The 55,697-nt window shown below is 67.3% G+C and carries 52 protein-coding genes (1 of these 52 running past the window's edge); 33 read left to right on the top strand and 19 right to left on the bottom strand.

The features are described from left to right. The 3 genes from DKG74_RS12860 to DKG74_RS12850 all read right to left on the bottom strand — a co-directional run. A protein-coding gene (locus DKG74_RS12860) for a SapC family protein (RefSeq protein WP_109906432.1) crosses the window boundary here: on the bottom strand, positions 1-642 show its 5' portion. The gene continues 114 nt to the left of window position 1, outside the view; 642 of the gene's 756 nt are visible here — the first part of the coding sequence; its start codon is at positions 640-642; the stop codon falls past the left edge of the window. 78 nt (positions 643-720) lie between these two features. Continuing rightward, entirely contained in the window at positions 721-1,098 is a 378-nt protein-coding gene (locus DKG74_RS12855; protein WP_109906430.1) for a DUF4112 domain-containing protein, read from the bottom strand. Then, the gene (locus tag DKG74_RS12850) at positions 1,085-2,077 is read right to left on the bottom strand and encodes a TerC family protein (RefSeq protein WP_243404124.1); all 993 of its coding nucleotides are present in this window, start codon (positions 2,075-2,077) and stop codon (positions 1,085-1,087) included. The genes DKG74_RS12855 and DKG74_RS12850 overlap by 14 nt, the downstream gene beginning before the upstream one ends. A gap of 217 nt (positions 2,078-2,294) precedes the next feature. Between DKG74_RS12850 and DKG74_RS12845 the strand changes: the two genes are divergently transcribed. The 5 genes from DKG74_RS12845 (at position 2,295) to DKG74_RS12825 (ending at position 8,186) form a co-directional block, all read left to right on the top strand. Beyond that, positions 2,295-3,086 carry a dienelactone hydrolase family protein gene (locus tag DKG74_RS12845; RefSeq protein ID WP_133251582.1) on the top strand — a complete coding sequence of 264 codons (792 nt, stop codon included), beginning with the start codon at positions 2,295-2,297 and terminating at the stop codon, positions 3,084-3,086. 127 nt (positions 3,087-3,213) lie between these two features. Further along, entirely contained in the window at positions 3,214-4,488 is a 1,275-nt protein-coding gene (locus DKG74_RS12840) for an imelysin family protein (RefSeq protein WP_109906424.1), read from the top strand. Between the two features lie 11 nt (positions 4,489-4,499). Then, the gene (locus DKG74_RS12835; RefSeq protein ID WP_207779346.1) at positions 4,500-5,936 is read left to right on the top strand and encodes a di-heme oxidoreductase family protein; all 1,437 of its coding nucleotides are present in this window, start codon (positions 4,500-4,502) and stop codon (positions 5,934-5,936) included. 11 nt (positions 5,937-5,947) lie between these two features. Next, entirely contained in the window at positions 5,948-7,075 is a 1,128-nt protein-coding gene (locus tag DKG74_RS12830) for an imelysin family protein (RefSeq protein ID WP_109906420.1), read from the top strand. Between the two features lies 1 nt (position 7,076). Further along, complete coding sequence (locus DKG74_RS12825; RefSeq protein ID WP_165837667.1) at positions 7,077-8,186, top strand: DUF1513 domain-containing protein; 1,110 nt, start codon at positions 7,077-7,079, stop codon at positions 8,184-8,186. 9 nt (positions 8,187-8,195) lie between these two features. Here the strand turns inward: DKG74_RS12825 and fabI are convergent, their stop codons facing one another. Further along, positions 8,196-8,984: an enoyl-ACP reductase FabI gene (gene fabI / locus DKG74_RS12820; protein WP_109906416.1), complete on the bottom strand. Its 789-nt coding sequence runs from the start codon at positions 8,982-8,984 to the stop codon at positions 8,196-8,198. Beyond that, the gene (locus DKG74_RS12815) at positions 8,968-10,701 is read right to left on the bottom strand and encodes a PHA/PHB synthase family protein (protein WP_109906414.1); all 1,734 of its coding nucleotides are present in this window, start codon (positions 10,699-10,701) and stop codon (positions 8,968-8,970) included. Before DKG74_RS12815 ends, fabI begins: the two co-directional genes overlap by 17 nt. 144 nt (positions 10,702-10,845) lie before the next feature. On the opposite strand from DKG74_RS12815, the gene DKG74_RS12810 reads away from it, so the two are divergent. The 3 genes from DKG74_RS12810 to DKG74_RS12800 are packed head-to-tail and all read left to right on the top strand — an operon-like array spanning position 10,846 to position 15,672. Next, positions 10,846-11,832 carry an HlyD family secretion protein gene (locus DKG74_RS12810; RefSeq protein ID WP_109906412.1) on the top strand — a complete coding sequence of 329 codons (987 nt, stop codon included), beginning with the start codon at positions 10,846-10,848 and terminating at the stop codon, positions 11,830-11,832. After that, positions 11,832-14,540 (top strand): ribosome-associated ATPase/putative transporter RbbA, encoded by a 2,709-nt coding sequence (rbbA, locus tag DKG74_RS12805; protein WP_109906410.1) that lies wholly within the window; start codon positions 11,832-11,834, stop codon positions 14,538-14,540. Before DKG74_RS12810 ends, rbbA begins: the two co-directional genes overlap by 1 nt. A 1-nt stretch (position 14,541) precedes the next feature. Then, positions 14,542-15,672 carry an ABC transporter permease gene (locus tag DKG74_RS12800; protein WP_109906408.1) on the top strand — a complete coding sequence of 377 codons (1,131 nt, stop codon included), beginning with the start codon at positions 14,542-14,544 and terminating at the stop codon, positions 15,670-15,672. 26 nt (positions 15,673-15,698) lie between these two features. On the opposite strand, the gene opgC is transcribed toward DKG74_RS12800, so the two are convergent. The 4 genes from opgC to bufA2 all read right to left on the bottom strand — a co-directional run bounded on the left by opgC (position 15,699) and on the right by bufA2 (position 18,867). Then, positions 15,699-16,922 (bottom strand): OpgC domain-containing protein, encoded by a 1,224-nt coding sequence (gene opgC / locus DKG74_RS12795; RefSeq protein ID WP_109906406.1) that lies wholly within the window; start codon positions 16,920-16,922, stop codon positions 15,699-15,701. A gap of 73 nt (positions 16,923-16,995) precedes the next feature. Further along, the gene (locus DKG74_RS12790) at positions 16,996-17,742 is read right to left on the bottom strand and encodes an HvfC/BufC N-terminal domain-containing protein (RefSeq protein ID WP_109906404.1); all 747 of its coding nucleotides are present in this window, start codon (positions 17,740-17,742) and stop codon (positions 16,996-16,998) included. Continuing rightward, positions 17,739-18,554, bottom strand: coding sequence for an MNIO family bufferin maturase (gene bufB, locus DKG74_RS12785; RefSeq protein WP_109906402.1), 816 nt, complete (start codon positions 18,552-18,554; stop codon positions 17,739-17,741). Before bufB ends, DKG74_RS12790 begins: the two co-directional genes overlap by 4 nt. Before the next feature lie 61 nt (positions 18,555-18,615). Further along, a complete protein-coding gene (bufA2, locus tag DKG74_RS12780) occupies positions 18,616-18,867 on the bottom strand; it encodes a BufA2 family periplasmic bufferin-type metallophore (protein ID WP_109906400.1) in 252 nt (83 codons plus the stop codon). A gap of 138 nt (positions 18,868-19,005) precedes the next feature. Between bufA2 and DKG74_RS12775 the strand changes: the two genes are divergently transcribed. The 4 genes from DKG74_RS12775 (at position 19,006) to DKG74_RS12760 (ending at position 23,799) form a co-directional block, all read left to right on the top strand. Further along, positions 19,006-20,553: a hypothetical protein gene (locus tag DKG74_RS12775; RefSeq protein WP_109906398.1), complete on the top strand. Its 1,548-nt coding sequence runs from the start codon at positions 19,006-19,008 to the stop codon at positions 20,551-20,553. A gap of 34 nt (positions 20,554-20,587) precedes the next feature. Next, positions 20,588-21,580, top strand: coding sequence for a glycosyltransferase (locus DKG74_RS12770; RefSeq protein ID WP_109906396.1), 993 nt, complete (start codon positions 20,588-20,590; stop codon positions 21,578-21,580). Between the two features lie 75 nt (positions 21,581-21,655). After that, a complete protein-coding gene (locus DKG74_RS12765; RefSeq protein ID WP_109906394.1) occupies positions 21,656-22,990 on the top strand; it encodes a TldD/PmbA family protein in 1,335 nt (444 codons plus the stop codon). Next, positions 22,987-23,799 (top strand): inositol monophosphatase family protein, encoded by an 813-nt coding sequence (locus DKG74_RS12760; protein ID WP_109906392.1) that lies wholly within the window; start codon positions 22,987-22,989, stop codon positions 23,797-23,799. The genes DKG74_RS12765 and DKG74_RS12760 overlap by 4 nt, the downstream gene beginning before the upstream one ends. A 2-nt stretch (positions 23,800-23,801) precedes the next feature. On the opposite strand, the gene DKG74_RS12755 is transcribed toward DKG74_RS12760, so the two are convergent. Further along, a complete protein-coding gene (locus DKG74_RS12755) occupies positions 23,802-24,506 on the bottom strand; it encodes a protein tyrosine phosphatase family protein (protein ID WP_165837666.1) in 705 nt (234 codons plus the stop codon). Positions 24,507-24,635: 129 nt separating this feature from the next. Here DKG74_RS12755 and DKG74_RS12750 point away from each other — a divergent pair, with 129 nt between their 5' ends. From DKG74_RS12750 to DKG74_RS12730, 5 genes are all read left to right on the top strand, one after another. Continuing rightward, on the top strand, positions 24,636-26,402 hold the full coding sequence (locus tag DKG74_RS12750; protein WP_243404123.1) for an ABC transporter ATP-binding protein: 1,767 nt from the start codon (positions 24,636-24,638) through the stop codon (positions 26,400-26,402). Further along, positions 26,380-27,147, top strand: a complete 768-nt coding sequence (locus DKG74_RS12745; protein ID WP_165837665.1) for a lysophospholipid acyltransferase family protein — start codon at positions 26,380-26,382, stop codon at positions 27,145-27,147. Before DKG74_RS12750 ends, DKG74_RS12745 begins: the two co-directional genes overlap by 23 nt. Next, positions 27,144-28,424 (top strand): 3-deoxy-D-manno-octulosonic acid transferase, encoded by a 1,281-nt coding sequence (locus tag DKG74_RS12740; protein WP_243404122.1) that lies wholly within the window; start codon positions 27,144-27,146, stop codon positions 28,422-28,424. The genes DKG74_RS12745 and DKG74_RS12740 overlap by 4 nt, the downstream gene beginning before the upstream one ends. Continuing rightward, positions 28,411-29,376, top strand: a complete 966-nt coding sequence (gene lpxK, locus DKG74_RS12735; protein WP_165837662.1) for a tetraacyldisaccharide 4'-kinase — start codon at positions 28,411-28,413, stop codon at positions 29,374-29,376. Before DKG74_RS12740 ends, lpxK begins: the two co-directional genes overlap by 14 nt. A gap of 62 nt (positions 29,377-29,438) precedes the next feature. Next, positions 29,439-30,221: a 3-hydroxybutyrate dehydrogenase gene (locus DKG74_RS12730; RefSeq protein ID WP_109906382.1), complete on the top strand. Its 783-nt coding sequence runs from the start codon at positions 29,439-29,441 to the stop codon at positions 30,219-30,221. Here DKG74_RS12730 and eutC read toward each other — a convergent pair whose 3' ends face one another. From eutC to DKG74_RS12710, 4 genes are all read right to left on the bottom strand, one after another. Continuing rightward, positions 30,222-31,028 (bottom strand): ethanolamine ammonia-lyase subunit EutC, encoded by an 807-nt coding sequence (gene eutC, locus DKG74_RS12725; RefSeq protein WP_109906380.1) that lies wholly within the window; start codon positions 31,026-31,028, stop codon positions 30,222-30,224. Next, positions 31,025-32,431, bottom strand: coding sequence for an ethanolamine ammonia-lyase subunit EutB (locus DKG74_RS12720; protein ID WP_109906378.1), 1,407 nt, complete (start codon positions 32,429-32,431; stop codon positions 31,025-31,027). Before DKG74_RS12720 ends, eutC begins: the two co-directional genes overlap by 4 nt. Positions 32,432-32,522: 91 nt before the next feature. Further along, positions 32,523-32,912 (bottom strand): hypothetical protein, encoded by a 390-nt coding sequence (locus DKG74_RS12715; protein WP_133251580.1) that lies wholly within the window; start codon positions 32,910-32,912, stop codon positions 32,523-32,525. After that, positions 32,893-33,321, bottom strand: coding sequence for a hypothetical protein (locus tag DKG74_RS12710; protein WP_109906374.1), 429 nt, complete (start codon positions 33,319-33,321; stop codon positions 32,893-32,895). Before DKG74_RS12710 ends, DKG74_RS12715 begins: the two co-directional genes overlap by 20 nt. Before the next feature lie 151 nt (positions 33,322-33,472). On the opposite strand from DKG74_RS12710, the gene DKG74_RS12705 reads away from it, so the two are divergent. The 5 genes from DKG74_RS12705 to DKG74_RS12685 all read left to right on the top strand — a co-directional run bounded on the left by DKG74_RS12705 (position 33,473) and on the right by DKG74_RS12685 (position 38,561). After that, the gene (locus DKG74_RS12705) at positions 33,473-34,045 is read left to right on the top strand and encodes a cupin domain-containing protein (protein WP_109906372.1); all 573 of its coding nucleotides are present in this window, start codon (positions 33,473-33,475) and stop codon (positions 34,043-34,045) included. 12 nt (positions 34,046-34,057) lie between these two features. After that, entirely contained in the window at positions 34,058-35,182 is a 1,125-nt protein-coding gene (locus DKG74_RS12700) for an aromatic ring-hydroxylating oxygenase subunit alpha (protein ID WP_109906370.1), read from the top strand. A gap of 2 nt (positions 35,183-35,184) precedes the next feature. Further along, positions 35,185-35,553 (top strand): AraC family ligand binding domain-containing protein, encoded by a 369-nt coding sequence (locus tag DKG74_RS12695; RefSeq protein ID WP_109906368.1) that lies wholly within the window; start codon positions 35,185-35,187, stop codon positions 35,551-35,553. Between the two features lie 73 nt (positions 35,554-35,626). Continuing rightward, positions 35,627-38,266: an alanine--tRNA ligase gene (gene alaS / locus DKG74_RS12690; protein ID WP_109906366.1), complete on the top strand. Its 2,640-nt coding sequence runs from the start codon at positions 35,627-35,629 to the stop codon at positions 38,264-38,266. 79 nt (positions 38,267-38,345) lie between these two features. Beyond that, positions 38,346-38,561, top strand: a complete 216-nt coding sequence (locus DKG74_RS12685; RefSeq protein WP_109906364.1) for a hypothetical protein — start codon at positions 38,346-38,348, stop codon at positions 38,559-38,561. Positions 38,562-38,708: 147 nt separating this feature from the next. On the opposite strand, the gene DKG74_RS12680 is transcribed toward DKG74_RS12685, so the two are convergent. Continuing rightward, a complete protein-coding gene (locus DKG74_RS12680) occupies positions 38,709-39,314 on the bottom strand; it encodes a 2-hydroxychromene-2-carboxylate isomerase (protein WP_109906362.1) in 606 nt (201 codons plus the stop codon). Between the two features lie 95 nt (positions 39,315-39,409). On the opposite strand from DKG74_RS12680, the gene DKG74_RS12675 reads away from it, so the two are divergent. Beyond that, a complete protein-coding gene (locus DKG74_RS12675) occupies positions 39,410-40,036 on the top strand; it encodes a glutathione S-transferase family protein (RefSeq protein WP_109906360.1) in 627 nt (208 codons plus the stop codon). Between the two features lie 4 nt (positions 40,037-40,040). Next, a complete protein-coding gene (locus DKG74_RS12670; protein ID WP_109906358.1) occupies positions 40,041-41,039 on the top strand; it encodes an LLM class flavin-dependent oxidoreductase in 999 nt (332 codons plus the stop codon). 14 nt (positions 41,040-41,053) lie between these two features. Here the strand turns inward: DKG74_RS12670 and moaB are convergent, their stop codons facing one another. The 3 genes from moaB to DKG74_RS12655 all read right to left on the bottom strand — a co-directional run bounded on the left by moaB (position 41,054) and on the right by DKG74_RS12655 (position 44,280). After that, entirely contained in the window at positions 41,054-41,572 is a 519-nt protein-coding gene (gene moaB, locus DKG74_RS12665; protein ID WP_109906356.1) for a molybdenum cofactor biosynthesis protein B, read from the bottom strand. Next, positions 41,562-43,346 (bottom strand): lytic transglycosylase domain-containing protein, encoded by a 1,785-nt coding sequence (locus DKG74_RS22430; protein ID WP_165837664.1) that lies wholly within the window; start codon positions 43,344-43,346, stop codon positions 41,562-41,564. The genes moaB and DKG74_RS22430 overlap by 11 nt, the downstream gene beginning before the upstream one ends. Before the next feature lie 106 nt (positions 43,347-43,452). Further along, positions 43,453-44,280, bottom strand: a complete 828-nt coding sequence (locus DKG74_RS12655) for a uracil-DNA glycosylase (protein ID WP_109906352.1) — start codon at positions 44,278-44,280, stop codon at positions 43,453-43,455. A gap of 102 nt (positions 44,281-44,382) precedes the next feature. Between DKG74_RS12655 and DKG74_RS12650 the strand changes: the two genes are divergently transcribed. The 5 genes from DKG74_RS12650 (at position 44,383) to DKG74_RS12630 (ending at position 50,959) form a co-directional block, all read left to right on the top strand. Next, a complete protein-coding gene (locus DKG74_RS12650; RefSeq protein ID WP_109906350.1) occupies positions 44,383-46,032 on the top strand; it encodes an electron transfer flavoprotein-ubiquinone oxidoreductase in 1,650 nt (549 codons plus the stop codon). A gap of 202 nt (positions 46,033-46,234) precedes the next feature. After that, positions 46,235-47,896, top strand: a complete 1,662-nt coding sequence (locus DKG74_RS12645; RefSeq protein WP_109906348.1) for a tetratricopeptide repeat protein — start codon at positions 46,235-46,237, stop codon at positions 47,894-47,896. Continuing rightward, positions 47,886-48,788, top strand: coding sequence for a 4-(cytidine 5'-diphospho)-2-C-methyl-D-erythritol kinase (locus tag DKG74_RS12640; protein WP_109906337.1), 903 nt, complete (start codon positions 47,886-47,888; stop codon positions 48,786-48,788). Before DKG74_RS12645 ends, DKG74_RS12640 begins: the two co-directional genes overlap by 11 nt. After that, on the top strand, positions 48,788-49,636 hold the full coding sequence (locus tag DKG74_RS12635; protein WP_109906335.1) for a dienelactone hydrolase family protein: 849 nt from the start codon (positions 48,788-48,790) through the stop codon (positions 49,634-49,636). Before DKG74_RS12640 ends, DKG74_RS12635 begins: the two co-directional genes overlap by 1 nt. An 87-nt stretch (positions 49,637-49,723) precedes the next feature. After that, positions 49,724-50,959 (top strand): DUF445 domain-containing protein, encoded by a 1,236-nt coding sequence (locus DKG74_RS12630; RefSeq protein ID WP_109906333.1) that lies wholly within the window; start codon positions 49,724-49,726, stop codon positions 50,957-50,959. Here DKG74_RS12630 and DKG74_RS12625 read toward each other — a convergent pair. Further along, complete coding sequence (locus DKG74_RS12625; RefSeq protein ID WP_165837663.1) at positions 50,945-52,381, bottom strand: amidase; 1,437 nt, start codon at positions 52,379-52,381, stop codon at positions 50,945-50,947. The two genes, DKG74_RS12630 and DKG74_RS12625, sit on opposite strands and share 15 nt — an antisense overlap. A gap of 384 nt (positions 52,382-52,765) precedes the next feature. Here DKG74_RS12625 and DKG74_RS12620 point away from each other — a divergent pair, with 384 nt between their 5' ends. The 4 genes from DKG74_RS12620 to DKG74_RS12605 all read left to right on the top strand — a co-directional run bounded on the left by DKG74_RS12620 (position 52,766) and on the right by DKG74_RS12605 (position 55,596). Next, positions 52,766-53,287: a GNAT family N-acetyltransferase gene (locus DKG74_RS12620; RefSeq protein WP_109906329.1), complete on the top strand. Its 522-nt coding sequence runs from the start codon at positions 52,766-52,768 to the stop codon at positions 53,285-53,287. A 163-nt stretch (positions 53,288-53,450) separates the two neighbouring features. Beyond that, a complete protein-coding gene (locus DKG74_RS12615; protein WP_109906327.1) occupies positions 53,451-54,878 on the top strand; it encodes an aldehyde dehydrogenase family protein in 1,428 nt (475 codons plus the stop codon). A 140-nt stretch (positions 54,879-55,018) separates the two neighbouring features. Then, entirely contained in the window at positions 55,019-55,273 is a 255-nt protein-coding gene (gene vapB, locus DKG74_RS12610; protein WP_109906325.1) for a type II toxin-antitoxin system VapB family antitoxin, read from the top strand. 17 nt (positions 55,274-55,290) lie between these two features. Next, positions 55,291-55,596, top strand: coding sequence for a type II toxin-antitoxin system VapC family toxin (locus tag DKG74_RS12605; RefSeq protein WP_109906323.1), 306 nt, complete (start codon positions 55,291-55,293; stop codon positions 55,594-55,596). The last annotated feature ends 101 nt before the right edge of the window (positions 55,597-55,697 follow it).

The raw sequence follows: 55,697 nt of genomic DNA, 5'->3' as shown, positions 1-55,697 counted from the left end.
GTCCGGCAGGGCGCGGAACTTGTCCTCGTTCACGACCTGGAAGCCGCCCATCGTATAGGCGCGGCCCTTGCGGTCCTTCAGCTCGACATTGCGCGGGGTCAGCAGGTCGTGCTGGACCAGGATTTCGGCGAAGGCGCGGGTCGCGATCAGCTGCTTCTGATAGGCTTCGCAGAAGGCGAGGGACGCCTTGGCGAAGTCGCTCGGCTGGCCGTTCTCGAACAGGGCCTGACCTTCGCTGCCACCTTCGACGACATTGGCCGCGCCGCGGTCGATGCAGAGGGTGAGGCGGTCCTGTTCCGGCAGCTCGAGGAAAATGAAGGGATAGCGCCGGACATAGGCCGGCACGGGAAAGCCCGGCAGCCAGCGGCTCTTCAGGTCGAGGAACAGGTTCTCGTTATCCCGGAGGCCAACGATGGCGACGGCGGCGGGCGAGGGGCCCTGCGTGAAGACGATCGGATAGGCCCCGGCGCAATCGAGGAATTCCTCGGCCACGATGGGCACCGAATTGGCCTTGGCGGCGAATTTCAGATTGTCGGGCGCCTTGACGCGCAATTGGGCATGGGGTGCCGAGTTCAGCACTTCGGGCTTGCTGTAGAACAGGGGCAGGGCGGCGGCTGCCGCCGGCTGGGTCTGTTGGCTCACGGTTCTTCTCTGACGGTTGCTTCGGTCTGCCCGCTTCGGACGGTGCCACTATAGGCAGTGGAGCATGACGGGCGAAGGTCAATCTTCACCGAGCGCGGGGTGTCTTCTGGCGAGATCGCGCCTGATCAGGGCGATATTGCGGGTATTGGCGCGGAACAGCACGTCGGCATAGTCGCCGATGACGGGCACGAGGCCGATGGCGAAATCGAGCCCGATGTTGCCGGCCATGCGCAGCACCGTGCCCCGCCGGGCGCCCAGGCGGGCGCCCTCGACCACGATGCCGGCGGAGATCAGCGCCGAAACCAGGTCGCCCGCCCCGGGCACGAGGCCGATCAGGGCATCGAGCCCGACCGGCACCCGGACGATGGGCAGGCGCCAGCGCGTCTCCATCAGACGCGCCAGCTTTTCCAGCCGCCGCAGGCGACGCCGGATATCGGCCGGATCAGGACTCGCCACGATCCTCGCCCTTCTGCGGCGAGCCGACGACCCAGCCGCGCGGCAGGGCGACCTCGCCCTCCGGCGCCTTGCGCAGCAGCGAGAGGCCGATCGAGCCGAAGACGAGCACGGCGGTCGCGATCAGGGCATATTCGGTCGGGATCGTCTTCGCGCCGAACCAGCCGTTCACCAGCATCTTCACCCCGACGAGGACGAGAACGAGCGAGAGCGCGTATTTCAGCAGATGGAAGCGGTGGACGACGCCCGCCAGCGCGAAATAGAGCGCGCGCAGGCCGAGGATGGCGAAGACATTCGCGGTGAAGACGATGAAGGCATCCTGCGACACCGCCAGCACGGCGGGGATCGAATCGACGGCGAAGACGAGGTCCGACGCCTCGACCACGACGAGGGTCAGGAACAGCGGCGTCGCGTAGAGCAGGCCGTTGCGGCGGACGAAGAAGCGGGCCCCCTCGAAATCCTCGGTCACGCGGAAGCGCCGCTTGATGAAGCCGATGATGCGGTTGTTCTCCATGTCCGGCTCGGCGTCGGCCGCCAGCAGCATCTTGACACCGGTGATCACGAGGAAGGCACCGAAGACGTAGATCAGCCAGTGGAAATTGGCGATCAGCTCGACGCCCGCGAAGATCAGCACGGCGCGCATGACGAGGGCGCCGAGAATGCCCCACAGGAGCACCCGGTGCTGATATTCCGCCGGCACCGCGAAATGGCTGAAGATCAGCACGAAGACGAAGATATTGTCGATCGACAGGCTCTTCTCGATCAGGAAGCCGGTCAGGAAGGCCCAGCCGTCCGCCTCGCCCCGGAAATAGAACACGCCGACGGCGAAAATCATCGCGAGGGCGATGTAGAACAGGCTGGAGAGCAGCGCCTCCGAGACCTTCACGGCGCGCGGCTTCTTGTGCACGACCCCGAGGTCGAGCGCGATGAGGACGAGAACGAAAAGGGCGAAACCCGCCCAAGCCCAGATTGAAGTTGCCACTTGGCCCCCCGGCGGCGGGAGAGGCCGGCACGCCTTTCCCCCCTGATGTGACGACAAGGTTCCGACATCGAAGCGCGCAATGCCGACGCATCTTCCAGAGGGGCCCGGAACCTGTTGCGCTGCACATAATGCTGCCCGGCGCTGCTGCAAGGGGTGCGGCCAAAATTTCGTCGCCATCCCGTGGGGTGTCGCCTAGTCTGGCGCCGTGTACCCGATCTTGCGCCTTGCGCGCCTGCCGATCCTGCTCTGCCTGGGCCTGCTGACGGCCTGCGGTCTGTTTTCCGACGAGGAGATCGTCTGGCAGCAGACGCGCCTCTATGTTCCCTGGACCGCGACCCTCGACGGGACCGCCGCCGAAGGCAGCGTCGCCGATTTCATGGCGCAGGGCGGAAGCGAGGACGATCCGCTGGCCGGGCGTTTGCGGGTGGGGACGAGCCTGCCGCTGGTCGTCTTCCTGCACGGTTGTTCGGGCGAACTCGCGGGAATGCCCGAGAAATTCCAGAAGCGCGGCTTCATCGTCGCGGCGCCTTCCTCCTTCGCCCGGCCGGATCGCCCGGTCAGTTGTGGCGATATCGGCCCCGAGACCATCCGCTGGCGACAGGAAGAGGCGCGCTGGGTGATCGAGCGTCTGTCGCGCGCGCCCTGGCTCGACCGTCATGGCATTGCCGTGGTCGGCGCCTCGGAAGGCGGGCTGGCGGTCGCGCAATTCGCCGAGGCGCCGAAGGATGTGGTGGCCTTCGTCATCCTCGGCTGGACCTGCACGGATCGCGACAACAGCGATTTCGACGGGGTGCGGGTGCCGGCGGGCAGGGCGGTCTATGCCGCCGTTGGCGATCTCGACCCCGCCGTCGCGAGCGGCCGCACCGGCGGCACCTGCGAGCGGGCGCTGGCCGGCCGTCCTGGCGCGCGCGCGGTTACCATTCGCGGCCTCGGCCACAATGTGCCGGGCGACGATATTTTCGACGATATCGCCGCCTTCATCGGCGGCGCCCGCCGCGGCACGCCCTGAAGCCTCTTCCCGCCGGATTTGCGCCCGCGGCAAAACTTCTGCCGTAGCCCTTGCGCCTCGCCACCGCTGCTATTAATAATGCGTCGCAAGATTATGGATGGGCACTGGCCCGGGAATGGAGGCATTGATGATCGGCAGGAATTGGGCCGCGGCGACGGCGGCGGGCGTGATCGCGCTTTATGGTCTTCCGGCGTTGGCGGGGACGGACAAGGCGGCGGTGGTCAAGGCCTATGCCGATATCGCGGAAGCCACTTTCGGCGACAGCCTGTCCACGGCCAAGGTGCTGCAGGCCGCGATCGAAAAGCTGGTGGCCGAGCCGTCGGAAGCCAATCTGGCCGCCGCGCGCACGGCCTGGATCGCTGCCCGCGTGCCCTATCAGCAGTCGGAAGTCTATCGCTTCGGCAATGCCATCGTCGACGACTGGGAGGGCAAGGTGAATGCCTGGCCGCTCGATGAAGGCCTGATCGACTATGTCGCCGAAAGCTACGGCACCGAGTCGGACGAGAATCCGTTCTACGCCGCCAATGTCATCGCCAACAAGCAGCTGAAGGCCGGCGGCGAGACCATCGACGCGACGGAGATCACGACGGAAGTCCTGCAGAAATTGCAGGAAGCGGGCGGGGTCGAATCCAATGTCGCCATCGGTTACCACGCCATCGAATTCCTGCTCTGGGGCCAGGATCTGAACGGCACCGGGCCGGGCGCCGGCAACCGGCCCTGGACCGACTACGCCAAGGGCGACGCCTGCACCAACGGCAACTGCGACCGGCGCGGCGCCTATCTGACCTCGGCGACGGCGCTTCTGGTCGAGGATCTGTCGTGGATGGCGGACCAGTGGAAGACCGGCGGCGATGCGCGCAAGCAGCTCGATGAAAAGGGCGCGGATGGTGGCATCGTCACCATCCTGACCGGCCTCGGCAGTCTGTCCTATGGCGAGCTGGCGGGCGAGCGCACCAAGCTCGGCCTCATCCTCCACGACCCGGAGGAAGAGCAGGACTGCTTCTCCGACAATACCCACAATTCGCATTACAACGACGTCGTCGGCATGGTGAATGTCTACAAGGGCAGCTACACCCGCGTCGACGGCAGCAAGGTTTCCGGTCCCTCGCTGTCCGCGCTGGTGACCGAGGCCGATGCCGCCCTCGGCGCCGAGGTCGACGGCAAGCTGGCGGCGACCCTCGCCGCCGCGGGCGCGGTCAAGGCCCGGGCCGAGAAGACCGAGCATTACGACCAGATGATCGGCGCCAATAATCCGGAAGGTAACGCCGCCATCCAGAAGCTGGTCGATGGCCTGACCGATCAGACCCGCTCGTTCGAGCGGATCATCACCGCCCTCAAGCTGCAGCCGGTCGAATTCGAGGGTTCGGACAGCCTCGACAATCCGTCCGCCGTCGCAAAGTAACGCCGGCCGAATTGAAGCGTTCATCGTTTGCTTACCCGCTGCTTGCCGCCACCTTCGGGGTGGCGGCACTGGGCGGGGTCGCGCTGGCCGGTCTCCCCGGGGTGGAGCCCGGGGAGGATCGGCCGGGGGGCGCGGCGACGGCGCGTGTCGCGCGCGATGTCCGCGCCTTCACTCATCCGTCGGCCAATCTGAGCCTGGAGCGGCGGATGGAATTCCGCCTCGGCGACGCGATTTTTCGCAAGCTCTGGGCGTCTTCGCCGTCGTCGACCACGGCGTCGGACGGACTGGGGCCGCTCTATAACGCCCGTTCCTGCCAGAGTTGCCATCTGCGCGACGGTCGGGGCCGTGTGCCCTTGCCGGGCGAGACGGCGGTTTCCCTGTTTCTTCGCCTCAGCGTGCCGCCGCGTGATGACGCGGAGCGGGCGCGGCTGGCATCGGGCGAGGTTCCTGTCCTGCCCGAGCCGACCTATGGCACCCAGTTGCAGAATGCCGCCGTTCATGGCCTCACGGGCGAGGGGCGCATGGTCCTGACCTATGCCGAGGAAACGGTCGAACTGGCGGGTGGCGAGACAGTCTCCCTGCGCCGTCCTGCCTATACCGTTGCCGATCTCGCCTATGGCCCGATGGCGGCGGATGTCATGATCTCGCCCCGCATGGCGCCGCCGATGATCGGTCTTGGCCTGCTCGAGGCGATTCCGGAGGCCGATATTCTGGCCGGCGCTGACCCGGATGACGTCGATGGCGACGGCATTTCCGGCCGGCCCAATCTTCTGGGGGTGGAAAAGCGCCTCGGCCGTTTCGGCTGGAAGGCAGGCCAGCCCGATGTCGCGGCGCAAAGCGCCCATGCGCTTGCAGGCGATATCGGCCTGTCCAGCCCGGCCGTGCCCTTTTCCCATGGCGATTGCACGGCGGCGCAAACCGCCTGCCTTTCCGCGCCGACGGGCGACGATCCCGTTGCCGGGGTCGAGGTCACGCAACCCGTCTTCGACATGTTGACCTTTTACACCCGCCATCTCGCCGTGCCCGCCCGGCCCCGGGCGGCAGATGCGGATGTCCTTGCCGGCAAGGCGAAATTCGCCGAGGCCGGCTGTGCCGCCTGTCACCGCCCGTCCTTCGTCACGGCGGCGGATGCGACCGATCCCGAGCTGGCCGGCCAGCGCATCTATCCCTATACCGACCTCCTGCTGCACGACATGGGGCCCGATCTCGCCGACGACCGGCCGGAGGCGCGGGCCAGCGGCAGCGAATGGCGCACGCCGCCGCTCTGGGGCATCGGCTTGACGCAGCAAGTCTCCGGTCGTACCGAATTCCTGCACGACGGCCGCGCCCGCAGCCTGACCGAGGCCATTCTCTGGCATGGCGGCGAGGCGGCGGCCGCCCGTAACCGTTTCATCGCCCTGACGCCGGAAGACCGGCGCCTGCTGGTCGAATTCCTGCGTTCGCTGTAAGGAGGGCGCCCATGCGCCGTTGGTTCAGGATTCTTTCCGTCGCCGGCCTGATCGCCGGGGTACCGTCCGCCGCGGCCTTCGCCCAGGAAGATGACGAGGGGCCGGCGCTGTCCGCCGCCGACCAGACCGCGCTGTCGGCGATGAATGCGTCCATCGTCGACCGGCATGTGACGCCCGCCTTCAAGGCGCAGGCTGCCGCTGCCGCCCTTTTCGCCGCCAACGCGGAATTGTTCTGCAAGGCGCCCGACGCGTCCGGCCTCGACGTCCTGCGCACCAGCTATGGCGCTGTCTCCGACGCCTGGCAGGGGGTGCAGCATCTGCGCTTCGGCCCGACCGAGCTGTTCATGCGCTCGTCCCGCCTGATGTTCTGGCCCGACCCGCGCGACAGCGTCGGCCGCCAGCTGGGCGAGCTTCTGGCCAGGAAGGACCCGGCGCTCTTTGCCGCCGACACGTTGCAGGGGCAGAGCGTTTCGGTCCAGGGCCTGCCGGCGCTGGAGCGGCTGCTGTTCGGCGAGGACGCGAAGAAGCTGCTCGCCGGCGACGAGGAGGCGGCGCTGCGCTGTGCTGCCATCGTCGGCATCGCCAGCAACATCAAGTCGATCGCCGACGGTGCCGCGGCCGACTGGTCGGGTGGCGGTGTCGCTTATGACAAGGCGATCAAGCAGGCGGGGCCCGAGAACGAGCTGTATCGCACGCCATCGGAAGCGACGGTCGAGCTGTTCAAGGCGCTTTACCTCGCGACGGAAGTCGTCGCCGACCGCAAGCTGGCCCGTGCCCTTGGCGACAAGCCGGAGACCGCGCGGCCCCGCCTGCTCGAGCAATGGCGCAGCGGCCGCTCCTTGCGCAACATCCAGATCGACCTCGCCGCCGCCGCCGCCCTGTGGCGCGCGGGGATGAGCGATGTCGTCCGCCAGCGCGACGCAGGCGTCGCGGCCGAGGTCGAGGCCGCGCTCGACAAGGCGGTGAAGGATGCCGAGGCGATCCCGGCGCCACTGGACACCGCGCTGTCCGATCCCGCCCGCCGCCCGGCGGTCGAGGCGGTGGTGGCCGATGCGGTCGCCGCCAAGACCCTGATCGCCAACAAGCTGGCGCCGGTGCTGGGCATTCCGCTCGGCTTCAATGCCCTCGATGGCGATTGAAATGACCAGGGTTACGAGACGGATCGTCAGCCTCGGCCTGGCGGCGACAGGTCTGCTCGGCCTGTCGGGGCGGCGGGCGCGGGCGTCGGCGCCGCTCTGGTTCGGCACGCGGCTCGACGCGGGGCAGGCGGCTTTCGCCACCGCCTTCGACAGCGATGGACGGGCCGCGATCGACCTGCCGCTGCCGGCGCGGGGACATGGCATCGCCATCGCGCCGGACAGGCGCGTGGCCGTCGTCATGGGCCGGCGGCCGGGCCTGTTCGCGCTCGCGGTCGAGGTGCCGTCGGGCCGGGTGCTGGCCCAGGTCGCGCCGCCCGAAGGCCGACACTTTTGCGGTCACGCGGTCTTCAGCGCCGATGGCCGCCTGTTGCTGGCGACCGAAACCGACTGGGAGGGGGAGAGGGGCCTGATCGGCGTCTATGACGCGGCGGCCGGTTTTGCCCGCATCGCCGAATGGGACACGGGCGGTCTCGATCCCCACGATGTCCGGCTGCTGCCGGGCGGCGGGCGGATCGTCGTCGCCAATGGCGGCATCCTGACCCATCCCGATGCGCCGGGCGCCAAACTGAATCTGGCGGAGATGGATTCGTCACTGGCGATCATCGACATCGGAACCGGGGAAATCGCACGGCAGCTGCGCCTGTCACCCGAGTTGTTTCAGCTCTCCATCCGTCATCTGGTGATCGGGGCGGACGGCGGCGTCGGCTTCGTCATGCAGTACGAGGGGCCGGCGGGCGACGCCGTGCCGCTGGCGGGCCTGCTGCGGACGGATGGCACGGTCACTCTGCTCGACATGCCGAGGGAGCGGCTGTCGGACCTGCGCCATTACTGCGGCAGCGCGGCCAGCGATGTCTCGGGCACCATCTTCGGCATGACCAGCCCGCGCGGCGGTCAGGCTGCCTTCTTCCGCTTCGCCGACGGCGCCTATCTGGGCAGCCGGCCCTTGTCGGACGTCTGCCCCATTGCCGCCGATCCCGCCCGGCCCGGCCATTTCTACATGGCGGGCGGCCACGGCGGGATCGAGCGGGTCAGCCCGGGCGAGACCGGGACGCAACTGGCGTCCCCGCTCGCCCGTGGCGCCCTGTGGGACAATCACATGGCGCTGGTGTAACGCCCTGCATTAATCGGTGACGTGATAGCCGCCGTCGACGAAGGCGATGTTGCCGGTGACCCCGGTCGAGAAATCCGAGACGAGGCCGGTCGCGATGGCGCCGACTTCGGAAATGTCAACCAGGCGGCGGGCCGGGGCGCGTTCCCGCGCGGCGTCGATCAGGGCATCGAAATGGTCGATGCCCGACGCCGCCCGCGTCTTCAGCGGCCCGGGCGAGAGGGCGTTGACGCGGATGCCCTTCGGCCCCAGTTCGGCCGCGAGGTAACGCACGCTGGCCTCGAGCGCGGCCTTGACCGGGCCCATCACATTGTAATTGTCGATGACCTTCTCGCTGCCGTGATAGGACACGGTCAGCAGGCAGCCGCCGTCCTTCATCAGGGGTTCCGCCAGCCGGGCCATGCGGATGAAGGAATGGCAGGAAATATCCATGGCGAGGGAGAAACCCGCGCGGGAGCTGTCGGTCACCCGGCCATGCAGATCGTCCTTCGGGCAGAAGGCGATCGAATGCAGTACGAAGTCGAGCCGGCCCCAGCGGGCACGGATCGCCTCGAAGGCGGCCGCCATCTCGTCGTCGCTCTGCACATCCATCTGCAGCAGGAGGCCGGCGCCGACCTCTGCCGCGACGGGCGCGACATGGGGCTTGGCCTTTTCGTTCAGATAGGTAACCGCGAGTTCGGCCCCCGCCGCGGCGAACAGGCGGGCGCAGCCGGTCGCGATAGAATCGCGATTGGCGATGCCGGTCACGAGACCGACCTTGCCGGCCAGCAGGCCGGTCAGTTTTTCAGGGTTGGTGAACATAGGAACCCGGAGCCTCCTCGAGTACGCTGTAACCGGCGGCATCATTTCCCGTGGCGGGCGGCGCGACGCGCGGGCGCCCGGCCTGTTTCCCTTCGATCCATTCGGCCCAGGCCGGCCACCACGAACCCTTGTGCTCGGGCATGGTCCGTGCCCAGGCGTCGGGTTCGACATGGCATTCGTTGGCGCCGTGATGGCTGATCTGATAGTGGCGGCGCGGGTTTTCGGGGCCGGCCACGATACCGGCATTGTGCCCGCCCGAGGTCAGCAGGAAGGTCACGTCGGTATCGGTCAGCTGGTGGATCTTGAACACCGATTTCCACGGCGCGACATGGTCGGCGACGGTGCCGACGGCGAAGATCGGCGCGCGGATGTCGGTCAGGGCGATAGCCCTTTCGCCCACGCGGAACTGGGCGCGGGCGAGTTCGTTCTCGAGGAACAGATGCCGCAGATACTCCGAATGCATCTTGTAGGGCATCCGGGTCGCGTCGGCGTTCCAGGCCATCAGGTCGATCATCTCCTCGCGCTGGCCAAGCAGATAGTCGTGGATGATGCGCGACCAGATCAGGTCGTTGGAGCGCAGCAGCTGGAAGGCGCCCGCCATCTGGCCGGTGGCGAGATAGCCCTTCTGCCACATCATGTCTTCAAGGAAGGTGACCTGGCTTTCGTTGATGAAGAGGCCGATTTCGCCCGGTTCGGTGAAGTCGGTCTGGGCGGCGAAGAGCGTGATGCTGGCGAGCCGGCTGTCGCCGTCGCGGGCCATGGCGGCGGCGGCGATGGAGAGCAGGGTGCCGCCCAGGCAGTAGCCGGTGGCATGGACTTTCTCGCCGGGCACGACCGCGTTGATCGCGTCGAGCGCGGCCATGACGCCCAGCCGGAGATAATCCTCCATCCCGAGGTCGCGGTCGCCGCCATCCGGGTTCTTCCACGAGATCATGAACACCGTGTGGCCCCGGTCGGTCAGATATTTGACCAGGGAATTCACCGGCGACAGGTCGAGGATGTAATATTTCATGATCCAGGCCGGCACGAACAGGATCGGCTCGGCGAAGACGTCGCTGGTCGTCGGGCTATACTGGATCAGCTCGATCAGCCGGTTGCGCAGGATGACCTTGCCGGGGCTGACCGCCAGATTGACGCCGACCTCGAAGTGATTGGTCGAGGGCTTGGTGTGGGCGAGACTGGCGCCCGTGTCCTCGATGAAATTCTGCAGGCCACGAATCAGGTTGGCGCCATGCTGCACCATGGTCTGTTCGAGCACGACCGGGTTGGTGGCGATGAAATTGGTCGGCGCCATCATGTCGAGCAATTGCCGCGTGACGAAGGAGACCACCTCGCTGTGCTGCCGCGTTTCACCGCGCACGCCGGTCGTCGCCTCGTGCCACCATTGTTCGGTGGTCAGGAAGCTCTGGGCCAGGAGGTTGAAGGGGAAGCGCTCCCAGGCCGGATCGTCGAAACGGTGATCGCCTTTCACCGTCTGGGCCGGATGCGGCGCCGGAACTTCGGGCTCGAACGCGCTGTGGGCGGCGAAACGCATCAGATTGGTGCCCGCGGTCAGCGCCTTCTCGACCAGTTCGAGCTGCTTTCCGGGGGAGCCGGCGAGATGCAGCAGCCAGTCGCTGTAGGCGGCCATCAAGGCTGTCGGGGAAATACCCCCCGTCAGCCGGGCGGTCGCCGACTTGGTTAGACGGTCCAGCGTCGATGTCGTATTCTCGTTCATCGCGTACTCCACAATCCAATGCCGTCAGTCTGACGCCATGGTGCACTGCATCATTGACCTGTATCATGGCTTTGCGATTGAGGCACTTTACATGTCTGTGATGCGCGCTGCGCACTGCACAATGATTTCGAGTGGGACAGTCAGATGAACAAGCCGACCAAAGCCGCGATCCTTCTGGTGGTTGTGGCGGCGCTGGCCGCGGGCGGCTATGGGCTCTGGCAGAGCCGACAGGCCGGACGCCTGCCGCCGGGTATCGCCAGTGCCAACGGCCGACTGGAGGCCGATCAGGTCGATGTCTCGACCAAGATGGCAGGCCGGATCGTCGAGATTCTGGTGCGCGAGGGTGATTTCGTCGAAAGCGGTGCCGTGATCGCGCGCATGGACCGGGCGGAGCTGGACGCGCAATTCGCTGGCGCCAAGGCGCAGGTCGTGCAGGCCGAGAAAGCGGCCGCTTCGGCGACCGCCGCCATCGACCAGGCCGCCAGCCAGCAGGCGCTGGCGCAACAGGAATTCCAGCGCGCCGAGGCGCTGCAGCACCGTGGCTATCAGTCGATCGAGGTGCTGGACCAGCGCCGGGCCCAGCTCGCTTCGGCCGCGGCGGCGCTCGAGGCGGCGAAGGCCAACGAGCAGCAGGCGCTGGCGGCGATCGACACCGCCAAGGCGGCGGTCAACCGGCTGCAGACCCTGATCGACGACACGACGCTGGTCGCGCCCCGGGCCGGCCGGGTGCAATACCGTCTGGCCGAGCCGGGCGAGGTTCTGGCGGCCGGCGCCCGGGTGGTGACCCTGCTCGACGTCGGTCAGGTCTATATGACCGTGTTCCTGCCGGCATCGCAGGTCGGCCGGCTCGAAGTCGGCGGCGAGGCACGGCTCGTGCTCGATCCCGTGCCCGATCTGGTGATCCCGGCCACGGTGTCTTTCGTTTCGGCCGACGCCCAGTTCACCCCCAACGCGGTCGAAACCAAGGACGAGCGCGACAAGCTGATGTTCAAGGTGAAGCTGCGCATCGACCCCGACCTGCTGGTGAAATATCAGACCCAGGTGAAGACCGGCGTGCGCGGCCTTGGCTATGTCCGTTACGACGCCGCCGCCGTCTGGCCCGACCGGCTGGCCGTGAGGTTGCCGCAGTGATGGAAGGCGTCGCCGTCCTCGAAGGGGTCGGCCATCGCTACGGCAGTGTCGCCGCGCTCGCCGGTGTCGATCTCGCCATTCCGGCGGGCTGCATGGCGGGTCTGATCGGGCCGGACGGCGTGGGCAAATCGACCCTGCTCGCCCTGATCGCCGGCGTGCGCAAGGGCCAGGCGGGCAGGGTGACGGTGCTGGGCGGCGACATGACCGACCGGCGTCACCGCCAGGCCAGCCTGACCCGCATCGCCTATATGCCGCAGGGCCTGGGCCGCAATCTCTATCCGACCCTGTCGATCTTCGAGAATCTGGACTTCTTCGGCCGGCTGTTCGGCCAGCGCCGGGCCGAGCGCGAAGCGCGCATCGCCGAACTGGTCGCGGCGACCGGCCTCGCGCCCTTCGTCGACCGGCCGGCGGGCAAGCTGTCGGGCGGGATGAAGCAGAAACTGTCGCTGTGCTGCGCCCTCATTCACGATCCCGACCTGCTGATCCTCGACGAGCCGACGACGGGTGTCGATCCCCTGTCGCGGCGCCAGTTCTGGGACTTGATCGACCGTATCCGCGCCCGCCGCCCGGGCATGAGCACGCTGGTCGCCACCGCCTATATGGAAGAGGCGGAGCGTTTCGACTGGATCGCCGCCATGGACGACGGCAAGGTGCTGGCGACCGGCAGCCCGGCCGAAATCAGGGCGAAGACCGCCACCGCCACCCTCGAAGCCGCCTTCATCAGCCTGCTGCCTGACGATAAATCCGCCGCCGCCGGGGTCGTCGTGCCGCCGCGGCCGGGCGATGGCGGCGACATCGCCATCGAGGCCACGGGACTGACCTGTCGTTTCGGCGCCTTCACCGCGGTCGACAATGTCTCCTTCCGCATCGAGCGGGGGGAGATTTTCGGCTTCCTCGGCTCCAACGGCTGCGGCAAGACGACGACGATGAAGATGCTGACCGGCCTTCTGTCGCCCACCGAGGGCGAGGCGCGGCTGTTCGGTCAGGTGCTCGACGCCGACGACATGTCGACGCGGCGGCGGGTTGGCTACATGTCCCAGTCCTTCTCGCTCTATGGCGAGCTGACCGTGCTGCAGAATCTCGAGCTGCACGCCCAGCTGTTCCATCTGGAGCCCGAATTCGCGAAGAAGCGTATCCGTGAGGTGCTGGGCGATTTCGATCTGGTCGATGTCCGCCACAGTCTGCCGGACGATCTGCCCCTTGGCATCCGCCAGCGCCTGCAACTGGCCGCCGCCGTGCTGCATGGGCCGGACATGCTGATTCTCGACGAGCCGACCTCGGGCGTCGATCCGGTCGCCCGCGACCAGTTCTGGCGTTTCCTTGTCGATCTCGCCCGCAACAAGGGCGTCACGATCTTCATCTCGACCCATTTCATGAACGAGGCGGAGCGTTGCGACCGCATCTCGCTCATGCACGCGGGCAAGGTGCTGGCCGTGGGCACGCCCGCCGAACTGGCCGCCTCCAAGGGGTCAGCCCGGCTGGAGGATGCTTTCATCGCCTATCTCGAGGCGGTGGCGGAAGCGCCCGATGGTGCGGAGGCGCCGGTGGCCGATGTCGCCGAGGCCGGCGGTCAGGCGTCGCGGCTGTTCTCGCCGCTGCGCTGGTTCGCCTATGCCCGGCGCGAGACGATGGAAATCCTGCGCGATCCCATCCGTCTCGCCTTTGCCTTTTTCGCCCCTGTGCTGCTGATGATCACCTTCGGATATGGCATTTCCTTCGACGTCGAGGATTTGCCCTATGCCGTGGTCGATCAGGACCAGAGCCGGGAAAGCAGGGCCATCCTCGACGCGTTCGAGGGCAGCCATTCCTTCGAGCTGAAATCGCGTCTGACCGATCCGGCCGCGGCCGAGGCGGGCCTGCGCAATGGCACATTGAAATTCTATGTCGAGGTGCCGCCGAATTTCGGCCGCGACCTGCTGGCCGGGCGGGCGCCGGAAATCGGTGTCTGGATCGACGGCGCCATGCCGTTCCGGGCCGAGACCACGCGCTCCTACGTGAGGGCCGCGATCGCCCAGCGGATGGCGGCGATCGCGGCCGATCAGGGCGTAACCCTGTCCGGCGATGCCTATTCTGTGGTCAGCCGCTTCCGCTACAACCAGTCGTTCAAGAGCGCGCCGGCCATCGTGCCCGGCGTCGTCATGCTGATGCTGGTGCTGATCCCGGCGATGATGACCGCCGTCGGCGTCGTGCGGGAAAAGGAAACCGGCTCCATCGCGAATTTCCGCTCGACCCCGGTCACGCGGCTGGAATTCCTCACCGGCAAGCAGGCGCCCTATGTGGTGATTTCGGTCGGCAGTTTCGTGCTGATGCTGATCCTGGCGACCCTGCTGTTCGACGTGCCGGTGAAAGGGTCTTTCCTCGCGCTGGCTGGCGGTACTTTCGCCTATCTGCTCTCGACCACGGGTTTCGGTCTGCTGGTTTCCTGCTTCACCCGCTCGCAATTGGCGGCGATTTTCGCGACCGCGATCATCTCGATCATTCCGGCGGTGAATTTTTCCGGCCTGCTGGTGCCCGTCTCGTCCCTGTCCGGCGGCGGGCGGCTGTTCGGGCTGGCTTTTCCGGCGGGCTGGTACCAACAGATCAGCGTCGGCGCCTTCACGAAATCGCTCGGCTGGACCGATCTCTGGATGAATCATCTCATGCTGGCGGCCTTCGGCCTCGTCTTCATCATCGCGGCCATGCTGGCCCTGCCCAAGCAGGAGCGCTGAGATGCGGCAGCGCCTCGCCACCATCTACCGGCTCGGCATCAAGGAATTGCGCTCCCTGCGGGCCGATCCGGTGATGATGTTCCTCGTGGTCTATACCTTCACCGTTGCCATCTACACGGTCGCGACCGGGGCGCGTTTCGATGTTCACGATGCCGCCGTGGCGGTGGTTGACGAGGATCGCTCCGCCTTGTCGCGCGCGGTCGCCGATGCCATCCGTCCGCCCCAGTTCAAGCCGCCGGTCGAGATCGGCGCGGACGAGATCGAGCGGGTCATGGATCAGGGGCGCTATGTCTTCGTCATCGACATTCCGCCCCGCTTCGAGGCCGATGTCCTTGCCGGGCGGGCGCCGGAAGTGCAGATCAATATCGACGCGACGGCGATGACGCAGGCGGGCAATGGCCTCGCCTATCTGCGGGGCGTGCTGTCCGACACCATCGGCGACCGGTTGCGCCACGAGGCGCCGGCGGCGGCCGGCGCGGTCGATCTGGTGACCAGGGCGCGCTTCAATGCCAACCTCGCTTCGGAATGGTTCACGCCCGTCATGCAGGTGATCAACAACATCACCATCCTGACCGTGATCCTGACCGGCGCCGCCTTCATCCGCGAGCGCGAGCACGGCACCATCGAACACCTGCTGGTGATGCCTGTACGCCCGATCGACATCCTGCTGTCCAAGGTCTGGGCCAACGGTCTCGTCATCGTGATCGCGGCGACGCTGTCGCTGCTCCTCGTGGTGCGGGGCTTGCTCGGGGTGCCGCTCGCGGGCTCGGTCGCGCTCTTCATCGCGACCTCGGTGCTTTACGAATTCTCGATCGCGACCATGGGCATTTTGATCGCGACCTTCACCAGTTCCATGCCGCAGTTCGGCCTGCTGGCGCTGCCGATCCTGATCATGATGAACCTTCTGTCGGGCAGCACCACGCCGATGGAAAGCATGCCGGTCTGGCTGCAGGGGGTGATGCAGCTTTCGCCCTCGACCCATTTCGTCGCGGCGTCCCAGGCCATCCTCTATCGCGGGGCCGGGGTTGCGGTGATCTGGCCCAGCCTGCTCGCCATGGCGGGGATCGGCGCGCTGTTCTTCGTCGTCGCCGCCAGCCGCTTCCGCAAGACCCTGTCCGCCATGCGGGGCTGACCCCCCGGCGGGCTTCAGGGGCCGGCTTAGCGGGTCTGCAGGCTGATCGGGCGCCGTGCCCGCGCCGCCTCGCGTTGCTGGCTCAGGCTGTGCCACATCGCGGGGATCGCCAGGCTGGCGACCGAGGCGATGATGATCAGGCTCTTGGTCATCTCGTTGAAGGGGCCACCAGCCCAGTCGATGGCGACCACGGCATAGGCGACGAGGACGTGGAAGGCATAGACCTGCAGCGAATGCTGGCCAAGGAAGACGAAGAACGGCCGGCGGAAGGTATAATGCAGACCGCGCGCGACGAAGGCGACGGGGGCGGGCAGGTTATCTTCCAGGGCGTTGTGCAGCGTCCAGGCCATGACATAGGCGATGGCCGCGAAATTGACGACATAGACGAGGCTCAGGTCCTCGCGGCGCAGCAGGCGATAGAACTGGTCGCCGGTCGGGGTGCCGCCCAGAAGGCCGAGGCCATGAACGATCCGGCAGATCGCGAAGACGAGGACCACGACAGCGGCGACCAGCGCGAGATCGGCGCGGCGTCGGTGCAGCAGGGCCTCGACTTCGAGCCGGCCGCATTTCGCCGCCGTACCCAGCACGACACCGCAGACGAACAGCAATTGCCAGCCCAGCGGGTTGAAGTAGGAACGGATGGTGCCGTTGGAATCGGCGGCCGCGACCAGCCGGGCCAGGGCATCGACCATCGGCAGATGCAGGCCCATCTGGGTCATGATCCAGACGGCGAAACTGCCGGCGATGACGGCGAGGCCGTGTCCCGCCACCGTCGCCCGGACGAGGAGGGGGGCGATCAGCAGGTAGATCATGTATTGCGGCAGAATATCGAGATAGGCCGGCTGATAAAGCAGGCTGACCGCCGTCGCGACATGGTCGAGCGGCGCTTCCGCCAGCTTGCCCAGCTGCCAGCCCCAGATTTCGGCGCCTGAAGGCAGCAGATAAGCGGTGCCGACCACGACGAACAGGGTGAGCAGCAACAGGCGGTAAAGTTCGCCCACGCGGGAAATGGCCTTGCCGGTCATGGCCTTCGCGCCCTGCTTCAGCAGGGTGCGGGTATAGGCCAGGCCGATGACGAGACCGGACAGGAAGACGAAGCCCTGCGCGTCCTCGACAAAGGAAATTTCGCCGTGGTGCAGGCGGAGCAGCGCGGCGCCGTCCTGGAATTTGATATGGCTCGACATCATCAGGACGAGGAAATAGCCCCGCAGTCCATCAATCACGGCGATGCGATTGGCACCTGCGGACATTGAAAACGCTCCCCGGACATCAAGCTGTCACAAAGCCTGAAATGCCGTGGATCGCCTTTCGGTTCCATAGAATTTACAACCGCATGGCGGATATGATTTCCGTGATGCACCAACCGGCAAACCAGTTCAGGGCCTGACCGGGGTCGAGGGAGCCGAGGGCTTCGCCAAAGCTGGCGCCCGACCGGAAGGCCGCCAGCAACTGGTCCTCGCCCGGCTGCAGCGGCCGGTACTGCGGATCGAGACCGAGACGCCAGACGGCGAGGGCCAGGGGTGCGGCGAGCGGTCCCGGGCGCTCCACCGTTTCGCCTGCTTTGGCGGCGGGCCAGATTTCGTGCACCGGATGGTGCAATTCGATGACGGAAAGGCCGGGCTGGACGTCCGCCCGCAGGTCATCCCACGCCTCGGCCGGCAACGCCGCCAGCTCGGCGACACTCACAATCCCGCCGGGTTCGGCATCGAAGGCGAGGCCGAGCGCCCATTCAAAGGCCGCCATTTCGGCCGCCACGGGATCGCCTGCTTCGGCGAGGTCGGCGGCGAACGACCGCCCCAGCCAGCGGACGGACGGATGATGCGACGGGTGGCGCCCAACATAGGCGCGCGCCGCGTCGGCGAAGGCCGCGGCGCCCATCAGGCCGCGCGTGCCCGGGAACTCTGCCTCCAGCACCTCGACGAGGCGGGCGCCATAGGCGTGGCGATAGACCCCGGCCAGCGTGGCGCGGTCGGCACGGGCGCCGTCGGCGATCAGGCCTTCGATGACGGCAGGGGCGCGGCCCAGCAGATCGTCGGCGATCATGCGCTGCAGGTCTGCGAGGGCGCTCATGCCGCCTGCTCCAGCGCCTTCGCCGCGCGCAGCCGGTCCAGCTCGGCCAGAAGCTCGGGCAGGGGGGGGATGTTGGCGTCACGCTCGATCATGGTCGGCACCGCGCCGAAGCGGCGGATCGCCTCGGCATAAAGGGCGAAGACGTCTTCGGCGATGGGCGCGTCATGGGTGTCGATGATGTGGTCGCCCATGTGACTGTGCCCCGCCATGTGAATCTGGCGGATCGCCCGGCGCGGCAGGGCATCGAGAAAGCCGAGGGCGTCGAAACCGTGATTGAAGGCGCTGACATAGACATTGTTGACGTCGAGCAGCAATTCGCAGCCGCTGCGTGCCACCAGCGCGGCGAGAAATTCCGCTTCGGACAGGTCGGAGACGGCGAAATTCATGTAACTCGAGACATTCTCGATCACCAGTGGCCGGCGCAGCCGGTCCTGAACCCGGCCGATGCGGTCGGCGACATGGGCCAGTGCCTCGTCGGTATAGGGCAGGGGCAGCAGATCGTGCAGATTGACGCCGCCGACGCCGGTCCAGCACAGATGGTCCGATATCCACGCGGGCTGCACCCGGTCGGCCAGCGCCGCGAGATCGTCGAGGTAACGCGCGCTCAAGGGGTCGGTGCCGCCGATGGAGAGCGAGACGCCATGCATGACCATCGGATAGCGGTCGCGCAGCCGGTCGAGCCACCACAGGGGCCGGCCGCCGCCGACCATGAAATTCTCGGAAATGATCTCCAGCCAGTCGACGGCGACGCCGTCCCGGTCGAGATCGAGATAATGTTCGGCACGCAGGCCGAGGCCGAATCCCTGTACCATCGCCGCTCCCGCAGGAAAACGGGGCCGGGTGAGGCCGGCCCCGCATTGCGATCCTGCCGGATCAGCCGACCTTGCCGCCAGCCGCGTCGCAGGCCGCCTTGTCCGGGGTCACGATGAAGCCCTGGCCCTTGCAGGCGTTCTGGCCCTTGCAGGCATTGGTCGCGGTCTTGCAGGCGCTGGTGCCCTTGCAGGCATTGGCGCCCATGCAGTGGACGCCTTCCGAGGCGGAGGCCGCGATCGGCGCCAGCATCATCGCGCCGGCGGAGAAGAGAGTGGCCGCCGCGGCGGCGAGGGTGAAACCGGTCTTGCTCATGTCGTCCCCCTGGATCATCCAGTGTAAGGTAGCTTCATGCACCGCCTCGGGTGCTTCCGTCGGCGGGAGCCAGCCTTGCCAGCCGGTCTCATGGGGTAGTTCGGCGTATTTTCACCGAAGTTACAGAAGGTCCGGGTCATGAATCCCGAATTCCGGTCTTTTTCGTATCAGCACGCATTTTCCGCGTTTCTTCTCGTCGCCGGCATCGCCGGCTGCGGCGCGCTTGCCGCCTGGCTGGGGCAGGATGCCGGCTGGGACCTGCGCAATTACCATTGGTATGTGCCCTACGCGGTGATCGGCGGGCGGCTCGGCTTCGATATCCTGCCGTCCTTCATGGGGCCGACCTTTCACAATCCCGGCATCGACATGCCGTTCTGGCTTGCTGTCCATCTGCTGGGGCCGCAGGGGGCGACGATCCTGCTCGGCGCGGTGCAGGGGCTGAACATCCTGCCACTCTATCTCATCGCCCGGCGGGCGCTGCCGGCCCTGCCACCGGTCGGCGCCGCCCTGCTGGCGCTGGCCGGCATCTTCGGGGCGATGAACATCGGACTTCTGGGCGCGACGGCGGGGGACAATCTCCTCTCCCTCTTCGTGCTTTGCGCGATCGCTGCCCTGCTGTCCGGCCCGCGCGGGCTGTGGCTGGCGGGACTGGTCGCCGGGGCGGGCTTCGGGCTGAAGCCGGTGCTCGCGCCCTTCATCGTCGGCCTCGCCCTCACGGTGATCGGATGCGAGGCGTTCCGACCGGGCGGTTTCCGTCGCATTGCCGGTTTCGCCCTGTGCGGCATCGCCGGCACGCTGCTGACCGGCGGCTGGTGGATGGCGATCCTCTATATGCACTTTGGCAATCCGCTGATGCCCTATTTCAACGATGTCTTCGCTTCGGCCTATGTCCCGGCGCGGACCTATAGTGACCCGGGTTTCACGGCAGGCCTGCCCTGGCCGCGCATCCAGCTGCCTTTCCTCGCCGGGATCGTCGACCACGTCGCGGCCGAGGCGGTCTTTACCGACATCCGCCTGCCGGCGGCCTATCTGGGCGCCATCGGCCTTGTCCTCGCCGCCGTCTTCGGGCGCCTGCGCGGGGCGGCCTTGCGCCTTGGCCTCGTCGTCGTGCTGACCCTCATGGTCTGGTCGGTGATCTTCGCCATCTATCGCTATGTCCTTGCCTTCGAGATGCTGGGGCCGTTGCTGATGGCTGCGGCGCTGATGGTCTGGATCGGGCGGCGCGGGCCGGCGCTGGTCGCTGCCACCCTGGCGGTCGTCGTCATCCTTGCCGTGACCCGCCCGCCGGAGACCGAGCGGGTCGATTTCGCCGCCGACCTGACCGGGGTCGAGGTTCCGCCGATCGACGATCCGGCCCATACCCTTGTCCTGATGGCGGGCCTGACCCCTGCGGCCTTTCTGATTCCGTCCTTTCCGGCGGAAATCCGTTTCCTGCGCTTCGACGGTTACTGGATCGAGCCGGCGGAGACCGGCGCCCTCTATGCCCGCGAGATTCGCGCGGCGCTGGACGATGCCGCCTACCGCCGCCTGATCCTGTTCAATCCGGAGGAGGAGGAGCGGGTCGTGCCGGCGCTGGCCAGCCTTCGCCCCGGCCTGACGCTGGGCGCCTGCCGGCCGGTGCCGCATCGTTTCGCGCGTGCGGGAACGAATGGGGGCCGCTTCGTGTTATGTGAGATCGAAGGCTGAAGGCCAGGCCCGCGGGGGCCGGAAGGATATCGACATGGACTGGACTGCGGGTGCCGGGCGCGAGATCGCCGTCATCGTTCCCTGCCTGAACGAGGAAGCGGCCATCGCCCGGGTGGTGAAGGATTTCCACGCCGTGCTGCCCGGCGCGACGGTCTATGTCTACGACAACATGTCGACTGACCGGACGATGGAGGTGGCGCGCGCCGCCGGTGCCGTCGTCCGTCAGGTCAGCCATCGCGGCAAGGGCAATGTCGTGCGCCGCATGTTCTCGGATGTCGACGCCGACATCTACATCATGGTCGACGGTGACGGCACCTATGACGCCGGGGCCGCCCCCGCCATGGTGCGCCGCCTGGTCGACGAAAACCTCGACATGGTGGTCGGCACAAGGGTCGACGACGATCCGGAGGCTTACCGGGCGGGCCACCGCTTCGGCAACTGGCTGCTGACCACGCTGGTCACCCGGCTGTTCGGCCGCACCTTCACCGACATGCTGACCGGTTACCGCGTGTTCTCGCGCCGCTTCGTGAAGGCTTTCCCCTCGCTCTCCGGCGGCTTCGAGATCGAGACGGAAATCACCGTGCACACGCTGGAACTCCGCCTCGCCACGGCCGAGATGCCGACGCATTACAGCGCCCGGGTCGAGGGCAGCCAGTCCAAGCTGTCGACCTATCGCGACGGTTTCCGCATCCTGAAGCTGATCCTGCGGCTTCTGATGCTGGAAAAGCCGCTGGCCCTGTTCGGCAGTTTTGCCGGGGTGTTCCTGCTCGCCTCCATCGGTTTCTTCATTCCGGTCCTTGTCGATTACATCGCGACCGGCCTCGTGCCGCGCTTCCCCACCCTGATCGTCTCGGTCGCGCTGCTGACCCTGTCCGTGCTGTCGCTCATGACCGGCATCATCCAGGACAATGTCACCCGGGGCCGGCAGGAGCTGAAGCGCCTGTTCTATCTCGCGGCGGGCGAGCGGGCGGATGCCCGCGTCCCCCTCGCGGGCAAGGAAGACACGCGGCGCCTCGCCCGGGGCTGAGACATTTGAAGACAAGGGCTGACGCCGGCCGTCCGATCCCTTTAGGATGCGCCCCGCATTCTATTGGGTAAGAAGATGGCCGAACCACTGGATCTGCTCGACGACTTGCTGGGTCGGGCCCGCCGCGCCGGGGCCGATGCCGCCGACGCGCTCTATTTCGAGGCGATTTCCCTCGGCGCCTCGTGGCGACTCGGGAAGCTCGAGGAACTGGAGCGGTCGGAGACAAGGGACCTCGGCCTTCGGGTCTTCGTCGGTGCGTCGCAAGCCATCGTCTCGTCGAGCGAAATCGATTCGCCCGCCCTCGACCGTCTGGTCGAGCGCGCGGTCGGCATGGCGAAAGTCGCCCCGCCCGACCGTTTCGCCGGCCTCGCCGATCCGGCGCTGCTGGAAACCGCGCCGCCCGACCTCGAGATGTTCGATCCCGACGAGCCGGACCCGCAGGTCCTGTTCGATCGCGCGGCCAAGGCCGAGGTCGCGGCCCTCGCCGTCGCGGGGGTGACCAATTCGGAAGGCGCCAGCGCCAGCTGGGGCGCCAATCGGGTCGGCATGGCGACGAGCGGCGGCTTTGCCGGCGAGTATCGCAACTCCATGCACTCGGTCTCGGTTTCGGTCCTCGCCGGCAGCGGCACGGGGATGGAGCGGGATTACGACTATGCCGCGACCCGCTTCGCCGCGGACCTCGACGATCCCGAGGCCATCGGCCGCCACGCGGGCGAAAAGGTCGTGCGCCGCCTCAACCCGCGCAAGGTCAAGACCGCGCGGGTGCCGGTGGTCTTCGATCCCCGCATCGCCTCCTCGCTGATCGGCCATCTGCTGGGCGCCATCAACGGTGCCGCGATCACCAGGGGCACCTCCTTCCTGAAGGACCGCATGGGCGAACAGATTTTCGCCCCTGGCATCGAGATCGTCGACGATCCTTCGCGGCGCCGGGGCCTGCGCTCCCGCCCGTTCGACGGCGAAGGGGTCCGCGTCTCGACCCGGAAGCTGATCGACGACGGCCGGCTGACCACTTGGCTGCTCGACAGCGCCTCGGCCCGCCAGCTCGGTCTCGTCACCACGGGCCATGCCTCGCGCGGGACCTCCGGCCCGCCGAGCCCGAGCGCCAGCAATGTCCACATGGCGCCCGGCACCCTGTCGCCGGCCGAGCTGATGGCCGATATCGACAGCGGCTTCTATGTCACCGAACTGATCGGCTCGGGCGTCAACGGCATCACCGGCGACTACAGCCGGGGCGCCGCCGGCTACTGGATCGAGAAGGGCCAGCTGGCCTATCCGGTCAGCGAATTGACCATCGCCGGCAACCTGAAGGACATGTTCCCCCGCCTGACCCCGGCCAGCGACCTGACCTTCCGCTACGGCACCAATGCGCCGACGCTGCGGGTCGAAGGCATGACCGTCGCGGGCACATGAGCGGCGACGACCTTCCCCTGCTGATCGACGCCGCGCGGGCGGCGGGGGCGCTCGCCCTCCACTATCAGGACAGGGGTTACGACATTCGGGAAAAGCCGGGTCAGGGCCCGGTGACCGACGCCGACATGGCGGTCGACGCTTTGCTGCGCGACACCCTGTCGAAGGCGCGGCCCGATTACGGCTGGCTGTCCGAAGAAAGCACCGATGATCCGGCGCGCCTGCTGGCGCCGCGCCTGTTCGTCGTCGATCCCATCGACGGCACGCGGGCCTTCATCAAGAAACGGCCGCTCTATGCCGTCTCCCTCGCGGTTGTCGAGGGCGGGCGGCCGGTGGCGGGCGTCGTCTTCAATCCGGCGACCGGCGAATTGTTCGACGCGGCGGCGGGGCAGGGGGCGCGGCTGAATGGCGACGCGATCCGGGTCAGCGACCGGGATGCCATCGACGGCGCGCGGTTGGTCGGGCCGGCCGACATGTTCCGCTCCCGCTTCTGGCCGACGCCTTGGCCAACCATCGACATCAGCCCGTCCAGCTCCATCGCCTATGCCCTGTGCCAGGTGGCGGGCGGGCTCAGCCACGGCTCGGTCAGCCTGACGGGCAAGAGCGACTGGGATATCGCCGCTGCCGACCTCATCGTGCGCGAAGCCGGCGGCATCGCCAGCACCCACGAGGGGGAGGGCTTCGTCTACAACCGTCCCTCGACCCGGCACCGCAACGTGATTTCGGCGGGGCCGCGCCTGCACCGGGCGCTGCTGACGAAACTGAGCGAGTTCAATCCGCCGCCGGACGTCGCCCGCGCCATGATGGGCTGAGTCTATTCGCGGCCGAGGATGCGGTCGACGATCAGATTGCCGATCAGGCCGGCGTGGAAATCCCGCTTCATCTGCTTCGGGTCATAGACCGTGTCGACCCAGGTCCAGAAGTCGATGCCGGTCGCGTCGCGCGCGGCAATATACTCGTCGAAGAACTGGTCGAGCACGCCGGTCTTGCCCTGGCGGATATGGCCATAGCGCAGCGAGAGCTGGCGCTTCGCCTCTTCCGGCGTCCTGCCCTCGTGGATCAGCAGGAACAGGGCGGAAGTGATGCCGGCCCGGTCCGCGCCCGACTTGCAGTGGACGAGGGCTGGATATTCGATCCGCGCGAAGAGATCCTTCAACTCGTGCAGGCGTTTGGCCGGCGGCGGCTCGCGCGAGGTCATGACGAAATCGACGAGGGCGATGCCCGCTTCCTCGGCCGCGTCCTTCTCGAACAGATAGGTCGCGCAGTCGCGGGGGCCGCGCAGGTTGACGATGGTGCGGACGCCCTGCCGGGCGAGGCCGCGCACCTGCCATGACGTCGGCTGGGCGCCGCGCCACAGGTTCTCGTTCACTTTCCGCTTGTTCCAGAACAGCAGACGGAAGATGCCGTGATCGACGAACAGCACCTCGGCCCATGCGGCCAGACGGCGCCAGGGCGTATCCGCGTCGCCGCGCAGGCGGCGGAACCGGTCCCCGGCCTTGCGGGTCTGGCGCTTGAACAAATTCGATCCTTTTCTTACTGGCCCGCCCCATATAGCGAGGCGGCGCACCCCCGGCAAGGCCGGGTCCGCCGGGTTTTGCGCCGGAGGGCAGACGTGATAGCGTGCCGCTCCGCAACAGCGAGTTCAGATTTGACCACCGAGCCTTCCCCGTCTGCCGTCGATCCCGCGAAGACGTCCACCGTCCGCCGCCTGCTGAAAGGCGCGGTCAAGCCCCACGCCAGGCGCCTCGCGCTGGCCGGCGTGATGATGGCGATCGTCGCCGGCATGACCGCGCTGCTGGCCTATCTGCTCGACCCGGCGATCAACGAGATTTTCGTCAACCGGAACCAGACCGCGCTGTGGGCGGTGCCGGCGGCGGTCGTTGCCTCGGCCATCGTCAAGTCGGTCGCCGACTATATCCAGAGCGTGCAGATGTCCTATGTCGGCCAGCGCATCGTCGCCGACACCCAGCTCAGCCTGTTCGACAATTTCATGCGCGCCGATCTTGCCTGGATTCACGACATTCACTCGGGCCGGCTGATTTCCGCCTTCCTCTATGACGCCGGCCTGCTGTCCGACGCGGTTTCCAAAGGCGTGGTCGGGCTTCTGCGCGACGCCGTCTCGGTGCTGATGCTGATCGGCGTCATGTACTACCAGAACTGGCAGCTCGCCCTCGTCGCCTCGGTCGGCTTTCCCGTCGCCGCCTTTGTCATGCGCCGCCTCGGCCGCAAGACCCGGAAAGTGTCGGGCAAGGCGCAGGCCGAGACCGGCACCCTGTCGTCCCTCCTGACCGAGCGGTTCGACGGCACCCGGCTCGTCAAGGCTTACGGCCGCGAGGCGGACGAACTGGCGACCGTCACCGCCTCCGTGGAGCGGCGCCTCGGCCATCTGATGCGCGGTGTGCGCACCAAGGCGGCCACGGTGCCCCTGAACGACGCCGTGGGCGCGGTCGCCATCGCCGCCGCCATCCTCTATGCCGGGCTGCAGGCGCAGAGTTCGGAAATGAGCTTCGGCGGCTTCACCAGTTTCATCGCCGCGATGATCATGGCCTATCAGCCGCTGCGCAGTCTCTCGACCCTGAACAATACCTGGCAGGAAGGTCTCGCCGCCGCCGACCGCGTCTTCGCCATGCTCGACGTGAAGCCCAAGGTGGCCGACGCCCCCGATGCCCCCGACATCGCGGTGGCGCGCGCCGAGATCGTCTTCGAGGATGTGCATTTCGCCTATAACGATGGCACCCCGGCGCTGAAGGGTGTCTCGCTCACCGTGCCGGCGGGCAAGACCGTGGCGCTGGTCGGGCCTTCCGGCGGCGGCAAATCGACGACGATCAATCTGATCCCGCGCTTCTACGATCCGACCGGCGGCCGCATCCTGATCGACGGGCAGGACATCAAGGGCGTCACCCTCGCGTCGCTGCGCCGCGCGATGGCGCTGGTTGCGCAGGAAGCGACCCTGTTCGACGACACGATCGCCAGCAATATCGCCTATGGCCGTCCGGGCGCGCCGCAAAGCCAGATCGAGGCGGCGGCGCGGGCGGCGGCGGCCCATGACTTCATCATGGGCCTGCCGCAGGGCTATGACACGGTGGTCGGCGAATCCGGCGTCAAACTGTCGGGCGGGCAGCGTCAGCGCATCTGCATCGCCCGGGCCTTCCTGCGCGATGCCCCGATCCTGCTGCTCGACGAGGCCACCTCGGCCCTCGACACCGAGTCGGAGCGGCAGATCCAGGCGACCCTGCGCGGCCTCATGAAGGGCCGCACCACCCTCGTCATCGCCCATCGCCTGTCCACCATCGTCGACGCCGACTGTATCCATGTGGTCGAGGGCGGCCGCATCGCCGAGAGCGGCAGCCACGACGAACTTATCGCCAAGGGCGGTCTCTATGCACGGCTCTATGCCCAAGCCGAAGCCGAATAGGCGCAAGAAGCGCCCGTCGCTGGGCCGGCGCCTCGGGCGCTCGGCCTTCGTGATGCGCCTCGCGGCCTTTCTGATCGGCAGCTACATCGGCTTCGTGCGCCGGACCAGCCGCTTCGACGAGGATGGCCCGGGCCTCGCCCGCCTGCTGGAAAGCTGGAACGGCGGCGCGCCCATGATCATGGCCTTCTGGCACGGCCGGCTGCTCATGATGGCGCGCTTTCGCAAGGGGCCGACGCTGCGCCGCATCCATGTCCTCATCTCGAACCATGCCGATGGCGAGATCATCGCCCGCTCGATCGAAGGGCTTGGCATGTCGACGGTGCGCGGCTCGTCCCGCAAGGGCGGTTATGCCGCGATGCGCGAGTTGCATCAGGTGATCGAGGCTGGCGGCCACGCCGCCTTCACCCCCGACGGTCCCAGCGGTCCCTGCATGCACGCCAAGGGTGGCACCATCGCCGCCGCTTCCATGGGCGGGATTCCGGTCTTTCCCGTTACCTTTTCGGCCCGGCGTGGCCCCGTGCTGAACAGCTGGGATCGTTTCCTGCTGGCGACGCCGTTCAATCGCGGCCTCTATCTGGTGGGCGAGCCCTTCACCGTGCCGCCCGACCTCGACGAGACGGCGTTCGAGCAGTGGCGGCAGCGGCTGGAAGATGACCTGAACGCCCTGACCCATGAGGCCGACCGCCGCATGGGCCGCCCCCGGGTCGAGCCGCCGCCGCCCAGGGTCCGGGGCGCCCGGCGATGATGACCCCCGGCCTCTACCGGCTGCTGACCTGGATGGCGACGCCGCTGGTCCGCCCGCTGCTCGAGCGCCGCCGCCGCCGGGGCAAGGAGGACGCCGCCCGCCTGAACGAGCGCCTTGGCCTTGCGGCGCGCGCCCGGCCCGATGGCCGGCTGATCTGGCTGCATGGCGCCAGCGTCGGCGAGGCGCAGTCGGTGCTGGGCCTCATCCGCCGGCTGGTGGAATTGCCGGGGCTTTCGGTCCTGCTGACCACGGGCACTGTCACCTCGGCCGGGCTGATGGCCGGGCGCCTGCCCGCCGGGGCCTTTCACCAGTTCGTGCCGGTCGACCATCCCGCCGCCGTCCGCCGCTTCCTCGATCATTGGCGCCCGGATGCCGCGCTGTGGATCGAGAGCGAGCTGTGGCCCAACCTCGTGCTTGAAACCGCGCGGCGGGGCGTGGCCATGGCCCTCGTCAACGGCCGCATGTCGGAGGCGAGCGCGAAGGGCTGGCGAAAGCGGCCCGGGCTGATCCGCCCGCTGATGGCGGCTTTTCGCTTCGTCGCGGCGCAGAGCGCGGCCGACGGCGAGCGTTTCCGCGCGCTCGGCGCCGCCGATGTCCGCCTTCTGGGCAATCTGAAATTCGATGCGCCCGCCCTTGGCGCCGATGCCGCCGCCCTCGCGACCCTGGCGGCCCAGGCGGGGGAGCGGCCGCGCTGGCTCCTCGCCTCCAGCCACAAGGGGGAGGAGGCGCAGGCCGGCCGGGCTCACGCCGCCCTCAAGGCGCGCTGGCCCGATCTTCTGACCCTGATCGTTCCCCGCCATCCCGAGCGGGGCGAGGATGTCGCGGCCGAACTGACCGAGATGGGCCTTGCCGTCGCAAGGCGCCGGGCAGGCGAGCCCATCGCGGCCGGCACCGATATCTATGTCGCCGACACCATCGGCGAACTTGGCCTGTTCTATCGCCTGTCGCCCATAGCCGCGATGGGCGGCAGTCTGGTGCCCCATGGCGGCCAGAACCCGCTGGAGCCGGCGCGCCTCGGCTGCGCGCTGGTCACCGGCCCCCATATGGGCAATTTCGCCGAGGTGATGGACAGTTTGCGTGCCGGTCATGCCGTGGCCGAAGTCGCGGACGAGGCCGCGCTGGCCACCCTGATCGGTGATCTTCTCGCGGATGACGCGCGGGTGGCGGCGCTCGGCGTGGCAGCCGCGGCCGTGGCGGTGGCAGGGGACGGTGTCGTCGACCGGGTGCTGGCGGCGGTGCGCGATCTGCCGGGGCTGGACCCGCGTGCGGGCGCCTGAGTTCTGGGCCGGACCGGGGCGAGGCGGCTGGCGGGGCGCCGCGCTCGCGCCGCTGTCCGCGCTCTGGCGGCTGGCGACAAGGCGCCGGCTGGCGCGCGGCCTTCCCTTCGATCCCGGCATCCCCGTCATCTGCATCGGCAATGTGACCGCGGGCGGCACCGGCAAGACGCCTTTCGCCCTTCTGGTCGCGCAGCGTCTGATCGCCCTCGGCCGGCAGCCGCATTTCCTCTCGCGCGGGCATGGCGGCAGCGCCGCCGGTCCCTTGCAGGTCATGGGGCAGGGGGCCGATGTCGTCGGCGATGAACCCCTGCTGCTCGCGAGGGCCGCGCCGGCCTGGGTTGCACGTGACCGGGTGGCGGGGGCGAAGGCGATCCGCGCGGCGGGCGGCGACGTCATCGTGATGGATGACGGCTTCCAGAACCCGGCGCTGAAGAAGCGCCTGTCCTTCCTCGTCCTCGACGGCGGCGCCGGTCTTGGCAACGGCCGGGTGATCCCGGCGGGGCCTTTGCGCGAAGACTGGCTGGAGGCAAGGGCGCGGGCGCAGGCCATCGTCATCGTCGGCGCCGAGACGCGGGCAATGCCCGACACGGGCAGCCTGCCGGTGCTCCGCGCGGCGATTCGGCCTCTCGATCCCGCCGCCTTCGCCGGACGCCGCGTCTTCGCCTTCGCCGGCATCGGCCGGCCCGCCAAATTCTTCGACAGCCTCGCCGGGGCGGGGGCCGTGGTGGTGGCGACGCGGGCCTTCGCCGACCATCATCCCTACACCCCCGCCGAGATCGAGGCGGTCCGGGCAAAGGCCCGCGCCCTCGACGCGGTGCCGGTCACCACGGCCAAGGACGCCGCCCGCCTGAGCGGCGACAGGGCCCGGGGCATCGAGGTGTTCGAGATCGGCCTTGCCGTGGATTCCCCGGCGTCGCTCGACCAATTGCTGGGGGTGTGTTTGCGCGATTAGGTCTCGAAACTGTCGTGGGGCCGGTTCATGCTGTGTCGCGGCAATTCTTGAGGAGGCCATTCATGCTTAAAGGGCGCAACGCCATCGTCACCGGATCGACCAGTGGCATCGGCCTTGGCATTGCCCGCGGTTTCGCCGCCGCCGGCGCCAATGTCGTGATCAACGGCTTCGGCAAGCCCGAGGATATCGAGAAGGAACGGGCGGGGCTCGAGGCCGAATTCGGCATCACCGCGATCTATTCCGGCGCCGACATGAGCAAGGGCGAGCAGATCGCGGCCATGGTCGCCGAAGCCGAGGAAAAGCTGGGCTCGGTCGACATTCTGGTGAACAACGCCGGCATCCAGCTGGTCAGCCCGATCGACACCTTCCCGATCGAGAAGTTCGAGCAGATCGTCGCGATCAACATGGTCAGCAATTTCCATGCGATCCGCGCCGCCCTGCCGGGCATGAAGAAGCGCAACTGGGGCCGCATCATCAATGTCGCCTCGGCCCATGGCCTCGTCGCCTCGCCCTTCAAGTCGGCCTATGTCGCGGCGAAGCACGGCGTCGTCGGCATGACCAAGACGGTCGCCCTCGAAATCGCGGAAATGAAGATCACCTGCAACGCGATCTGCCCCGGCTTCGTCCGCACCCCGCTGGTCGAGGCGCAGATCGCCGATCAGGCCAAGGTGAACAACATGCCGGTCGAGAATGTCATCCGCGACATCATCCTTGCCTCGCAGCCGAACAAGCGCTTCGTCGAGGTTTCGGAAATCGCCGCGCTGGCGACCTTCCTCGCCGGCGATCACGCGCTGTCGATCAACGGCACCTCGATTTCCATCGACGGCGGCTGGACCGCGCGCTGATCAGCCTTCGATCAGCAAGGCGGCGGGGCCGGTTTCCAGTTCCGCCGCCGAGTCTTCCTTGAGGTCGATGCCGGTCAGGCCGCGGGCCAGGGCTTCGCGCGCCAGCCAGGCGATCTTGAAGGCGGCGTCCTTGGGCGCGAGGCCACCGGGCCGGATGTTCGAGACGCAGTTACGCGCCGAATCAGGCGTGCCGTCCGCCGGGCGATAGGTGATGTAACAGCCGAGCGAATCGGCGGCGGACAGGCCCGGCCGCTCCCCGATCAGCACGATGACCAGTTCCGCCTCGAGCGCGGCGCCGATGGGATCGCCGATGGCGACCCGGCCCTGTTCGGCGACGACGACGGCATCGAGCGCGAGGCCGTAAGCCTCCAGCCGGGCGGCGACGGCATCGAGGGTGGGCAGGGCGTTGGCGCCAACCGCCGCGGCCGACAGACCGTCCGCGATCACGGCGACGATGCGCGCCGCACCGAGTTTCGCCCGCAGCAGGGCGCCATTGGCGGGCGCCAGGGTCCGGCCGAGGTCGGGCCGGCGGACATAGGTCGCGCGGTCGCCCGCCTCGCTGGCGACGACGGCGACCGGATAGCCGCGATTGGCGATCTCGCCGGCGAGGCCGCGCGCGTCCATGGCCGACCAGACGGCATCGCGCGCCCGGGCATGATCCAGGGTGAATTTCAGATGCGCCGCCGTCGGCAGACCGGAACCCGCCCGGCCAAGGCCGACACGGGCGGCGGTGAAGCGGCGCAGGTCGTCGAGCACCGGCGTCGCCGGGGTGACGACCTCGGGCGGGCGATTGTTCTCGTCGCTCATTCCGCGGCCTCCAGACGGGCGGTGATGGCGGCGAGGCCAGGGCGCATGGCCAGCGGATCGGGATCGGGCCGCAGGCGGCCGGCGCTATCGGTCAGGCCGACCTTGGCCAGCCAGGCCTCGAATTCCGGCGCGCGCCCGCGCCCGGTGATGTCCCGCGCCGACAGGGCATCGTGATAGGACAGGCTCTGGTAATTCAGCATGACGTCGTCGGCGCCCGGCACGGTGATGACGAAATTCACCCCGGCGTTGACGAGCAGCAGCAGCAGCCCGTCCATGTCGTCCTGATCTGCGTCGCAATGGTTGGTGTAGCAGACGTCGACCCCCATGGGGACGCCCAGCATCTTGCCACAGAAATGGTCCTCGAGGCCGGCGCGGGTGATTTCCTTGCCGTTGTAGAGATATTCCGGGCCGATGAAGCCGACCACCGTGTTGACCAGCAAGGGCTCGAAACGGCGGGCGACGGCATAGGCGCGGGCCTCCATCGTCTGCTGGTCGACGCCATGATGGGCATTGGCCGAGAGGGCGGCGCCTTGCCCGGTCTCGAAATACATGACGTTGCGCCCGATGGTGCCCCGGCCCAGCGACAGGGCGGCGTCCCGCGCCTCGGCGAGCACGGCGAGGCTGACGCCGAAGCCGGCGTTGGCGCCTTCCGAGCCTGCGATCGACTGGAACACCAGATCGACCGGCGCCCCCTTGTTGATCGCCTTGATCGCCGTCGTGACATGGCCAAGGCAGCAGGTCTGTGTCGGCACGTCGAGGCGCGCGCGGATATCGTCGAGCAGGGTGACGACGCGGGTATAGTCCTGCACGCCGTCGGTTGCAGGGTTGACGCCAAAGACGGCATCGCCCGCGCCGAGCAACAATCCGTCGACCAGGCTGGCCGCGATGCCGCGCGAATCGTCTGTCGGGTGGTTCGGCTGCAGGCGGGTGGCGAAACGGCCAGGCAGGCCGATCGTGTTGCGAAAGGCGGTGACGACCCGGCATTTCGCCGCGACCAGCACGAGATCCTGCAGGCGCATCAGCTTGGAGACCGCGGCCACCATTTCAGGGGTAAGGCCGGGGCGGATCGCCGCCAGTGCCTCGGGCGTTGCCTGCGGCGACAGCAGCCATTCGCGGAATTCGCCGACGGTCATCGAGGCGATGGGGCGAAAGGCCGCGGCATCGTGACCGTCGACGATCAGGCGGGTGACCTCGTCGATCTCGTAGGGCACGAAGGTCGCGGTCAGAAAATCGGCAAGCGGTGCCTCGGCAAGCGCCATCTGTGCCGCAATTCGGTGCACCGCGCTTTCCGCCGCGAGGCCCGCCAGCTCGTCACCGGAGCGTTTCGGCGTGGCTTTCGCCAGCAAGTCCTTCAGGTCGGAAAAGCGCCAGTTCGTGCCGTCGAGCGCGATCGAATAGGCCATCTGCACACGCCTCACATCGCCGTGTTCACCATGGGATACCGGCGGGATCAGGCTAGCACCGGCTCATGTTGCGCTGCAAGAGAAGTGCCAGTCAGCGCCCGCGGCGGAAGGCGAGGGCGGAGCCGTCCTCTTCGATCAGGCGAATGGTGCCGTCGGCCGACAATTCCAGCCGCGCGGGGCCGGGCGCCGGCTGCTTGCGCTTGTCGAGGCAGGACGACAGGCGGATTTCCCCGGCCTCGCCCCAGGCCCAGGCGCAGGCGACCGGGGCGGGGCCGAAGCCGACCTTCACCTTTTCACCCTCGAAGGTGAGGGTCGAGCCGCCGAACATGGCGACGACGCCGGCCGCTTCCTCGGCGGAAACCGTCTTCGTCGCGGTCAGGGTCAGCAGGCTGAGGGCGCGGTCCACCTGCCATTCGCCTTGAATGTCGGCCCCGGCAAAGGCGGGGCCGGCCAGCAGGACACTAGCGAGGGCGATAGACAACAGGGGCCGGCGAATTCGCGCCGACGACGGCGATGGCATTGCTACTCTCGTCATACGTCATGGATCCCGTGAAGCTGAAGGGCCCGCTGCCCGTGCCGTCGACACAGCGGTCGACTGCGATGGCGGTGCCACTCAGTTTCCAGCGGCAGCGGCCATTGACGCGGTTGCCCATGGCCGGACCGGTGACGAAACTGACGGTATCGCCCGAGAATTCAAAGAACAGCAGGTCTTTGGTCTGGTCCAGCATGGTGCCCAGTTGCGGGGCGGTCTTGCCCGCCGCCGCCATGCTGGCCTTGGTCGCCTCGACGTCGAGGCCGAAGCGGCCCTGCGGTCCGCCCGCGGCCAGGGCCGGCACGGCGGCGGCCAGCGTGAAGCCGAGGACGAGGCCGGGGGCGAGGATACGGGACATGAAGCACTCCAAAGCGCAAAGCTGTGCGATCCTAGCAGATGTCGCCAAATTGGAGATACCCCAACTGGCACCAAGTGAAGTTTGAAAAATCCATCATTGATGGACAAAGTCCGATATTAATATACTTCCAACCTGATCGCGGGTTGGAGCCATGGACGATATCGAGAAGACGAGCCGCCCCCGGGCGAAAATCGGCCACAAGCTGCGGGCACGGCGGCTCGAACTCGGCATGACCCTGGACGAGGTCGCCGCCGCCGCCGCCCTGACCAAGAGTTTCCTGTCGGCGGTGGAACGGGACCAGACCTCGCCCTCCGTCGCGTCGCTGCTCGCGGTGTGCGACGTGCTGCGTCTTCAGGTCGGCGCGCTGTTCGAGGCGGCGGGGGAGGCCGTGGTGCGCGTTGCCGACCGGCGACCGATCGAATTCGGCGGGGAGGGGGTCTCGGACCTGCTGATCTCCCCGGCCTCGACCCGGCGGTTTCAGGCGGTGCTGTCCCATCTCGCGCCCGGCGCCGATGGCGGGGCGGAGCTGTACAGCCTGCGCGCGGCCGAGGTCTTCGTGCTGATCGAGGCGGGCGCCGTCGACATCCGCTTCGATGGCGAGGTGGTGACCCTGTCGGCCGGTGACACGCTGACCTACGACCCACGCCGCCCGCACAGTTTCGGCAATGCCTCGGCGACCGAGCCGGCGGCTGCCCTGTTCATCATCATGCCCGCCCTGTCGTGAAGGTTGCTTGCCATGCCTGACGGTCTGCTCTCCGCGCTCCAGCGCCCCCTCGTGCAGGCGACCGGCCTGCCCGCCGAGGCCTATGCCGACGCCGCCTTCTTCCAGAGGGAACAGGAACGGCTGTGGGCCCGCAGCTGGGTTGCCGTCGCCGCCGCGTCCGATGTTCCGGCGCCCGGCGATCTGCTGCCGCTGACCGTGGCGGGCCAGCCCGTGCTGCTCGTCCGGGGGCAGGACGGGGCCTTGCGTGCCTTTCACAATGTCTGCACCCATCGCGGCCTGCTTCTGGTCGAGGAAGCCGGGCGGGAGAAGCTGCTGCGCTGTCCCTATCACGCCTGGGCCTTCGATCTCGAAGGGGGGCTTCGTGCGACACCCCATGTCGGCGGCATCGGCTGCCATGCGATGGAAGGCTTCGATCCCGCCGATCACGGCTTGAAGCCGATCCGCCTCGCGCGGTGGAACGATCTCGTCTTCCTTAACCTCTCGGGCGACGCGGAGGATTTCGCAGTCCAGATCGCGCCGCTGACCGCGCGCTGGGCGGATTACGATTTCGCTGCGACGAGGCCCGCCGGCCGCATGAATTTCGAAATCGCGGCCAACTGGAAACTGCTGGTGGAGAATTTCTGCGATACCTATCACCTGCCGTTTATCCACCCCCAGGTGAATGAATATTCCAAGGCCGAGGATCATTACGATGTGATCGACGGCGCCATCGTCGGCACCGGCAACCGCACGGCGACGCGGGAAGGGGCGCCCGCGCTGCTGCCGCCGTTCCCTGGCCTTTCGGCGGAAAAAGCCCGGCTCGGCGAATTCCTCACGCTGTTCCCGAACGTGCTGATCTTTCTGATGCCGGACCATTATTTCACCGTCACGGTGACACCGCTCGATGAAGGCCATTCGACCGAGCGGCTGGATTTCCATTTCATCGGTGACGGGGCGACGGCGCCCGAATATGCCGCCCGGCGGCAGGAACTCTACGACCTCTGGGCCGAGCTGAACCGGCAGGACATCGCCATCGTCGAGCGTCTGCAACGGGGCCGGGTGTCGCGCGGATTCGACGGTGGCTGCTTCTCGCCCGCGCTGGAGGCACCGATCCACCACGTCCAGACCCTTGTCGCCTGCCTGATGGAAAGGCCCTGATCATGACCGTGCAATGCTACAAGGCGGCCGACCGCCAGTTCGTGACCTACCTCGGCAAGCCCGGTCAGACCGCGGTCAATTACGCCGAGATCGCCAAGCTGATCGGCCCCGAGGTCTCGTCCTCGATGGGGGCGGGCGTCGTCACCTACCGCCGCCTCACGGTGACCTGGTGCCTGCCCTTCGACGAGGTGCTGGTGATTCTGGCTGGCGCCATGCGCGTGACCTCTTCGGGCGTCACCCACAGCGCCCAGCCGGGCGACGTGCTGTTCTTCCCCAAGGAGACCCCGCTCGACTATGAGGTCGACGACGAGGTCACGCTTTTCTATGTGAAATATCCGGTCGACCGCACCGCCGCCGTGCCCGAGCTGTAACCTGCGGTGGACTTGGGCGCGGAACAAAGGCTAATAAGGCTGATCAATAAGGGTTTGCGCGGTTCAGAGGATCATGAAGAGCATCAACGAGATCCGTTCCACCTTCATCGACTATTTCGTGAAGGCCGGTCATCGTCCTGTCGCCTCCAGCCCGCTGGTGCCGGCGAACGACCCGACGCTGATGTTCACCAATGCCGGCATGGTCCAGTTCAAGGACATTTTCACCGGCAAGGAGCGCCGGGACTATGTCCGTGCCACCACCTCGCAGAAATGCGTGCGGGCCGGCGGCAAGCACAATGACCTCGACAATGTCGGCTATACCGCGCGCCACCATACGTTCTTTGAAATGCTGGGGAATTTCTCCTTCGGCGACTATTTCAAGGAAACCGCGATCGAACTGGCCTGGAACCTGATCACCAGGGATTTCGGCCTGCCCAAGGACAAGCTCTGGGTCACCGTCTATCACGACGATGACGAAGCCTTCAGCTTCTGGAAGAAGATCGCCGGCCTGCCGGACGAGCGCATCGTCCGCATCGCGACCTCGGACAATTTCTGGGCCATGGGCGATACCGGTCCCTGCGGTCCCTGTTCGGAAATCTTCTTCGACCATGGCCCCGGCGTCGCCGGTGGCCCGCCGGGCAGCCCGGACGCCGACGGCGACCGCTATATCGAGATCTGGAATCTCGTCTTCATGCAGTACGAACAGTCGGCCGATGGCACGCGCGTGGCGCTGCCCAAGCCGTCGATCGACACCGGCATGGGGCTGGAGCGGGTCTCGGCCGTGCTGCAGGGCGTGCACAACAATTACGAGACCGATCTGTTCAAGGCGCTGATCGCCGCCTCGGCCGACGCGACGAATACCGACCCGAACGGGCCGATGATCGCCAGCCACCGGGTGATCGCCGACCATCTGCGCGCCTCGTCCTTCCTGATGGCCGATGGCGTCATGCCCTCGAACGAAGGGCGGGGCAACGTGCTGCGCCGGATCATGCGCCGCGCCATGCGCCATGCCCAGCTGCTGGGCGCGAAGGATCCGCTGATGTACCGGCTGGTGCCGGCGCTCATCAAGCAGATGGGCGTCGCCTACCCCGAGCTGATCCGGGCCGAGGCCCTGATCACCGAGACCCTGAAACTGGAAGAGACCCGCTTCAAGCAGACGCTGGAGCGCGGCCTGAAACTGCTCGACGACGAGGTCGAGAAGCTGGGCGCCGGCCAGCCGCTGCCGGGCGATGTCGCCTTCAAGCTCTATGACACCTACGGTTTCCCGCTGGACCTGACGCAGGACGCCCTGCGCGCCAAGGATATCGCGGTGGATACCGACGGCTTCAACACCGCGATGGCGCACCAGAAGACCGAGGCCCGCAAGGCCTGGGCCGGCTCGGGCGAGGCGGCGACCGATCTCGTCTGGTACGAGTTGAAGGAAGAGGTCGGCGCGACCGAATTCCTCGGCTATGAAACCGAAACCGCCGAGGCGAAGATCGCCGGCCTCGTTGTCGACGGCAAGCGCGTGGCCAGCGCCGGCCCCGGCACGGCCGTCGCCATCGTCGTGAACCAGACGCCTTTCTATGGCGAATCCGGCGGCCAGATGGGCGACACCGGCGTGATCCGCGGCCCGGGCTATAGCGTCGCGGTCACCGACACGGCGAAGAAGCTCGGCCTGCACATCCACCTCGGCACGGTCGAAGGCGGCACGATCAAGGTCGGCGACGATATTCACCTCAGCGTCGACAATGGCCGGCGCTCGCGCCTGCGCGCCAATCACTCGGCCACCCATCTGCTGCACAAGGCGCTGCGCGACGTGCTCGGCCCCCATGTCACCCAGAAGGGCTCCATGGTCGCGGAGGAGCGCCTGCGCTTCGACATCAGCCACCCCAAGGCCCTGTCGGACGAGGAGATTGACGCGGTCGAGATCGGCGTCAACGCGGCGATCCGCGAAAACGGCGGCGTCACCACCCGCCTGATGACGCCCGACGATGCGATCAAGGCCGGTGCCCTCGCGCTGTTCGGCGAGAAGTACGGCGAGGAAGTCCGCGTCGTTTCCATGGGCGGGGCTGACCTTGACCATGCCTATTCGACCGAGCTTTGCGGCGGCACCCATGTCTTCCGCACCGGCGATATCGCCGTGTTCAAGATCGTCTCGGAATCCGCCGTCTCGGCCGGCGTCCGCCGGATCGAGGCGCTGACCGGCGCCGCGGCCTTGAAATACATGCGCGACGAGGAAATCCTGCTCAAGAAGGCGGCTTCCGCCCTCAAGGCCTCGCCCGCCGAACTGCCGGATCGGGTCGCCAGCCTGCTCGACGAGCGCAAGCGGCTGGAGCGGGAGCTCGCGGAAGCGAAGAAGCAGCTCGCCACCGGCGGCGGCTCGGGCGGCGGCCTGACCGCCATCGACGTCGGCGGCATCAAGGTCATCGCCAAGAAGCTGGACGGCGTGAATCCGAAAGACCTGCGCGGCCTCGTCGACGAGACCAAGAAGCAGCTCGGCTCGGGCATCGTCGCCTTTGTCGGTGTCAATGACGGCAAGGCGGCGCTGGTGGTCGGCGTGACCGAGGATCTGGTGGCGAAGCACAGCGCGGTCGATCTGATCCGCGTCGGTGTCGAGGCGGTGGGCGGCAAGGGCGGCGGTGGCCGGCCCGATCTGGCCCAGGCCGGCGGCCCGGACGGCGACAAGGCGGATGCCGCGCTCGAGGCCATGGTGAAGGCGATCGGGGGCTGAGAATAGTCCTCGACTTGCAACGCGGCTCGGCTATGGTCGGCGCAAGATTCTACCGGTCGTGCCAAAGGGGATCAGGACCATGAAGGTTTCCGAGCTTATTGCCGAGCTGTCGAAGATCGACGGCGACACTGAACTGCGCCTCGCCATGCCGTTCGACGAAGACGAAGTCGACGTCTATGAAATCGGCGCCATCGACGTGATCGAGGACGACCAGGGCGACTCCGCCGTCCTCCTCATCGCCGAACTCGAATACGAAGACGGCGAGTTCGACGAGGAAGCCGACAACGACGACTGATCCTTCCGGGATCGCGTATCGAAGCCCCGCCGGCGACGGCGGGGCTTTTTGTTTGTTGGGCAAGGAGGGAAACGGTGACCTGAATCGCCCGGGCATCCTCCCGACCCACCTCACCCCGACCCTGGCCAAAGGGGTGAGCGGGGAGACTCACGCCGCCCGCTTCAGGGCTGAAAGGACGAGGGGCAGGCGGTCGTTGCCGAAATACATGTCCGCGCCGTCGACGAACATGGTGGGGGAGCCGAAGCCGCCCCGGGCGATCAACTCCTCGGTGTTGTCCCGCAGGCGCGCCTTGTAATCGGGGCTGTTGATCTTGTCGAAGAAGGCCCGGCGCTCCAACCCGACCTCGTCCAGCACGGGGACGATGACCTCGTCCTGCGAGATATCCTCGAGCCGGCCCCAATAGGCCTCGAACAGGGCGCGGGCATAGGGCACGAGGACGCCCGCCTCCTCGGCGACGAAGCAGCCGCGCATCGCCTTGACGCTGTTGACCGGGAAGACCGGCGGTTGGCCGATCTCGATGCCGGCCTCGCGCGCCCAGTCGGCCATGTCCTTCAGGTAATAGCGCATCTTCACCGGGTTCGGCTTTTCCCGCCAGGCATAGACGCTGTCGTTGACGGCATTGAACACGCCGCCGACCAGAATCGGCCGGAACACGAGGTCGGCGCCGCCTTCGGCCGCCACCGCCTCGATGCGGGTGAAGGCGAGATAGGTCCAGGGGCTGGAGATATCGAAGAAGAATTCGAGCCTGGGCATGGTCCCTCCCGTTTGGGTCTGCCTGTCGTTTTTCGCATGGTGCCACCGAACGGCGCCGTGACACACTCCCCGTCGCAACAATAAGGGGAGCGAACATGACCGGCGATCTGATCCTCTACACCAACCCGATGTCGCGCGGCCGCATCGTGCGCTGGATGCTGGAGGAGGCGGGGGCGAGCTACGAGACCCGTGTGCTCGACTATGGCACCACCATGAAGGCGCCGGACTATCTGAAGATCAATCCCATGGGCAAGGTGCCGGCCATCGTCCACAAGGGCGTGGTGGTGACGGAAACCGCGGCGATCTGCGCCTATCTTGCCGATGTCTATGCCGAGGCGGGCCTGGCGCCGGCCATCGGCGACCCCTTGCGCGGCGCTTATTTCCGCTGGCTGTTCTATGCCGCCGGCCCTTATGAAGCCTCCTTCGGCGACCGGGCGATGGGGATCGAGGTGCCGGCCGACAAGCGCGCCATGGTCGGCTATGGCTGTTTCGCCGACGTGATGAACACGGTCGAGGCCGCGGTCTCGCAAGGCCCCTATATCCTGGGCGAGACGTTCAGCGCCGCCGATGTCTATCTCGGCTCGCAGATCGGATTCGGCCTGCAGTTCGGCATGACCGAGGCGCGGCCGGCCTTCACCGCTTATTGGCAGCGTCTGGCCGCCCGCCCGGCCTATGTCCGGGCGACCGCGCTCGACGATGCGCTGATGCCGAAGACGGCCTGAGGCCATGGCGTTCAGCCTGTCGGTTCTCGACCAGTCGCCGATCCGGGTGGGCGGCACCGCCGCGCAGGCGGTGGCGGAGACCATAGCCCTCGCGCGCCATGCCGAAGCCCTTGGCTATCACCGCTTCTGGTGCGCCGAGCATCATTCCTCGGCCGCTTTCGCGGGTTCGGTGCCGGAAGTGCTGATCGCTCATCTCGCCGCCGTCACCGGGCAGATCAGGGTCGGCAGTGGCGGGGTGATGCTGTCGCATTACGCGCCGCTCAAGGTCGCCGAGAGTTTCCGGATGCTGGAGACTCTCTACCCCGGCCGGATCGACCTCGGCCTCGGCCGGGCGCCGGGCGGCGATCAGCTGACCACCGCCGCGCTGCGGCCCGGGCCGCAGGGCTATGGCCCCGAGGTCTTTCCCGAACAGCTGATGGACCTCTGTGCCTTCCTGACGGGACGGATGGATGCGCAGCATCCCTTTGCCCGGGTCCATGCCCAGCCGCAGGGGCCGTCGATGCCGGACCTGTGGCTGCTCGGCTCGGGCGGCGATTCGGCAGCCTATGCCGGGGCGATCGGGGCCGGTTTCGGCTATGCCCATTTCATCAACCCGGACAATCTGGAACAGGCGATCGAAACCTATCGCCGCAGCTTCCGGCCCGGCCTGTTCGACAAGCCCCGGGTGATGCTGGCGCTTTTCGCTCTCGCCGCCGATACCGAGGAGGAGGCACGCTTCCTGGTGCGGACACGGGACGTCTGGGTGCTGAACCTGCTGGCCGGGCGCAATGTGCCGTTCCCGGATCCGGCAAGCATCGACCTCGACAATCTGCCGCCCGCCGCCCGCCAGCGGCTGGACCTCGTCGGCGCCCGCGGCATTTCGGGCGATGCCGCCACGGTCAAGGCGCGGATCGCCCGCCTCGCCGCCAGTGTGGGCGCGGAGGAAGTGATGGTGGTAACCATCACCTACGACTTCGCGGCGCGCCTGCGGTCTTACGAATTGCTGGCGCCCGGCGGGGCTTGAGGGGGGAAAATTCCTCAGAAGCGGTCCATCAGCTCGACGAAATTGCAGGGCCGGAAGCGGCTGTCGAGCTGGGTTTTCAGGATGTCGTCCCAGGCATCCCGGCAGGCAGAGGGGGAGCCGGGCACGGCGAACAGCAAGGTGCGGCCGGCAATGCCGCCAACGGCCCGCGACTGGATGGTCGAGGTGCCGATCTTGGCGTAGGACAGCCAGCGGAACAATTCGCCGAAGCCCTCGATTTCCTTCTCGAACACGGCGCGGAAGGCTTCCGGCGTCACATCGCGTCTCGTGATGCCGGTGCCGCCGGTGGAGATCACCACCTCGACTGTCGGGTCGGCGATGAAGGCGCGCAGCCGCGCTTCGATGGCCGGGGCATCGTCGGTGACGAGGTCGCGGGCGGCGAGGATATGGCCGTCGGCGGTCAGCCGTTCGACCAGCGTATCGCCCGAGCGATCTTCGGCCGGCGTCCTTGTATCGGAAATGGTCAGGACGGCGATGCGCACCGGCCTGAAGACGCGCGAGGGGTCAACCGGCATTGCGTTTCGTGCCGATGCGAATGGCATCCCGATCCTGCGGGACATAGATCGGCCAGCCGCCCGAGGCCGCGGCATCGAGGGTTTCCAGGGTCTGGCCGAGGCGGGCCTGATAAATCCAGAAATTGGCCAGGATGCGCTCGATGAACAGGCGGGTTTCGGCGGCCGGAATGCTCTCGATGAAGAGCAGGGGGTCGCCGTTGTATTTCACCTCGTCCAGCCATTTGATCGCGGCGCCGGGCCCGGCGTTGTAGGAGGCGGCGACGAGGAACAGATTGTTGCCGATATCCGCGCTGCCCATCAGCATTTCGATATAGGCCTGACCGAGGCTGAGGTTGATCCCCGGGTCGGTCAGATTCTGCATCTTGCGGCCAAGGTCGAGGCCGCGGCGGTCGGCGACGATGCGGGCGGTCGCCGGCATCAGCTGCATCAGGCCGATGGCGCCCACCGGACTGCGCGCGTGGACATTGAAACCGGATTCCTGCTTGGCGAAGGCGAAGAGCAGGGCGCGGTCGACGCGCAACCCCTCGCTGGGCCGCCAGGCGGGCACCGGATAGCGGCCACTGCCATGACTGGCCGGATCGACGAGGCCGAGGCGGACGGCGAGGGCGTCGATGCCCGAGGTCTCGGTCGGCGACAGGCGGGCGCGCATCTGGCCCAATTCGGCGCTGGCGAGATCGCTCTCGCCGATGGCGGCGAGGGCGGCGGCGCGCTGGACCGAAGGATCGAAGGCGAGGGCATTCAGCGAACGGGCGTCGATCTGGCCAAGATCAGGCGTCGCGGCGATGTCGCGTCCGAGCAGGCGCGTCGCCATCAGGCCATAGAAACTGTTGGGGTAGGCGGCGGCGATGCTGAGGTGATCGAGCACACGCTCCGGCCGGCCGGCGACGAGATCGGCGCGCGCTGCCCAGAAGGCGGCGGCCGAAACAACCCAGACCGAGACATTGTCCGCTTCGGCGAGCGCCGCGAAGTGAATCCCCGCCCGCTCCGGCTCACCCAGACGCCAGGCGGCGAGGCCAGCGGTCCAGTCCGCCATCGGCACTTCGGCGCGCGAGCGATCGGCGACGGCGGAAGCAAGCTCGTAGGCCGAACGGTCGTCGCCCATCCGATAGTAATGAAAGGCGATATCGGCCCGGGCTATTTCCTGTTCCAGCGGGTCGAGGCGACCGCCCACCCTGGGCTCCTCCAGCAGCTGGACGGCCTGATCCGGCCGGTCCGCGCGCAAGGCGGCGGCGATGCGCGGCGCGATGGCGCGCGTGACGCCGGTGCGCGAGGCATCGTCCCGGCCGCGCGGCTCGAGCGGCATCATGTCGAGCGGGGAGGCCATCATGTCGAGAGCGCCGACGGTCCCGCGCGAGGCGGCGAAACCGTCGCCCGCGCCGGATGGCGTCGCGGCCGCGGCCAGCGCCTCGACTTCCTCGTAACCCGGCAACTCGTCGTAGGCGGCGAGCCATTCGGCCAGCTCCCGCTGGCTGGCGCTGTAGCGCGCCGTGTCCAGATAGCGCTCGCGCAGCAGGTGCCCGACCAGCATCAGATCGTCGAGATTGGCGATCTGGCGGTCCGCCTCGGCGTAATCGCCGCGCTGCTGCGCGTCGAAGGCGGCGCGGTACCGGCGAAGATCCTCGCGCGAGAGATTGTGCAGGGGCTTGGTTTCGGCCAACACGCCGTCACCCGCGATGGCCTTGCCGGGCAGGGTTTCCGCCGCCGTGGCCAAGGCGGGAAGCGCAAGACATGACAATGCGGTCGCCGTCGCGATACCGCGCCAGCGCCGCGCCATTCCACGGCCTGTCCGTGCCTTAAACCCCATTCACGTGCCTTGCCCGTGCAAATCCCCGGGCAGAGGGTAAGGCAGCCGGCGACTTCTGCCAAGCCGGATCGATTCGTCAGTCCAGCAGACGGCGGCGCACCGCCAGCAGGTCGTGCCAGGCCTCGCGCTTGGCTTGGGGCTGGCGCAGCAGATAGGCCGGGTGCAGGGTCGGCATCGCGGGAATGCCGCGCCAGTCGTGCCAGCGCCCGCGTGTCCTGGTGATGCCGTCGCCGAGGCCGAGCAGGGCCGAGGTCGGCGTCGCGCCGAGGAGGAGGATCGCCTTGGGTTTCGACAGTTCGATCAGCCGCTCGACGAAGGGCAGGCAGGCGGCGGTCTCGACCGGATCAGGCTTGCGGTTGGCGGGTGGGCGCCAGAACAGGATGTTGGCGATATAGGCATCGCGCGCCCGGTCGCGCCCGATGGCGGCCAGCATCTTGTCCAGCAACTGGCCGGCGCGGCCGACGAAAGGCTTGCCCAGGCGATCCTCGTCCGCCCCCGGCGCTTCGCCGATCAGCATCAGGTCGGCCCCGAAGGTGCCGTCGGCGATCACCGTGTTCAGCGCCCCGGCCTTGAGCGGGCAGCCCTCGAAGGCCCGAATCGCCGCTTCGAGGGCGGCAATATCGTCGCAGGCGGCGGCGAGTTCGCGGGCGCTGGCCGCCGCCGCGGTCTCGGCCGGCGCGGGAGCGCGAGCCGCAGCGGGTGGACGCGACGCAAAACCCTGCGCGCCCGTGGAAACCGGCGCGGACGCAGGGGAAGCGGGACGCTCCGGCGCGGGCGCGGGCGCGCGGGCGAGGGCCTGCCGCGAGGTCTCGAAACGGTCGATCGGGACATCGGACAGGGCCTCGTCGACCCCGACCGACAGATACCATTCGAGGATTGTCCCGATTTCTGTGATTTGATCCATGGATTGACAATAGCACTGACGCTATGTTCCCGCTTCACATCTTGGGGCCGAAAGGCCGGGCCAGACCAGATTCAGGGCATAGCGGGGTTAGGAGGAGGGCTAATGGAACGCGAGGCGATGGAGTTCGATGTGGTCATTGTCGGCGCAGGGCCGGCTGGCCTGTCGGCGGCGATCAAGTTCAAGCAGCTCTGTGCCGAGCAAGGCAAGGACTACACGGTCTGCGTGATCGAGAAGGGCTCCGAGGTCGGCGCCCATATTCTCTCCGGGGCCGTGCTTGATCCGAAGGCGCTGAACGAGCTGCTGCCCGACTGGAAGGAGCGCGGCGCGCCCCTGAACACGCCGGTGATCGAGGACAAGTGGCTGGTGCTGACCGAGAAGAAGTCGGTTTCGCTGCCCGGCTTCATCATGCCCGGCTTCATGCACAACCACGGTAACTATATCGTCAGCCTCGGCAACGTCTGCCGCTGGCTCGCCGCCCAGGCCGAGGAACTCGGCGTCGAGATCTATCCGGGCTTCGCCGCCGCCGAAGTGCTCTATCACGAGGATGGCTCGGTGAAGGGCGTCGCCACCGGCGACATGGGCATCGGCCGCGACGGTCACCACAAGGACACCTATACCCCGGGTGTCGAGCTTCACGCCAAATACACCTTCTTCGCCGAAGGCGTGCGCGGCAGCCTGTCCAAGGAAATCATCGCGCATTATGGCCTGCGCGAGGGCAAGCAGCCGCAGACCTATGGCATCGGCATCAAGGAATTGTGGCAGATCGACCCGGCGAAGCACCGCGAAGGCCTCGTGATGCACGCCCAGGGCTGGCCGCTGGACAAGAAGACCGCGGGCGGCGCCTTCCTTTACCACCTCGAGGACAATCAGGTCGCGGTCGGCTATGTCGTCGCCCTCGACTACTGGAACCCCTATCTCTCGCCGTTCGAGGAATTCCAGCGTTTCAAGACCCACCCGGATATCCGCGGCTTTTTCGAGGGCGGCAAGCGCATCGCCTATGGCGCCCGCGCCATCAACGAGGGCGGTTACCAGTCGATCCCGAAGCTGACCTTCCCGGGCGGCGTGCTGATCGGCTGCTCCGCCGGCTTCGTCAACGTGCCCCGCATCAAGGGCAGCCACAACGCCATGAAGACCGGCATGATGGCCGCCGAAGCCGCCTTCGAGGCGCTGGAAGCCGGTCGTGAGGGTCATGACGAGTTGTCGGATTACGCGAACAAGTTCTCGACCTCGTGGGTTCACGACGAGCTGTTCAAGGTCCGCAACGTCCGCCCGGCCCTGAAGTGGGGCACGGTGAAGGGCACGATCTACGGCGGCTTCGACATGTGGATGAGCCATCTTGGCCTGCCGCTGCCCTGGACCCTCGGCCATCACCCGGACAATACGTCGCTGGTGAAGGCGAAGAACGCGCCCAGGATCGAATACCCGAAGCCCGACGGCAAGATCAGCTTCGATCGCCTGTCCTCGGTGTTCCTGTCGAACACCAACCATGAGGAAGACCAGCCGATCCATCTGACGCTGAAGGACCCGACGGTGCCGATCCGCATCAATCTCGCGGAATACGACGCGCCGGAACAGCGCTACTGCCCGGCCGGCGTCTACGAGATCGTCGGACAGGACAAGGGCGAGCCGCGGCTGCAGATCAACGCGCAGAACTGTGTGCACTGCAAGACCTGCGACATCAAGGATCCGACCCAGAACATCAACTGGGTGGTGCCGGAAGGCGGTGGCGGTCCCAATTATCCGAATATGTAATCTGTAAGTTGTAATCTTTACGGTGTCGCCGCGTCCCTCCAAGGGATACGCGGCGACATCGGTGACTTGGACCTGTTGCAAAGGGGCACTTGCGGTTAAATTGGCCACCATGAAAACAGGTTCCAAGCTCGGGCGACGGACTGTCGGGCGTCGCGGTCTCGCCATTTCCCTCATTGCCGGTCTGCTCGTTTCCGGTTGCGGAATGCCCAGCGCCGCGACGTCGGACGGCGTCCCTGCGTCGGTTGACGCGGTCGAAGTGCACAGTCTGACCGGCGCCTATCTGTCGGCCCGTCTCGCGGCCGGTATGCAGGATTCGGCCGCCGCGGCACTGCTCTACGACGGTGCCCTGCGCCTCGATCCCGGCAATACGCTGCTGCGCCGTCAGGCCATGATGTCGGCCCTGCTCGTCGGCGACTATGTCGACGCCGCCACACATGCCGAGATCATCGCCCGCCTGGAGCCGAGCGACACGGTCGCGCCCCTCGTCGCCGCCATCGGCGACATGCGCGTCGGCCGCTATGTCGAGGCACGAAAGAGGCTGGAAAGCCTGACGTCCAATCCCGCGCTCGACATCATCGGGCCGATCCTGATCGCCTGGTCCATCGCCGGTACGGGCGATACCGACGGCGCCCTGAAGGCGCTGGAGAAGCTGGGCGATGCGCAGGGTGTGCGGCCGTTCAGGCTCTATCACACGGCGCTGCTCGCGTCCTTCGGCAATCAGCCGGCGCTGGCCGCCAAGGCGTTCGAGGCCCTGCGCGCTTCGCCCGCGGGTAACTGGGTGCATACGCTGCTGGCGGAAGGCGCCTTCCTCGAAAGCAACGGCCATCAGGACGCGGCGCGGGCGCTCTATCGCGCGGCGCTGAAGGCCAGCAACAACCTCTCGATCGCGGCCGCGCTTCAGCGGACCGAGGCGGGCGTCGCGCCGACGCCCGTGGTCTCGACCGCGGTCGAGGGCGTCGCCGAGGCCATGTATGGCATCGCCAGTCTGCTGACCCAGGGCGGCGCGAACGAACCCGTTCTCGTCTACCTCCGCCTTGCGACCATGGCGAAGCCCAATTTCCCGGAAGCCCAGGCCCTGCTGGCCGAAACCTTCGAGGAAATCGGCGACAAGGACGCGGCGATGGCGCTGTTCCGCGCCATTCCCGAAGGCTCGGAGCTGCGGCCCATGGCGGAAATCCGCTATGCCATGCTGCTGTCCCAGGCGGGAGGCGCCGATGAGGCGCTGGCGCTTCTCGACAAGCGTATCGCCTCTGGCAACCAGATCATCGAGGCCCTGGTCGCCAAGGGCGACATTCTGCGCGAGCGCGAGGATTTCGCCGCCGCCGCCGATGTCTATGGCGAGGCGATCGAGACGATCGGCGGCCCCGATCCCCGTTACTGGAGCATCTGGTTCTCGCGCGGGATCTGTCTCGAGCGGTCGCGCCAATGGCAGGCGGCGGAGGTCGATCTGATGCAGGCGCTCGAACTGCGCCCGGATCAGCCGAGCGTGCTCAACTATCTCGCCTATTCCTGGGTCGAACAGGGACGCAACCTGAAGCGGGCCGAGACCATGCTCGTCAAGGCCGTGAACGACCGTCCGGATGACGGTTACATCGTCGACAGCCTGGGCTGGGTTTATTTCCGCCAGGGCCGTTTCGCCGAGGCGGTCGAGACGCTGGAAAAAGCGGTGCATCTGAAGCCGGGCGATCCCACGGTGAACGACCATCTGGGCGATGCCTATTGGGCGGTCGGCCGCAAGCTGGAAGCGGAGTTTCAATGGCGCACCGCGCTGGCGCTGAAACCCGACGACGAGCAGAAGCCGCTGATCGAGGGCAAGCTCGAGAAGGGGCTGGCGCCGGAGAAACTCGTCCCCGGTGCAGACTGACGCGCTCGCCGGTCTCGCCCCGGCCAAGGTCAATCTCTATCTGCATGTCACCGGCCGGCGCGCCGACGGTTACCATCTGCTCGATTCGCTGGTCGTCTTCGCCGATATCGGCGACAGGGTCGCGGTCGAGCCGCTGGCGGAAGGCCGCCTTCGTCTCGAAATCGGTGGGCCGTTCGCTGCCGCCCTCGATGGCGACATCGGCGACAACCTCGTACTGCGCGCGGCGCGGGCTCTGCGGGACGCGGCGGGACGCGCCGAGTTGGGCGCCGCCATTCGCCTCGACAAGAATCTGCCGGTGACCGCGGGGTTGGGCGGTGGCTCCGCCGACGCGGCGGCTGCCTTGCGCCTGCTGCGGCGCCTGTGGTCACTCGATCTCGGCAATGCCGTCCTGAAGGATATCGCCCTTGGCCTTGGCGCCGATGTTCCGGTCTGTCTCGACAGCCAGCCCCGGCACATGACGGGCATCGGCGAGGTCGTCACGCCGGTTCGGGGCGAGGCCGTCCTCGCGGACATGGGCATCGTCCTCGTCAATCCGCGGCAGGGCCTGCCGACGCCTGCGGTGTTCCGTGCGCTTGCCGGGCGATTCGGAGCGGCGCAGCCCTTGAGCGAGCTTCCCGCCGATGCAGCCGATGTGGTCGCAGCCCTTGCCGCGCGGCGCAACGATCTGCAGTCGCCCGCCATCGAACTCTGTCCCGTTATTGGGGAAATCATCGAGACCCTCGGCGCGACGGATGGTGTTCTGCTTGCGAGGATGAGCGGCTCCGGTGCAACCTGCTTCGGCCTGTGCGCGGATCGGACGGCCGCGCGATCCGCGGCGCTGCATCTCCGCGGGGCTCGGCCCGACTGGTGGGTAGCCGGCGGGGGACTGTGGCAGGGGCGGGAGGAGCCTTGATGATCGAACGGCGCCTTGCGCCCCGGTGGGGAGCGGTCCTGATCGCCACGTTCCTCGTTCTTTTTGTCGCCGCCTGTTCGTCGCGGCGGTCGGGCGATGCCATGCCGGGCCAGGCGAATGGCGGCGCCAATCTGTCGGATATCGAGCTGACCTGGTATCAGGCCGTCGTCGCCCTGCCGCCTTCTCGCCCGGGGGAGGAGGTGACCCTCGCCCGTATGGCCGATGTCATCGCCAAGCCGCCGAAATGGGAACGGGCGCCGACCACCGTCATCTACCTGCACGGCTGCACCGGGCTCGGCGACCTGTCCACCCTGAAGTTCCTCGCCGCCGCGGGCTATCTCGTCATCGCCCCCGATTCCATGGCGCGGCGCTATCGGCCCTTGCAATGCGACGTCGCCACCGGGCGTGGTGGCTTCAATCTCTTCGTCTACGATTTCCGCCTGACGGAACTGTCCTACGCCATCCACAATATCGCGCGGCTGCCCTGGGCCGATTCCAGCGATCTCTTCGTCCTTGGTGGCAGCGAGGGCGGGGTCGCCGCCGCGCTCTATCGTGGCGACAATCTGCGGGGCCGCATCATCGCGGCCTGGACCTGCCATGGCGCGCCCATCGTCGCCGGCCTGTCATCGCCGCCGATGGAGCCGGTGCTGAGCATCGTCGCCTCGGACGATCCCTGGTACGCCGAAGGTGTCGCGGTCGGCCAGTCGGGCGATTGCGGGGAGTTCATGGCCGGGCGCCCCAACGCCCTCTCCGTCGTGCTCGAACAAGGCGAGGGGCACGCCGTGCTCGCAAGTCCGGCGGGACGTCAGGCGATCCTCGATTTCCTGGCGCTCTGGCGCAAGCGCTGACACTGCCCCCGCATTGGGGGCAGCGCCCGCTTGTGGGGTTTCCGCCCGCGCACTAGCTTCGGAAAAAAATCCGGGGAGAGGCCGTTCATGTCCGATCTCGCTGCCGCCTGGCAGGAGTTCCAAGCGCATCCCGATTTCTGGGGGATCGTTTCCATTCCCGTCGTCGCCGCCTTCGTGACCTGGGGTCACGTCTGGATGGCGATCAAGATGGTCTTCTATCCCATCGACTTCGTCGGTTACCGGCCGCTGTTCCTTGGCTGGCAGGGCATCATTCCGCGCAAGGCCGAGAAGATGGCGGGGATCGTGGTCGACAAGACCCTGACCAAGCTCGGCACGGTCGGCGATTTCCTCAACGAGATGAATCCCGAGCTGATCGCGGCCTATGTCGCCAATGCGATCGAGCGCCGGATCGAAGACATCGTCGACGAGGTGATGGAGGAGCACAACAAGGTCCTGTGGCAGAACCTGCCCCGGCTCATGCGCAACCGGGTCTACGACCATGTGCGCGAGAAACTGCCCGAGGTCATGATCGAGCTGATGATGGAAATCATGGCCGACGTCGACAATCTGGTCGACGTCCGCGAAATGGTGGTCCGTCAGATGGCCGGCGACCGGCGCCTGATGGTGCGCATGTTCCAGGAGGTCGGCGCGAAGGAGTTCAAGTTCATCGTCGACGTCAGCTTCTGGATCGGCCTCGTCTTCGGCTGTCTGCAGATGGTGCTGTTCTGGTTCGTGCCGGCCCATTGGCTGCTGCCGGCCTATGCCGCCGCGCTGGGCTGGATTACCAACTGGCTTGCGCTCGCCATGGTGTTCCGCCCGCTGCATCCGGTGAAACTGGGGCCGTTCCGGCTGCAGGGCGTGTTCCTGAAACGGCAGAACGAGGTCGCCGAGAAATTCGCCGAACTCTCGGCGAACGAATTGCTGACCATCGGCCAGATCACGCGGGAGATCATCACTGGCAAGCACTCCAGCCGTACCCGCGGCATCGTGAAGCGCCGGATCATGCCGATTCTCGAATCCCCGGTCGCGCGGGCGACCATGCAGCTCACCCTCGGCACCGAAAGCTATGCCGCGATGAAGCGCAAGGTCGCCGAGATGTCGACCGACTTCGCCCTCGATCCGATGGAGGACGCGAAATTCAACCGCGAGCGGGCGAAAGTGCTGCAGGTCCGCCTCGCGGAAAAAATCCGCGCCCTGCCGACCGAGGAGTTCCAGGACATGCTGCGGCCCGCCTTCCAGGAGGATGAGTGGATCCTCCTGGTGCTGGGCGCGGTCACCGGCCTCGCGGCCGGCTCCCTGCAACTGCTGCTAGGCTTTAAATGACGGACGAAGGTCGCCCCAGGGGGCGGCCTTCTCGATCTGGGCGGCGAGGCGGATGAGCAGGGCCTCATCGCCCAGGCGGGCCGCGAATTGAACCGCGCGCGGCAGGCCGGTGGCATCCAGTCCGGCCGGTATCGCCATGGCCGGCTGGCCGGTCATGTTCTGCAACCCGGTGAAACTGGTGTAGCGCCTGATCGCCGCCACATAGGCGCCGACGTCGGCCGGGCTGAGGGAGAGCACGCCGATCTCGGGCGGACTGTCGGGCAGCAGCGGCGTCAGCAGCAGGTCGAAGCGACCGTCGTCGAGGAAGGCGGCCATCTGGCGCCCGACGAGATGAATGGCGGCAATGCAGTCGAGATAGGCCGTCGCGGACAATCCGCGCCCGCCTTCGGCCAGGAAGCCGGTGACCGGCTCGACGGGCACGTCGTCGCGTCCGGTCGCCTGGCGGCGGAGGTCCACCGCCCGCGCGACATTGGCGGCGATGATGGATTGCTGGGCCGAGGCAAGGGTCGAGCCGTCGATCGGCAGGGCCGCCACTTCGATCACCTCGTGGCCGAGATCCGCCAGCACCCGGCGCATGAGGTCGATGGCCTCGAGCGCCGGTGGGGCGAGGGTGGTCGGGTTCACGCCGCCAAGGCACAGGGCAATGCGCAGCCGGCCCACGGGCGCGCCGATTTCGTAGAGCAGCGGTCGGGCCGGCGCGGGGGCTGCGTAGGGATCGCCCGGCGCGAGCTGGCTGGTGACGTCGAGCAGGGCTGCCGAGTCGCGCACGCTGCGGCTGACGGCGTGGACGGTCGACATGCTGCCCCAGCCTTCGCCCGCGTCGGGCGCCATGGTGACGCGGCCCCGGCTGGGTTTCAGGCCGAACAGGCCGCAGCAGGCGGCCGGGATGCGGATCGAGCCGCCGCCGTCCGAGGCATGGGCGAGGGGGATGATGCCCGCCGCGACCGCAGCCGATGCACCGCCCGACGAGCCGCCGGAGGTGCGTGAAAGGTCGAAGGGATTGCGGGTAATGCCATGAGGCACGCTCTCGGTGGTCGAGGTCAGGCCGAATTCCGGCGACGTGGTGCGGCCGAACAGCACGAAGCCCGCCCGGCGATAGCGCTCGATCAGGGTGCTGTCGTGATCGCAGACATAGCCTTCGTAAAGCCGGCTGCCGTTGGTCAGCGGCCAGCCCATGACATGGGCGTTCATGTCCTTGATCAACATCGGCACGCCGGTGAAGGGGCCGCGCGGCAGGCCCCGGTCGATCTGGCGCCGGGCATCCGCCTCGTTGAGGGCGATCACCGCGTTGATGGCCGGGTTGTGCCGCGCGACCTGGGCCAGCGCGATATCCAGCAGTCTGTCGGGCGTGGTTTCTCCTCGTGCCACCAGCTCGGCCAGGCCGAGCGCATCCTTTGCCTCGTAATCTTCGATACCGATCATTTCAGCCCCCTGCCGGACTCGCTCTTGTCGTTGTTTGGTTCCGGAAGCAAAACCTAAGCCCATGCTTTATCGCGGGGCAACGCTTGTCCTACAGTTGCGCATTCGCAACGCTTGACCGTGGGGAACGAAGGGGGCGGATCGGCGTTTGGGTCTGTGCCCCGGCTATGCTAGGAAATGGCCCATGACGATGCTGCTGCTGTTGCGACGACGACGCCCGTGCCTGCCCGGGGCCTTGCCCGGTCTTGCAGGCCAGCGCCCGCGCGCCCGCGGTCAGGACCTGACCCTGACGCCGCGCCGGCGATAGGTGACCGCGCCGGTTTCCCGGTACGGAGAGTGACAAATGTTCGGGGCATGACATCGCCCCAGTCATGGCAGCGCAGTACAATGACCACCCTGATGCTGGAACGGCCGGAAGACGGCCCCGCGATCGAAGCCCTGATCGACACCGCCTTCGGGCCCGAGCGGTTCTCGAAGACCGTCTACAAGTTCCGCGACGGCGTGCCGCCGGTGCCCGAGCTGTGTTTCGTCGCCTATGACCACAGCGAACTGGTCGGCTCCCTGCGCTTCTGGCCGATCCTGATCAACGGGCATACCGAAGCGATCCTGCTCGGCCCGCTCGCGGTCGATCCGCGGCGGCGGGGGGAGGGGATCGGCGCCGCCCTGATGTGGCACGGTCTCGCCGATGCCCAGCGCAAGGGCCACAGGATCGTCATCCTGGTCGGCGACTTCGACTATTACGTCAAGTTCGGTTTCCGGCGCGAGCCTTGCGAGCGGCTGGAGTTGCCAGGCTGGGTCGACCGCAAACGCTTTCTCGCCCGGGCGCTGGTGCCCGGCGCGGTCGACAATCTCTCGGGCATGATCGGCAAGTGGCTGCCCCCCGCCGAGCGTTCGCGCGACGTCGCCTGACCTTTGCGGTCGCGCGACGTCGCTTGAGGCCGTCTCAAAGCACGGTTTGACGCAAACGGCTTTGTCGCTCCCCACGGTCCCGTGGATCGTGGCGGACGTGGCTTGGCTTGTGCCCGAATCGGGCTAGAGTTTGCTTCCTGCCCAGCGCCGTGAGGGGAACCTGATGTCCAATCATCTGAAATTCTATATTGACGGGGCCTTTGTCGATCCGCTGGTGCCGGCGACGCTCGACGTGATCAATCCGGCGACGGAGGAGGCCTATACGAAGATTTCGGTCGGCACCGCCGCCGATGTCGACCGGGCCGTTTCCGTCGCGCGCGCGGCCTTTCCCGCCTTCGCGAAGACGCCGAAGGCGGAACGCCTGGCGATGCTGAAGCGCATCCTCGAGATCTACAACGAGCGTTACGAGGATATCGCCCGCGCGGTCTCCGAGGAGATGGGCGCGCCGCTGTCCTTCGCCCGCGCGGCGCAGGCCTGGGCCGGTCAGGTCCATATGGAAGCCACCATCAAGGCGATGGAGGAATTCACCTTCGAATATCCCCGGGGTTCCACCCGCATCGTGATGGAGCCGATCGGCGTCGTCGGCCTGATCACGCCGTGGAACTGGCCGCTGAACCAGATCGTGTGCAAGGTTGCGCCGGCCATCGCCACGGGCTGCACCATGGTGCTGAAGCCGTCGGAGATCGCGCCGATCTCGGGCATCGTCTTCGCCGAGATCATGCACGCGGCGGGCATCCCCAAGGGCGTGTTCAACCTCGTCAACGGCACCGGGCCGGATGTCGGCCAGGTCATGGCCTCGCACCCGGGGATCGACATGGTCTCCTTCACCGGCTCGACAAGGGCGGGCATCATCGTCGCCAAGTCGGCGGCGGACACGGTGAAGCGCGTGGCGCAGGAGCTGGGCGGCAAGTCGGCCAACATCATCCTGCCGGACGCCGACCTCGAGGCGGCGGTGACGGCGGGCGTGGGTGGCTGTTTCGGCAATTCGGGCCAGTCGTGCGACGCGCCGACCCGCATGTTCGTGCCGGCCGAGCGCCACGCCGAGGCGCTGGAGATCGCCAGGGCGGCGGCGGAGACCCACAAGGTCGGCGATCCGCTGGCGGAAGACACGGTGCTGGGGCCCCTGGTCTCGCAGCTGCAGTTCGACAAGGTGCAGCGCCTGATCAAATCCGGCATCGACGAGGGCGCGACCCTGGTCACCGGCGGCCTCGGCCGGCCGGACGGTCTCAACCGCGGCTACTATGTGAAGCCGACGGTGTTCGGCAATGTGCAGCACGAGATGACCATCTCGCGCGAGGAAATCTTCGGCCCGGTGCTGTCGATCCTGCCCTATGCCAGCGAGGCCGAGGCGATCGAGAAGGCGAATGACACGGTCTACGGTCTTGCCGCCTATATCGCCTCGACCGATCTCGACCACGCCCGCGCCGTCGCGCGCGAACTGCGGGCGGGCACGGTGAACATCAACTACCCCGACTGGGACACCCACGCGCCCTTCGGCGGTTACAAGCAGTCGGGCAATGGCCGCGAATACGCCGACTGGGGCATCCACGACTTCCTCGAGATCAAGGGCATCGTCGGCTACGGCGACTGAGCCGGACCCGGGCCGAACAGAAAACCCCGCCGGGCGACCGGCGGGGTTTTTTGATTGTCCGAGCCCTGCGAGCAAGGTGAGGCGTGAATCGCCATATGTCAGGCATAGGCTAAGCGGACATGCCATCCTGAAGGCTCGAAATGCCGCGCACCGTGTCCATTTTCCGCAACAACCGTAATCAGGCGATCCGCCTGCCCAAGGAATTCGAGGTCCACGGCGTGAGCGAGCTGACCATCGAGCGTCAGGGCGATGCGATCCTGCTGCGCCCGGTCCGGCCCGACGGGCTGTCCCTGAAGGACGAGCCGCGCGGCGATGCCGGTTTTCTGGTCCAGCGGCCCGACCTTATCGACGAGGGACGGTTTTCCCTCGATGAAAGTGATGAGGGCGAGAGCTGAGGAGGCGCAGGACGAAAATGCCCGACGTCTACATGCTCGATACCAATATCTGTTCGTGCTTCATGCGCGAGCGTCCGGCCTCCGTGATCGAGCGGTTGCAACGGGCCGCGGACCGGCAGCACCGCATCGTCATATCGGTCATCACCTATTACGAGATGCTGCTGGGCACTGTGGGGCGCCATGCCTCGCCCCGCCACGCGAAGCTGGTGGAGGCTTTCGTCTCGCGCCTCTCCGCCATCCTGCCGTGGGATTCTGTGGCGGCAGAAAAATCCGCGGCCATCAGGCGCGATCTGGCGATGAATGTAGCGCGCCGTGCAAATTGAGCACACGCGCCGAGCAAATTGAGCACGGTGGATGGACCTCAATCCGGCGCTCTCCAGCCGATGAAGCCCGCCCCATGACCCTGTCCGTCTGTAGGGTGTCG

The organism is Zavarzinia aquatilis (genome assembly GCF_003173035.1).
Lineage (GTDB): Bacteria > Pseudomonadota > Alphaproteobacteria > Zavarziniales > Zavarziniaceae > Zavarzinia > Zavarzinia aquatilis.
Note: the sequence above shows the minus strand (reverse complement) of the source record. Positions and strands in the feature narration are given on the sequence as shown.

What these genes read in the sequence shown, in the direction of transcription:
- DKG74_RS12810 (WP_109906412.1), top strand. Translation starts at nt 10,846, where the DNA reads ATGAACAAGCCGACCAAAGCCGCGATCCTTCTGGTGGTTGTGGCGGCG.
- DKG74_RS12775 (WP_109906398.1), top strand. Translation starts at nt 19,006, where the DNA reads ATGAATCCCGAATTCCGGTCTTTTTCGTATCAGCACGCATTTTCCGCG.
- DKG74_RS12695 (WP_109906368.1), top strand. Translation starts at nt 35,185, where the DNA reads ATGACCGTGCAATGCTACAAGGCGGCCGACCGCCAGTTCGTGACCTAC.
- vapB (WP_109906325.1), top strand. Translation starts at nt 55,019, where the DNA reads ATGCCGCGCACCGTGTCCATTTTCCGCAACAACCGTAATCAGGCGATC.
- bufB (WP_109906402.1), bottom strand. Translation starts at nt 18,554, where the DNA reads ATGGTACAGGGATTCGGCCTCGGCCTGCGTGCCGAACATTATCTCGAT.
- opgC (WP_109906406.1), bottom strand. Translation starts at nt 16,922, where the DNA reads ATGTCCGCAGGTGCCAATCGCATCGCCGTGATTGATGGACTGCGGGGC.
- moaB (WP_109906356.1), bottom strand. Translation starts at nt 41,572, where the DNA reads ATGCCGGTTGACCCCTCGCGCGTCTTCAGGCCGGTGCGCATCGCCGTC.
- DKG74_RS12740 (WP_243404122.1), top strand. Translation starts at nt 27,144, where the DNA reads ATGATGACCCCCGGCCTCTACCGGCTGCTGACCTGGATGGCGACGCCG.
- DKG74_RS12790 (WP_109906404.1), bottom strand. Translation starts at nt 17,742, where the DNA reads ATGAGCGCCCTCGCAGACCTGCAGCGCATGATCGCCGACGATCTGCTG.
- DKG74_RS12815 (WP_109906414.1), bottom strand. Translation starts at nt 10,701, where the DNA reads ATGAACGAGAATACGACATCGACGCTGGACCGTCTAACCAAGTCGGCG.
- DKG74_RS12700 (WP_109906370.1), top strand. Translation starts at nt 34,058, where the DNA reads ATGCCTGACGGTCTGCTCTCCGCGCTCCAGCGCCCCCTCGTGCAGGCG.
- DKG74_RS12655 (WP_109906352.1), bottom strand. Translation starts at nt 44,280, where the DNA reads ATGGATCAAATCACAGAAATCGGGACAATCCTCGAATGGTATCTGTCG.
- DKG74_RS12685 (WP_109906364.1), top strand. Translation starts at nt 38,346, where the DNA reads ATGAAGGTTTCCGAGCTTATTGCCGAGCTGTCGAAGATCGACGGCGAC.
- DKG74_RS12615 (WP_109906327.1), top strand. Translation starts at nt 53,451, where the DNA reads ATGTCCAATCATCTGAAATTCTATATTGACGGGGCCTTTGTCGATCCG.
- rbbA (WP_109906410.1), top strand. Translation starts at nt 11,832, where the DNA reads ATGGAAGGCGTCGCCGTCCTCGAAGGGGTCGGCCATCGCTACGGCAGT.
- eutC (WP_109906380.1), bottom strand. Translation starts at nt 31,028, where the DNA reads ATGAGCGACGAGAACAATCGCCCGCCCGAGGTCGTCACCCCGGCGACG.
- DKG74_RS12635 (WP_109906335.1), top strand. Translation starts at nt 48,788, where the DNA reads ATGATCGAACGGCGCCTTGCGCCCCGGTGGGGAGCGGTCCTGATCGCC.
- DKG74_RS12675 (WP_109906360.1), top strand. Translation starts at nt 39,410, where the DNA reads ATGACCGGCGATCTGATCCTCTACACCAACCCGATGTCGCGCGGCCGC.
- DKG74_RS22430 (WP_165837664.1), bottom strand. Translation starts at nt 43,346, where the DNA reads ATGGCGCGGCGCTGGCGCGGTATCGCGACGGCGACCGCATTGTCATGT.
- DKG74_RS12825 (WP_165837667.1), top strand. Translation starts at nt 7,077, where the DNA reads ATGACCAGGGTTACGAGACGGATCGTCAGCCTCGGCCTGGCGGCGACA.
- DKG74_RS12680 (WP_109906362.1), bottom strand. Translation starts at nt 39,314, where the DNA reads ATGCCCAGGCTCGAATTCTTCTTCGATATCTCCAGCCCCTGGACCTAT.
- DKG74_RS12620 (WP_109906329.1), top strand. Translation starts at nt 52,766, where the DNA reads ATGACCACCCTGATGCTGGAACGGCCGGAAGACGGCCCCGCGATCGAA.
- DKG74_RS12765 (WP_109906394.1), top strand. Translation starts at nt 21,656, where the DNA reads ATGGCCGAACCACTGGATCTGCTCGACGACTTGCTGGGTCGGGCCCGC.
- DKG74_RS12630 (WP_109906333.1), top strand. Translation starts at nt 49,724, where the DNA reads ATGTCCGATCTCGCTGCCGCCTGGCAGGAGTTCCAAGCGCATCCCGAT.
- DKG74_RS12830 (WP_109906420.1), top strand. Translation starts at nt 5,948, where the DNA reads ATGCGCCGTTGGTTCAGGATTCTTTCCGTCGCCGGCCTGATCGCCGGG.
- DKG74_RS12760 (WP_109906392.1), top strand. Translation starts at nt 22,987, where the DNA reads ATGAGCGGCGACGACCTTCCCCTGCTGATCGACGCCGCGCGGGCGGCG.
- bufA2 (WP_109906400.1), bottom strand. Translation starts at nt 18,867, where the DNA reads ATGAGCAAGACCGGTTTCACCCTCGCCGCCGCGGCGGCCACTCTCTTC.
- DKG74_RS12800 (WP_109906408.1), top strand. Translation starts at nt 14,542, where the DNA reads ATGCGGCAGCGCCTCGCCACCATCTACCGGCTCGGCATCAAGGAATTG.
- DKG74_RS12710 (WP_109906374.1), bottom strand. Translation starts at nt 33,321, where the DNA reads ATGTCCCGTATCCTCGCCCCCGGCCTCGTCCTCGGCTTCACGCTGGCC.
- fabI (WP_109906416.1), bottom strand. Translation starts at nt 8,984, where the DNA reads ATGTTCACCAACCCTGAAAAACTGACCGGCCTGCTGGCCGGCAAGGTC.
- DKG74_RS12625 (WP_165837663.1), bottom strand. Translation starts at nt 52,381, where the DNA reads ATGATCGGTATCGAAGATTACGAGGCAAAGGATGCGCTCGGCCTGGCC.
- DKG74_RS12645 (WP_109906348.1), top strand. Translation starts at nt 46,235, where the DNA reads ATGCCCAGCGCCGCGACGTCGGACGGCGTCCCTGCGTCGGTTGACGCG.
- alaS (WP_109906366.1), top strand. Translation starts at nt 35,627, where the DNA reads ATGAAGAGCATCAACGAGATCCGTTCCACCTTCATCGACTATTTCGTG.
- DKG74_RS12605 (WP_109906323.1), top strand. Translation starts at nt 55,291, where the DNA reads ATGCCCGACGTCTACATGCTCGATACCAATATCTGTTCGTGCTTCATG.
- DKG74_RS12670 (WP_109906358.1), top strand. Translation starts at nt 40,041, where the DNA reads ATGGCGTTCAGCCTGTCGGTTCTCGACCAGTCGCCGATCCGGGTGGGC.
- DKG74_RS12705 (WP_109906372.1), top strand. Translation starts at nt 33,473, where the DNA reads ATGGACGATATCGAGAAGACGAGCCGCCCCCGGGCGAAAATCGGCCAC.
- DKG74_RS12840 (WP_109906424.1), top strand. Translation starts at nt 3,214, where the DNA reads ATGATCGGCAGGAATTGGGCCGCGGCGACGGCGGCGGGCGTGATCGCG.
- DKG74_RS12730 (WP_109906382.1), top strand. Translation starts at nt 29,439, where the DNA reads ATGCTTAAAGGGCGCAACGCCATCGTCACCGGATCGACCAGTGGCATC.
- DKG74_RS12650 (WP_109906350.1), top strand. Translation starts at nt 44,383, where the DNA reads ATGGAACGCGAGGCGATGGAGTTCGATGTGGTCATTGTCGGCGCAGGG.
- DKG74_RS12770 (WP_109906396.1), top strand. Translation starts at nt 20,588, where the DNA reads ATGGACTGGACTGCGGGTGCCGGGCGCGAGATCGCCGTCATCGTTCCC.
- DKG74_RS12745 (WP_165837665.1), top strand. Translation starts at nt 26,380, where the DNA reads ATGCCCAAGCCGAAGCCGAATAGGCGCAAGAAGCGCCCGTCGCTGGGC.
- DKG74_RS12720 (WP_109906378.1), bottom strand. Translation starts at nt 32,431, where the DNA reads ATGGCCTATTCGATCGCGCTCGACGGCACGAACTGGCGCTTTTCCGAC.